The sequence below is a fragment of the Marinospirillum sp. genome (assembly GCF_035271045.1).
In the GTDB taxonomy this organism is placed as follows: Bacteria; Pseudomonadota; Gammaproteobacteria; order Pseudomonadales; family Halomonadaceae; genus Marinospirillum.
In genome coordinates this window covers 1-44,762 of sequence record NZ_DATESC010000027.1, presented here as the reverse complement: position 1 = coordinate 44,762, position 44,762 = coordinate 1, and the positions used below count along the sequence as shown (strand labels likewise).

The window sequence follows — 44,762 nt, the reverse complement described above, 5'->3', positions numbered from 1 at the left end:
GCGAATTCTACAGCGTTTCGCTTCAGTGTCAAGGGTTATTTTTAAATTCTTTTTAAACCGCTTAGACAAAAAGAAAGTACATTAAAAACAACCAGTTACACCCCTTGCCAGTGATTGCTACAGCGCTTATTGCTAAGTGCTCCCTGACAAGAGAGGCGCATTATAGGCACAATTTTAAAAGATGCAAGTGCTTTTTGTAAATATTTTACTCTACTGCACCAACAACCCTAAATCTTTATACTTACATCACCTTTCTAAGGCTATAAGCTAGAAGGCAATAAGGAACATTGACCAACTCATTTGCCTAACCTAATTAAGAAGTAGAACCCATGATGAAAAGATTGCTTTATTTTTTTACGATTGGCCTAATTTTAATCACCCTGAGTGCCTGTAGCTCGCTTATGTCAAAACTTTCTATGTCAAAACCTGCAATCACTGCTAACCAACCAATAATCAGTCCTAATGACCAAAACGACTATTTGAATTTTCAGCTAACCAACGGTTTAAAAGTACTGGTCATTAGTGACCCAACGGCAGACAAAGCTGCTGCCTCTATGAATATAGCGGCTGGTAGTTACCATGAGCCAGATGCTTGGCCAGGTTTGGCACACTTTTTAGAGCATATGCTATTTTTAGGCACTGAGCGTTTTCCTGAACCCGATGCTTACCAGAATTTCATTAGCCAGCACGGTGGTAGCCACAATGCTTTTACCTCAGCTAGAGACACTAACTACTTTTTTGATGTGCAACCTAATCACCTAGAAGCTAGCTTAGAGCGCCTAGCCCAATTTTTTATTGCACCTTTATTAAGCCCTGAATACCTAGAGCGTGAAGTAAATGCTGTTCATTCAGAATGGAGCGGCACTTTACAGGACGATAGCCGTTTACGTTTAACGGCTTTACGTCAGGCCTTTAATCCTGACCACCCAGCCTCACGTTTTAGCGCTGGCAATAAAGAATCTCTAGATATTAGCAATAACACCATACGCCAAGCTTTATTAGATTATTATCAAATCTACTACACCACCGACCGCATGACTTTGGTGGTCTTAGGTAAACAGCCCGTTAATGAATTGCGTGGCATGATTGAAACGCATTTTTCTGCTATAAAAGAAAGCAGAGCAACACCAGAACCTAATTGGCCTAGCTTGTTTACCGAAGAGCAATTACCGGCACAGGTTGACTACTTGCCACTACGCCAGCAACGCCAATTACAACTTTTATTTCCTATAAAGGACCAAACGGCTAACTACCGCAAAAAAGCCGACCGTTACTTAGGTGGTTTAATAGGACATGAAGGCGAAGGCAGCTTGCTAGCCGTATTAAAAGAAAAAAACTGGGCCACTAGCCTTTCGTCCGGCACACAAATGAATACAGGTAGCGAAGCCTTATTCTCCATCAATATTGAATTAACACCGGCTGGTGATGCACATCAAGCAGAAATTCTTACCTTAGTTTTCAATCATATCAATCTAATTAAACAACAAGGCGTAGAAGCATGGCGCTACCAAGAAGATGCCCAGCTAGCCGCGAATGCTTTTCGCTATTCAGAAAAAAGCAAAGCCAGCAGCCTAGTGACACACTTAGCAATGAACCTTGCTAACTACCCAGCACAGGATGTGCTTAGAGCACCCTATGCCTTTGATGTGTTTGATCCAGCGCTTATCCAAAGTTTATTAGATCAACTCACACCAGAACGTCTACTTATTGTACGCACTAGCCCCGAAGTAAAAGCCAACCTAACAGGGCAATGGCTACCGGCACATTTCAGCCTTAGCAAACCAACCATTACTATCAACACAGCAACAACAACTACCCGATTACCGCTAGCCAATAGCTATCTACCCTCTAACCTTGCATTAAAAGAAGGCAAATCTGCTAAACAACCTAAAGCACTCATTCAAGAACAAGGAATGGAAATTTGGCAAGGCTTAGATACCAGCTTTGAAGTACCGCGTGCACGACTTTACATTAGCCTTCAAAACCCACAGGTTACAAAAAACTTAAAACAACGCCTTTTAGCCCGTTTAGCCGCTAGCTGGTTAAACGACCAACTCAATGCCTCCGCCTACCCAGCACGTTTAGCAGGATTAAATTACGATATTTACCCACACGCGCGTGGCATAACACTAGCGCTTGGTGGCTTTAATGCCGAACAACCTAGGCTTATTGAACAAATGCTACAAGCACTACAAGCAGCTCAAGTCAATGGGCAACAGTTTGCTCGCCTACAACAACGACTCAAGCAAAACCTACAAAACCAACAAAAAGACCGTTTAGTTCAGCAGCTAATTCGTAAGCTTTCTGATGATGCCATTGAACCCGGTAGCTGGACGCTTGAAGAGCAGTTAACAGTCTTAGAAAAACTGTCTTCGGCTGATCTTAGCAACTTCTTAACCCATTTTACCGAACAGCTTTATGTGCAAATAATGGCTTGGGGCAACATCACGCCAGAAGAAACTTTAGCCCTAGGCGAACAAGTTAAGCGCCAGCTGCAGCCAACTTTAAATGCGGCTGATGTTGATTTAATTAAAATAAAACAAATCCCACTAGGGCAATGGCAAAGCAAACTCAACCTAGATCATAACGATCGTGCGCTACTCTTTTACATTCAAGCAAAAGACCAAAGCCTCACAGAAGAAGCAAAGCTAAGCTTATTGAATCAAACACAAGCGGCTGCTTTTTTTCATAACCTAAGAACCCAGCAACAACTAGGTTATGCTGTTTTTAGTAGTACTCTGCCATTAATGCAACAACCTGGTATTTTTTATTATGTGCAATCACCACAAAATGAACCTGAATACCTAGCTGCAGCAATAGAAACCTTTTTGTTAGAAGACAAGCAACGTTTAGAACAACTTAGCACAGCCGATTTTCAACAACACCAGCGCAGCCTAATGAATAACCTACTACAAGAAGACCAACGCTTAGGTGAAAGAGCAGAACGCTTATGGAGAGAAGTAGGCAACCAGCGCCAAGATTTTGACCGGCGCGAACAACTAGCTAAGGCTATCAAGCAATTAAGCCAACAAGACCTATTAAACTTTTATGATGAAGTAATGAGTCGCCAAAGAGGTTTTTATCTATTAGGCACTACGCCAGTACAAAGCAACCAACCTTTGCCTGGCGCGGCAGCAAAAACTAAAGAATGGAAAATTAAATAACGCGTTATTCGTCAATAACCAAACCACGGTGAAGCACCCGTTTTAAAACTATTCCCAATACCGGACTCGCAGCCATTACCCCTAACAAGGGTAGTGGCGAACCATCGCCTAAAATACCTACTGCACCACCGGCCAATGCGCCTATTGCAAAACCACTGGCATTCATTACCGCACTGGTAGTTGCTGCACTGTGTGGAAAATATTCTGCAGCGCTGGAAATACCATTAGCAATAATCAATCCCTGCATACCAATAAACAGCATAATTAAACCAACGGTTATCCATAAAGGAGGCGGTTGAATAATAAAAATCAACAGCAACAAACTACCCGTAACTAGCTGAACACCCTGCCCAATACCTAAAATACGTAAAGGACTCGCACGACTCAATAAACGTACATTTAAACGGTTACACAAAATCAGCATCACAATATTTAACCCAAAAATAAAAGGAAAAACCTGTGCGCTAACGCCGTAATATTCCATATACAGCAAAGAAGAGCCGGTAATAAATGCAAACATACTGGCTTGACTAAAAGCGGTTGCCGCTAAAAAACCCAATACAGGGCGATGCTTTAATACTTCTAAATAACGTCTTAATGGGCTTTTAGTCGGCTCAGTCGAAATACGCCGCGTTTCTGGTAATTTCCACACCAGTACCGCCAGTAATAACGCAGCATAAATACCTAACCCAATAAAAATACTGCGCCAGCCACTCAGCAGCAACAAAGCACTGCCTAGAAAAGGTGCGAACAAAGGTGCCGCCATCATAATAGCCACTACACGCGATAAGGCTTTAGCCGCCTCTCGCCCACTATAAAGATCACGCACAACAGCCATGGTATTAACCACACCCACGCCACCACCAAAAGCTTGAATCAATCGTGCAGCCCATAGCAGTTCAATAGTGTCGCTAGTGGCAGCCATTAAACTACCTACAACATAAAGCGCTAAGCCACTAAAAATAGTAATGCGTCGACCATAACGATCCGATAAAGGCCCACCAATTAACTGACCAATAGCAAAACCCATTAAGTAAATGCTAACCGTTAGCTCAATTTGGTGGATAGAAACGTCCAAGCTATCTGCAATAGCTGGCATTGCAGGCAAATAAGCATCCACAGCCAGTGGCCCTACTGAAATCAGCCCCGCTAGCATCCAAATAAAACCACGGTGTGAAGTTTGTTTTTGATTCATAAAACTTAGAATGACTCCATAAACTGCAAAGGCAACATCGACTCCACCCAAAACTGTAGTTCTTGTAGTAAAAATAGCTGTTTATCGTCCAAACCTTGCGTGCTTAAACGAATCAATTCCGTCTGTAAACCTTGTAGGGTTAGGCTAGAAGAAACCGATGAATGTAAACGCTGCCAACGAAATTCGTCCCAACGCTCTCTTTCAGCAGTCGTTAAATATTCAGGCCAATTACGCGCACGGTAACGAAACAGCATTTCTTCACAGCGCGGGTCTTCAAAATTCAATTCTAATTCACTTAACGCTTCGGCTGGTGTGCTGCGTATTTGCTGAAAGCGCTTGCGATCATTAGTTGAAAAGAAAGCACCGGAATACAGCATTAGATCAGGATCACCAGCATCTTTAAATCCACCCTGCCCATCCGCAAACACCTGCTGCATCTTAGAAACAAATGCAGCATCTAAGTTTGTTAACTGCTGCCAATGGCTTTCATTCAATACCAAGTTAATGCCGTGGCGCTCAGCAATGGCTGACTCCATCGCATTCACTGGCAATACAATAGAGCAACGGTTTAAATGAATGAGCTTTAAAGGAATACGACTTAAACCCTTGGCTTCTAAATCAACATTACTCACAAACACTCGCTGCATAATTTCTGCAGCCGATAAAGTCAGTAATGCTTGTGGATTTTCTGATAAATCGTAAACAATCACCCCGTTAGGATTGCTGGGATGACGCGCCAAAGGCAATACAATAGCAGCGCAACCACGGCTGGCAGGAAAGCGACTAGAAATGTGCAGCAGCGGACGCGGGTCATCTAAGTTAATCGCCTTAGCTACCTGCTGCTTACCACGCATATTAAATAAATGCTCAAACATACGCGGTTGGGCTTTTTTCAACAACTTAGCTAGCTCAATCGTGGCATACACATCGGCCAAAGCATCGTGCGCTGCATCACCGTGCTTAATACCATTAGCAGCGGTTAAATCCTCCAGCTTAAAGCTAGGCGTACCATCTTCTTTACGCGGCCAATTTATACCTTCAGGACGCAGTGCATACATAGCCCTCACCACGTCGATTAAATCCCAACGTGAATTACCGTTTTGCCATTCTCTTGCATAAGGGTCAATAAAGTTACGGTAAAACAGATGCCGCGTTACTTCGTCATCAAAACGCACCGAGTTATAGCCAACCACGCAAGTGTTGGGCTGGCTCATTAAATCATTAACTGCACCAGCAAATTCTGATTCAGGTACACCTTCATTTTTAGCATCTTGTGGCGTAATGCCAGTAACCAACACGGCCATAGGGTGAGGTAAAAAATCATCCGCAGGCGTGCAATAAAACATTTGTGCTTCGCCAATTTGGTTAAAATCTGCATCGGTACGAATCGCACCAAATTGGCTGGGGCGATCAAGGCGCGGGTTAGCGCCAAAAGTTTCATAATCGTGCCAAAGAAAAGTCACTTGCTTGTGCATAATAGCCTCAGCGTCCTAAGGGTAATAATTCAGTTAAAGGGCGTTCACCATTTAAAGCCGCCATTTCATCCTTACTTAACCACTGGTTGGCATCTTGTTTAGCCAACTCAGCTAACTTAGCAAGTAAGTGCGCCCAACTACAGCGGTTAGCCAGCAATAAACCGTGTACATCTAAAGTGCCACCACGGTTGATATAGCCCAGCGCTGCGGTTTTCTCGACACCCAAATCTAACGGGCGCAAATGCCCTAACAAAACTTCAGGACGGGTATGGGTTAGAAAAACTCTAGCCTGCACGCTAGTAGGGAATAATTGATTACACAGTTCGTCACTGGCCTGCCAAGCAGCTTCGTAGCTATCACGTGGCATACGGAAACGCCCCGGCTCTTGTAAATAAACCAAGGAAGCCTCAACGCCTTTTTCTTGTAATCGCTGCCAAGCTTTTAGCGCCTGCTGTAATTGGTAAGCACCTACCGCCACTAGCTGCAAAGCCGCCTGTGGATCACCTTCCACGCAAATAGCGCCGTCTTTACTTAGCTGGATTGCCTGTTCAGCAGTTAAATAAGAAGGCAAAGCACGCTTAGGCACAACCAAGTTAGCAATTTGCCCCCTGTGCTGATAAACCGCTAACAAGGCTGCGCCAGCTGAGTTGGCATCGGCAGGAAAAATAACCCGCGCTACATCGCTCATTTCACCCAGCAAGGCTTCCGCTAGGGTAGAATCTTGGTGCGACTGTTCGTTCTTACCGTTTTCCCACAAGTGTGAACTGGAAATAATGGCGACAGAGCGCCAGCCCGGTTGTTCACCGCCTTCCATTTGATGCCTAGAAAAAATAATTTCTTGGCGCAAAGCCCCCAGCATTTTTACCGAAAAAGCTTCATAAGAAACGGCTAGGTTCAAACCGCCCCGATTAGCCAAAACAGCACTGACCACCGCTTCTTCATTCAAAGCCGTAATCACGCCACCATCTAAAGCTTCATCTTGTGAAAATTCAGGTGATGCCACCCGATGCTTTAACTTAGCAAGCGTCAAGCCCATATTGTTGCTCGACATTTCATCAGGGTTACCCACCCTAGCCCTTAACTTGGGGTTTTCTTTAATTAGCGCACAAAAAGCCACATCAACCGAAGTCATGGGGGAATGCAAACGCAAATCGGCAGGAATCCAAGGCGCTTCAGGCATTACTGGGTTCGCTACTTTGCGTACCGCTAAAGGGTGGTCTTTTTCTTGCGGGCGATTTTGCGCTTGGTGCTGGGCAAAACTTGCCACCGCTTGTTTTAAATCATCGGGCGATTGCCATAATCGCGCTGCACCTTCATTAAATAAACGTAAAGATTCAGCATCTTTGGCTGGGTTAGCAGGCAAGGGCGTACCGTGCGCACGGTTAGTCCCAGCACCTGAAAAACCGTAGCCTTTCGATGATTCAGCAACCAAATAAGGCAGGCGTGCAGGATAAGAACGATCACCCCGTTGAATGGCAGCCGCTTCATCTTCTAACCACTGCTCGCCCACCAAAATACCCCAAGCAAAAGCGGCAGGGTCTTGGCCGTCGATAACGCTGGGTTCAAAACCTTGGTGCTCTAAATGCTTGGCAAACCATTCAATACCACCTTGCAGCATTAAAGTGGTGCGCTGGTCGATACGGCGACCATTGGCAATCATAATAGGCACAACCCAACCGTTATCTTCAGCACGCCACCATAAAGGCGCCCAATCACTGCCGCGCTGCTCTTCAAAAGCACCATCCGATAAAAAAGCCACTAGGCGCTCATTCTTTTCGCTGGCATGTACATACTGCAAAGCCGTAAAACCTAAATAACCGCCTTCACTCACTGCACCGGCAGTATTCACGTTTAAATGGCTACCTAAAGGCGAGGCTGGTTTACCTTCATTATTTAGCTCATAAGAATAAAAATCTTGTACAAAACGGCTTAGCGATTCATCTGACCAATCAGGGTAAGCCGCTGCATGGCGTGTTTTTTGATTGCCTAACAAAAGGTTTACACTGTCGATGGCAGAAACGCAGTGGCCTTGTTCCATTAACCAACTACGAGTGTCGCCGCTAAACAAATTCGCCAACATATAACCCACATAAGCCGGCACCATGTTTAAAGAACCGCCCGTATGACCTTGTGGGTCGGCTTTAAAATCAGCAGCCGTTAAAGGCTCGCCGTTAATATCCACTCGCTTTGCATAAGTGGCATGGACCACTAACCACATAGCAGCATTAGCTAGCCTATCGGCTGCTTTTAAGCGTTCCAATAAAAGTGAGCGCGATTGCCCTTTGGCAACTAACTTATCTAACAGCTGGGCAATGCGTACTTGCGTTAAATCTTGATGCACAATAACACCTAGACCTGCAGCCCAAGCAGCAAAATCAACATCACTAGCGCGTAATCTTGATGCCTGATCGGCAATATGAGAGGTATCCATAACAACTCCTTAACTTACTTCAACTTAATCTGCGCTACCCGCAGCTTCATCTGCTAGAATGTGCGGCTTATCAAAGGTTGGGTAGCGCTGGTTTTGTTTAGTCTAAGCCTCCTGACGCAGCTTTGCACCAAGACCTACTGACCAAAACCTGCTGACCAAGACCCACTGGTTGTTTTATATCATTTTTTGTAGCAAGGGCCGCCTAAACTCATGAATTCGCTGTTCATAAGAATTGCACCATTTTTATTTAAACCGTCTCTTAATCATCAGGATCCTAGCATCCGGTTATTAGCGTTAAATCGCCTCGACCTTAGTGTCGATCAACAACAGAGCGCTTTTTTAAGTTGGCTAGCACAAGAGCAAGATTCACAATTGCTTAAAGAAGCATTACCACGCTTCCCTAGTCCAATAAAACTCATTGAGCTGTTTAATAAAAATCAACAAAACGAATCGCTTTATCAAGCACTTAGCCAGCATTTACAGCTGCTGTTAAGCAAAGATGCACAGCTTAACCCTGCTGAGCGCCAATCGCTTTCGTCACAAATTACCGACCAAGCATTACTGCTTAGCTTAGTTCAACAAGGTGAGCCTGTAGATTTTCGTCTTTCTTTACTAACGCATTTAGAAGCGACCGAAGAAGACTGGCTGACGATCGCGCTTAGCAACAGTCTTGCCAAAGTTCGCCAAATAGCCGCTGAAAAAATAGCGTCTGAAGCTGCATTAGAAAAGCTAGTTAAAGAAGCCCAAGGTGATAAGCGCGTGCAGCGTATGGCAAGGGATAAACTTAATGCCTACCGCGCCGCGCAACAAGCAGAGCAAGAAGCAGCGCAACAGCGCTTACAGTTGCTAGAGCAATTACAAAAGCTCATTAATGTAGGTGATGAATCACTTTATCGCGCACGTTTTGAACACCTAACCAGCCAATGGCAAGACGTGCAATTAGCGCCAGATGCAAAACTGACTGAACATTTTGAACAGCTTAGCCAAACGGCCAACAACTTCATTCAACAATTACAAACAGCAGCGGCGGCGCGTCAAGCTCAAGAAGCCTTGCGTCAACAAAGCCAGCAGCAGCAGCAGCAATTGCAAACCCAGCTGGATGAATTAGTTGAGCAACTAAAAATACAACCTGCTGCAACAGAAACACTTTTGACCAGTCAACTAGCCGCGCAATGGCAGCAAACCTTGCTAGATTTTATGCCCAGCAAAGGTGAACAAAAAACCTTTGAGCAGCAGCTACAACTGGCGAATGAATTAATAGCCTGCTCGCAAGCTTGGCAAGAAACACAGCCACAATTAAAAGAGCAGCTTCAAGCTTTAAATGAACCGCCAAGCCAAACTCAACTGCAACAGCTTAGTGCTTTATTAAACACGATTAATTGGCATAACAATTTGCCTATACCTGCATTAGTTGAGCAGGCCAAGCAAGTATTAAGTACCAGCGATCAACAGAAAAAAACTGCTCGTCAAGCCGTACAAGATGCCAAACAGCTGAATTTAGACCGCATTGAACAAAGCTTTATTCAGCTAGAGCAACTGATTGACTTAGGGCAAAGCAAAGAAGCGATTAAACTGCACCAGCAGCTACAAGCGGAAGCGGATAAGCTTGGTAATAGTCACCGCCTTGCCATTTTCTTTCGTGGTCTAAGCGCTAAAATTGCTGAATTACGTGATTGGCAAGGTTATGTTGCTGCACCTAAGCGCGAAATGCTTTGCCAACAAATGGAAAGTTTAGCCGCTGACACCAGCATGATTCCACAAATTAAAGCCGATAAAATTCAAGCACTCCAGCAAAAATGGCGTGAACTGGGTTCAGCAGCAGCCAATAAACCGCTTTGGGATAGATTCAAGCAAGCTGCTGACTTAGCTTATGAGCCTTGTAAAATTTGGTTTGCTGCACAAAATGAAGTACGCGACTACAACCAAACCCAAAAATCCGTTATTTGTAATGAACTAGAACAACTTGCGCTTAGTGGTGGTTTGTTAGCGATGGACGAACAAGCGCTTGATGAGCTGCTAGTACAAGTTCACGAAGAATGGCACCGCTTTAATCCGGTTAACCGCACTGAAGGCAAACAATTAGCCAACCGTTTTCAGCAAGCATTAACGCCGATTCGTGACCAACTGTATCAGCTGCGCCAAACTCACGCAGATAACAAACGCGCACTGATAGCAGCAGCCAAAGCACTGCTAGAAAGTGACGACCTGCAAGCAGCGACTGAAACCAGCAAGCAGCTTCAGCAAGAATGGCGCACTGTAGGCGCAGCACCGGGAAGCCTAGAACATCAGCTTTGGAAAGAGTTTCGTGCCCAGTGCGATAACTTATTTAAACTGCGTGATGAGCAGCGCAAGAATCGTTTAGAAGAACACTTGCAACGCTTTGCTCAAGCGCGTCAACAGTTAGTTGAAGCTAAAGAGGCACTCGCCACTGGTGAATATCAGCAAGCATTAAAGTTATTTCAACAAATAACGGGGCTACGCCAGATTCCTAAAAAGGAACAACAACGCTGGCAAGCAGAACTAGATCATTTGGCTGAGCAGTTACAACGCATTGAACAACAACAGGCGCGTAAAGATTTAACGCAACAGCTTGATGACTTGTTAAATGTGCTACCTGAAACAGGTGAGCCAGAAGATTCACTAGAAGCCAAAGGCTTAATTGTTGAGCTTGAATTATTGGCTGGCGTACCCGTGCAAGCAGCAGATCAACAACTTCGCTTACAACTGCAAATTAACCGTATGAATGCGGGTTTAGGTGTACCTGATGAAGCAACTACTTTGCAAAACATTCAGCAGCTATTAGAGAAATGGCATGAAATTGGTGGCAGTAAAACCAGCCCACTTGGTCAACGCTTAATGGCAGCGATTGAGGTTTATCAAAACCCTAGCTAGCTAACCAACAAACAAACAATAAAAAAACCCAGACCTAAATCTGGGTTTTCTTGTTTTACGGCCTCTGTTAACTAAGAAGCTAAAGTAAAACTTAGTGCATGAACTGACCACCATTGGCAGAAATGTTCGCACCCGTAATAAAGCTAGCGTCTTCATCCGCCAAGAACACTACAATGCGTGCAATGTCTTTGGGTTCACCAAAACGGCCAACGGGGATTTGAGCACGAATACCTTCACGAATTTTTTCTTCAATTTTCATGATCATATCCGTAGCAACGTAACCCGGTGAAATAGTATTCACGGTTACGCCATTACGCGCCCCTTCTTGAGCAACTGCTTTAGTAAAGCCGTGCATACCTGCTTTAGCAGCAGAATAGTTAGCCTGACCAAACTGACCTTTTTCAGCATTAATAGAAGAGATATTAATAATACGGCCAAATTTTTGCGTTAACATTTCGTCAAAACAAGCTTTTGACGTATTAAATACGCTACCTAGGTTAGTGCTTAGCACATCGCCCCATTGAGTAGCATCCATACGCTTTAAAGTAGCGTCACGGGTAATACCTGCGTTGTTAACTAATACTGAAACTGCACCAAACTGAGCTTTAATTTCTGCATGACTTTTTTGAACTGATTCAAAATCAGCAACGTCGGCCTGACTAATCGCAATATCAAAACCTGCTGCTTTTTGTTCTGCTTGCCAAACTTTGGCTTTTTCTTCGTTAGAATAACCAGCAACAACCTGATAACCCGCTGCGGCTAAAGAACGGCAAATTTCTGCACCAATGCCACCTGTACCGCCAGTGACCCAAGCTACACGTTTTTGCATAGCAAACTCCCTCTGTTAACACTAAGCTTAGCAGCACTGCCGCTAAAACCCGTGCCTGATAAGTAGATAAACAGGATAGTTATTATTTGACCCGTCTGAATTAAGGCAAAAGGTTATTATTTTATTCTTATTATATTCAATCCCCTGCACCTAGTAAGTTACACTGTTACTCCCTCAAAGCCAACAAGCACACCTTACAAAGTAAATAATCTTTAGTCTTATCTTGACAAGCCAAATTAAAAGGCTATACTAGCTTCACTTTGATGCGGGGTGGAGCAGTCTGGTAGCTCGTCGGGCTCATAACCCGAAGGTCGTTGGTTCAAATCCGGCCCCCGCTACCAAATTTCAGAAGGCAGATTATTAATTTAATCTGCCTTTTTTTATGCCTGAAATTTAACCTTCGTTAATAAACTGCTCAAAGTCTTCTGCTATTAATGGCTTAGAAAAAAGATAACCTTGAATATAATCACAATTTAATGCCTTTAAAAACATTAGTTGTTCTTGGCTATCAACACCTTCAGCAACCGTTTCAAGACTCAAGCTATGCGCAAGCGCAATCGTAGCGCGTATAATGTGTTCATCAGAATTTTTCTCACCAATGCCAATAATAAAGCTACGGTCTATTTTTAAATGATTGGCATCAATTGCTTTTAAATAACTAAGCGATGAATAACCCGTACCAAAGTCATCAATCGACAAAGTAATGCCCGATTTTTTTAGTTGTTTTAGGTTATCCATCACACGATCAGAATTAGTCATTAAAGTTGTTTCTGTTATTTCAACGCAAAGCTGATTAGCTAAAATACCATACGCTTTCATCATAGCTAACATTCGCTCCGCTAAAGAATCTCTGGCTAGCTGAATGGCAGAAATATTCATAGAGATTTTACCAAACTTAACGCCACAACAGTTCCATTTGGCCATCTGCTGAAAAAGGCTTTTCATTAACCAAATACCAATATCCATAATTTGGCCTGTCTCTTCAGCCAGTGGAATGAATTCAACAGGAGAAACCCATTCACCAGCAGTAACTTCCCAGCGCATTAAAGCTTCAGCACCATAAAGTTCACCCGTCAGAGCATTAATTTGTGGTTGATAACGCAAACTAAACGCCACGTCAGAATGTACCGCCATTTCAAGCTGCTGCTGTAAATAAACACGCCGCCTCATGATGGCATCCATAGCATCATCAAAAAAACGAAAGGTGTTTTTACCCGTACGCTTAGCACGATACATCGCCATATCAGCTTGGCGTAACATCATAGAAGCATCCGATGTATTGATATTGCCAGTAGCAACACCCACGCTACAAGTGGTATTAAATACACCATCACCATAATAAAATAACTTAGCAACCGTCGTAACAACCTTATTAGCAAAAATAACTAACTGTTCATGGTTAATCACTTCTTTTACTAAAATCGCAAACTCATCACCGCCTAACCGAGCCAATAAGTAATTATCATCCATTAAACTTTGTAAATTAGAGGCGGTTTGAATTAAAAGTGCATCACCCGCTTCATGCCCTAAAGTGTCGTTAATGTCTTTAAAGCGGTCTAAATCAATAAATAAAATAGCGATTTCCGTGGGGTCAAAAGTTGCAAAAACATGATACAGATGCTGCTCAAAATAACGCCGATTAGGTAACTGGGTTAACGAATCATGATCGGCTAAAAACAACGCTTGTTGCTCTGCTTTTTTACGTGCAGTGACATCTTCATGCACAGCAATAAAATGCTCAATATTGCCTTTTTTATCTAAAATAGGTGTAATTGTTTGATCGACCACAAGGGTATAACCTTGCTTGTGCCGATTAATCAACTCACCCTTCCAGCTTTTACCCGATAAAATGGTTAGCCATAACTCACTAAAAAATGCTTTTGGTTGCTGCCCTGAGTTCAAAACTCTCGGTGTTTTTCCTTTAACTTCTTCAAAAGAATAACCCGTAAGCACCGTAAATGCTTTATTAGTCCAATGAATACTACCTTCTTTATCAGTAATCAAAATGGCATTGGCCGTGCTTCTAATCGCTGTACTTAATAGGTGTATATCACCCAATGCTTGCCAGCGTTTTTCTCTTAGCACAGCAATCACTAAAGCAACCACAACCGTAATTATTGAAATGATAAACAAAAACCAACGCATCATCCGCTCATCTTGCCGCCAAGCTGATAGTGCCGATGCTTCGTCAGACACCAGAACTAGAATTAAAGGCAGCAAAGAAGTCGAGCGATAGCTCACTAAATATTCACTTTCAGCAATGGGGGTACGAAACTGCCCCCAGCTTTTTTCTTTAACACGCATTAAAATGGCGGCTGTTTCCGGTTCAATAGCACTCGCCGTTAGTAACGGCTCACCATCATAACGATACAAGTAAACATAAGAGTCCAAAGAATTCGTAATTGAAGCAAAAAGATTGTAAAAATACTGAGGATTTATTGAAGCAATGAGCACTTTTGATAATTGACCACTAGCATCATGAACAGGCACGCAAAAAGGAATGTATTGATGCACTGATTGTGCGGCAAAAGGATCGTTGGGGTAACGGCCTTTTTGAAGCGACTCAATGACAAATGCTGTCAATGGCTCGTTATTTAGCGTATCAATGCAAGAATAAGTGACTTGATTACCTTTATTATTTGTCACTGAAGTAATCACCAACCCCTGCGTATCAAGCAAATCAATCGCTCTTAACTGGGGCGATGTACGCAATTGCTCCAATAGCACGTTCCTTATATCTTGATCAGAAGCTAGCTGAGGAATGCTTTCTGCTAGCGTCAACATCGAGCTATTAACTGACTGAAATGAACGGACAACAGTATCTTCAAGTGCATGCAATAAAACGGCATTACTTGCATCCTGCTCAGCTAAACTTCTTGCAACACCTTGGCGTGCGGTATGTTGCAGAACCAGCCAAAAACAAAGCAAAATAAATAATGCCGTAAGAAGAACCCATTTTTGGCGGAAGGTCGCATTTTTTAAAAGTAAAAAAAGATTCGATAGCATGGCGTTAAACCATTCCTTAAATCAGTAATAAAAAAACAGGAAGAAGCTATATGAGGCAAAGAATTAGGCTAGCTTTATTAACAAAGAATTGCATTAAATACCAACGATTTAGCTTTATATTTTTACTTTTGTGCAGTTTGATTTTACAAAACAACGCCTTTGCTGCGTCAGAGCGAGAGCAAAAAATCACCGTAGCAGGAAAGTTACGTGTCTGCATTTGGCCTGATTATTTCTCTATTTCTTACAAAAACAGCAAAACAGGTCAACTAGAAGGCATTGATATCGGCTTATCACAAGCACTTGCTAAAGACTTAGGTGTAGACGTTGAATATGTCACCACGCATTTTGGTATTTTTATGGATGATATACAGCAAGATAAATGTGATATCGCCATGTTTGGCGTGGGTATAACAACAGAACGCAGCAAAAAAATTGACTATAGCGAACCTTACCTAAGCAGTGGTATGTATGGCGTTGCTAGTAAAACTAATCCAGTTATTGATAGCTGGGAATCAATCGATAAAGAAGGTGTTATTGTCTGTGTCCAAAAAGGTACCTACATGGAAGGTGCAATGCGTAGCAGTTTAAAAAATGCTGAAATCATGACCGTCATAAAAAATAGTCAGCGCGAAATAGAAGTGCGCTCGGGTCGTGCTGATGTATTTATTGCTGATTACCCGTATGGGCAAAAAATGCTCCAAGTTTATGACTGGGCAAAACTTTTAACACCCAAACAAGCAACAGAACAATTTGAATACGCTTACGCCATTAAAAAAGGGCAGCCTGAATGGTTAGCAAGAATCAATACGTTTGTAAAAGCAATTAAAGCGGATGGTCGCCTTGAAAAATATGCCAAAGAAAATAATTTACTGCCTATCGCGTTAATTAAACCTTAATCAGCGCTTTTTCTAACATAAAAACTGCCCATTTCGCTTAGAATGTCTTGCAGCTCAGATTCATTTGCATACATACTAAAAATAATCAAAAGCCATGCTGTAAACATTCCTATTGCTTGAAATTAAGTTAAAAAAGCCAGTTAAATAACTGGCTTTTAATACACTTTCTAATCAACTTTAAAACAGTACAAGCTATAAAAAATGGGCTTATTCAAAAACACCATTGTGGTAAATTTGTGCAACGTCTTCTAGGTCGTTTAATAAGCCAACAAAGCGCTCAAAACTAGCCACGTCATCACTGGTTACTGAGTGATCGGTTTGTGGTAAATAAGTGATTTCTTCCACTTCAAAATCTATCGCTGGATTCATTTCTGTTAAAGCAGTTTTAGTTTTAAAATATTCAGTGGGTGGTACTAACACGGTAATCATACCTTCTTCGCAATCAATATCTGCTACATCAACATCGGCCATCATTAATACTTCTAAGGCGGCTTCTTCATCATCACCTGCAAACACAAACATCGCACGGTGATCAAACATATAAGACACAGAACCTTGGCTACCTAATTTGGCTTTACACTTGGTAAAAATGCCACGAATATCACCAAAAGTACGGTTAGCATTGTCGGTTAATGCGCTAATCAATACCAAACAGCCACCTGGCGCAATGCCTTCATATAAAGAAGGCTGAAAATCTTCACCACCACCGCCTTTAGCTTTTTCAATCGCTTTATCAAGTACGTGTGAAGGCACTTGGTCTTTTTTAGCCCGTTCAATTAAGCTACGCAAAGTAAGATTGGCAGTAGGATCAACGCCCCCATTTTTAGCAGCCATATAAACTTCACGGCCATAGCGTGAATAAACTTTAGTTTTAGCCGAAGCTGTTTTGGCCATGGAAACTTTACGATTTTGGAATGCGCGACCCATAGGAAAAGGTGTCCTTTAGTTAATAAAAATACACGTTTATTTTGCTAAGTTTATAAATTCTACACTTATTAGGTGTCTATTTACTGTTAAACTATTTTACGTGAGTAATCACTTTTAGTGCTAACTAGTTTTAACAAGTAAGGAAAAATCTTTATGTCGAATCAAATTAAGGTAGCAATTGCTGGGTACGGTAATTTAGGGCGTGGTGTTGAATCAGCACTTGCACAAAATCCAGATATGCAATTAGTAGGTGTTTTTAGCCGTCGTGACCCAAGCAGTGTTGAACTTCTCAATAAAGATGTGCCTGTTTATGCCATAGCCGATATTGAGCAATTTCAAGATCAGGTTGACGTAATGATTTTGTGTGGTGGCTCTAGGTCTGATTTACCCGAACAAGGCCCTTATTTAGCCCAGTTTTTTAATACCGTTGATAGCTTTGATACACACGCCAAGGTTAACGAATACTTTGATGCTTTAGATATTCCTGCTAAAAAAGCCGGTAAAATTGCCCTACTATCCGTGGGTTGGGATCCTGGTCTTTTCTCGTTAAACCGCCTCTATGGTGAAACCATTTTACCTCAAGGTGAAACCTATACTTTTTGGGGCAAAGGTTTAAGTCAAGGTCATTCTGATGCCATACGTCGTGTCGCCGGTGTTAAATCGGGCGTACAATATACACTACCTTCAGAAACAGCCATAGCGCGTGTACGTGCAGGCGAACAACCGGAATTAACCACCCGCGAAAAGCATACTCGCCAGTGCTTTATTGTTTTAGATGACGGTGCTGATGCTGAACAAATTCGTCATAGCATTGTGACTATGCCAGATTACTTTGCCGATTATGATACCGAAGTTAACTTTATTGACTCAGCTACTTTTGCAAAAGAACACACTAAAATGCCACACGGCGGTTTTGTTATTCGTAGCGGTGTAACTGGTACTGCTAGCAAACAAACCATTGAGTATTCTTTGGCTTTAGACAGCAATCCAGAGTTTACTGCCAGCGTATTAGTTGCTTATGCGCGGGCTGTGCATAAATTAGCCAGCCGTGGTGAAGTGGGTGCAAAAACTGTATTTGATGTAGCGCCAGGCTTGTTATCGCCTAAAACACCGGCTCAATTGCGTAAAGACTTACTTTAAACATTGTGCATGAGTCGATTGAACAGCAGCAGCTTCTAACGAAGCTGCTTTTTTATTTCCTTCAATTATAAATGAAGATTTTAATGCCTATTCGTTATTTATTATTAACCGCTTTAATTTGTATCACCAACATTGCTATGGTTTCTGCTGCTAACATTAACACTGCAATTATCAATAAAAATGCCTTGGTTATTGCAAGCTGGAACATTCAACACTTGGGGCGAGGTTCTAAAAAAGACTATCAAGCGCTGGGTAAAATAGGTGTTCAGTTTGATTTTATCGCCGTCCAAGAAGTGATGACCATTGAAGGTGTGAACGCTTTTGAAAAGGCTTTAGAAGCCGCCAGCGGTGAACCTTGGCAATCCATGCACTCTCACTTAATTGGCAGCTCTAGCTATAAAGAAATGTACGCTTTTGTCTGGCGAGAATCAGCCGTTGAATACCTAGATGGTGCCGTGGTTTATTTAGATCCAGGTGATTTATTTGCCCGCGAGCCTTATTCAGCACGTTTTCTTAACCTTAAATCCAAACAGGCCTTTGCTGCTAGTACCGTACACATTATTTATGGAAAACGCATTGGTGAGCGTGTTGCAGAGCTTGAAGAATTAACCAATTATTGGCAGTGGTTAGAAGAAATCTACCCAAAAACGCCCATTATGTTGATGGGTGATTTTAATATGCCGCCACGCCATAAAGGTTGGCAAAGCTTAAAAGCTTTAGGCGTTGAACCTTTAATAACTGAAGAATTAGGCGCTAGCACCCTTTCAACTAAAGAAGGTGTATTTGCTAATCTTTACGATAATATTTGGGTAGGTACTAACCGCTTATCTGTGGGTGAAGTGGGTATTTTAAAATTCCCTGAACTGCTTGGCATAACGAATAAACACGCAAGAAGTCATATTTCTGACCATGCGCCTGTGTATATGCAGCTGTTAAAGCCCTAAAAAAAGCCGCTGATATATCAGCGGCTTTAATTTTATTTACGCTTACGCTTACGATCAGCACGCGCTTCTTTTGTTAATTTTAACTGCCTTGCTCTAGCCGCTTCACGGCTGTCTTTCTCATTAGGTGTTGCATAGGGATTTTCACCGCTACGGAACTCAAACCTTAATGGCGTACCCGTCACCTTCAAAATTTTACGGAAGGTATTCATCAAATAGCGCTTATAGCTGCTAGGAATCGAAGCGGTTTGATTACCATGCACCACAATAATCGGTGGATTCAAACCACCTTGGTGTGCATAACGCAGCTTAATACGGCGACCATTAATCATAGGTGGCTGATGTTCACTCACCACATCTTGCAACAGCGTTGTTAAACGATTTGTTGTCCAATGACTGGTTGCGGATTTGTAAGCTTTTTCGACCGAACGAAACAACTCACCAACACCTGTACCGTGCAACGCTGAAATATAATGCACGTCAGCGTAGTCAACAAATTCCAAACGGCGATCAATATCTTTTTTGATTTTGTCGCGACTTTCTTGGTCAAGGTTATCCCACTTATTAATAGCAATAACCATTGCACGCCCTGATTCCAGCACAAAACTTAACAGATGCAAGTCTTGTTCAACTAAACCAGTACGCCCGTCAATGACCACAACGGCGACGTTACATTCTTTAATGGCTTGTAAAGTCTTAACAATAGAGAATTTTTCAGCAATCTCAGTGACGTTTTTACGGCGACGAATACCGGCAGTATCAACCAGCGTATAAGGCGTACCGTTGCGCTCAAAAGGAACCGTAATTGCATCCCGCGTGGTACCTGGCTGGTCAAAAACAATCACTCGCTCTTCACCCAAAATACGGTTGACTAGCGTTGACTTACCCACGTTAGGACGACCAATAATGCCAAACTTTAATTGCCTTGCAGCGTGTGCTTTAGATTCTTTTTCTAATACAGCGTCTTGTTCTTCAGGCGTAGGCTCATCAAAATTAACCTCGCCCCAAACAGGTTCTTTAGGCCCTAAATCTTCTTCAGTCATTGGCCCTAACAAATCATCCAACAACTGGGTAATCATACTGCTAACACCACGGTTATGTACCGCAGCAATCATAAATGGGTCAGTCTTCATACCCAGCGCATAAAATTCAGCACTGTGGCTATAAGCATCCAAACCATCAGTTTTGTTAACCACAAGGTAAGCTTTTTTATCATGCTCACGCAAATAACGGGCAATCATTTCATCGGCAGCCGTCATACCCGAACGTGCATCAACGATGAACAAAACTAAGTCAGCTTCACCGATAGCCAGTAAAGAGTGACGCGCCATTTCTGCATCAATGCCTTCTTCGTCACCACTAATACCACCAGTGTCTATAACGATGTAAGGGCGACCACCCACTTTACCTTCACCGTATTGACGGTCACGAGTAAGGCCAGGAAAGTCTGCAACCAAGGCATCACGGCTGCGAGTTAAACGGTTAAACAGTGTAGATTTACCGACATTAGGACGGCCTACTAAAGCAATTACAGGAGTCATGGTTTTTATTTCTTAAGGGTAAAAAGCCCAAGGCGGCCACGTATGGAATGTACCAGTAACTTATTATTACTTACGACGGGCGTGGCACGAATACCGTCTAAATCAAAATTTTTACGACCAGTCAACGTACCTGTTTGTGCATCAAGCAAATGCAAATAACCTTGGTAATCAGCTACGACTAAGGTTTTTTCTAAAATCACTGGCTCGGTTAATTCACGACCATAAAGTGCATCTTGAACCCATAAGCGATTACCGCTAAATAAATCCAGTGCATGAATACGGCTAGCTTCATCAACAATAATCACTTGGTTATTAAAGATAGCAGGGGCATGAAAACTAGAAACGTCTTTATACCAACGGCTGCGCCCAGTAAAAGGGTCTAGTGCGTGAGTTTGTCCTTGGTAGCTATTAACAATTAGCATTCCTTGGGCTTCTTTGGCCTGACCACGTACATCCACCAAACGCTCTATGTCGGTACGACCTTCAGGCTGAGTAATGCGAGTTTCCCAACGCACTTGACCACTGTTGTTATCAATGGCAACAAGTTTACCATTAGCAAAACCAGTAAACGTTTGTAGGCTAGTTACCGTAGGAATTGCCGTACCACGCAAAGTCAATGAAGGCATCAGCGCATCATAAGTCCACAATTGCCGACCGGTAGCAACATCAATACCAGCAAGGCGACCATCAGCAGCCAAGATCACCAATAAATTATCTTTAATTTGTGGCGCACTTAATGCTTCGCTCGACAAATTAACTCGCCAGTTAAAAGCACCGGTACGTGCATTAACAGACAGCAGTTCACCATTTTGAGTGGCAATGTACACGCTGTTGTTATGAAGGGTTAAACCTGCGCTAACGCCTTGCTCAAGCTGTTGTGACCAAAGTAAATCTGACTTAAAAAAGCCACTGATTGACAAGTCAAACGCTTGTACAAAACCTTTAGCATCAGCAGCAATTAGAAGATCGCCGTCTAAAACAGGCATTAATTGATAACCGCGCCAACGCTCACCATAACCTGAATGATCTTGCCAAACACTAACAAGCTGACTCGTATCGCTATGGCTAGGCAATTGAGCCGGTGGGTATTGTGGGTCTGGCAAGCTGCTGCAACCAGCCAAACATAAAACCAGTCCTGCAGCAGCAGCTTTTAAACGAGCGCTTTTTAAAAGGCTTCTATTTAAAAGATTTTTACGCATTAAGCGTCCCCATGAGCAGCAAGCGAATCTAATTTCATTTCAACTAATGGTGTTGATTCACCTGCCGAGCGGCTGGCATCTAAAGCGCGTTGATAAGCTTCACGGGCTTGTAAAGCATCGCCTTTGCTCATTAACAAATCACCACGCAGCGATTGAAACTCGGTTGTAAAACCACCCGAATCAGCAACATCTAAAATACTTAGCGCTTCTTCAACTTTTTCTTGTGAATTTAGAATACGCGCTAAACGCAAACGCACAACCAACTCAATCGCATCCACCTTGGTGGTATCTAAAGCTGCACGCAAGTGTGCTTGCGCTTCGTCTAATGCATCACGCTCTACGGCTAAACGCGCTGCAAAAAGGTATGCATAATCAGAATAAACACTGCTGCTAAAATTACTGGTAATGCGTTCAATCAAGGCATCCGCTTGCTGTTGACGCTGATCGCCGGTGCTATTCATCACCACTTGATTTAATTCACTGTAAAGCTCAGAGGCTGTCTCAGCTTGGCTTAACTGATGATTTTCCCAGCCTTTCCAGCCACCAACACCAGCGATAGCAACCACCGCACCAATAATCATCGACTTACCGTTTCTACTCCACCACTGCTTGATGGATTCTAATTGCTCTTCTTCGCTGTGCATAAACAAGCCTATAAAATGGTTTAATCTGCAAAATGTTGGCTATCTTAACTTAGCTTAGTGGCTTTGCAAATGCTGGTGTATAAGTCCTGCTAGCTCACTAATCGCTACTTCACTTTGCGCTTGATCTGTTCTTAAATATTTAACACTGGCAATGCCTTGAGAAATCTCATTTTCTCCCAACAAAATAGCCAGTTCTGCACCCGATTTATCAGCGCGTTTAATTTGCTGTTTAAAGCTACCACCACCACAATGGGTTAAAATCCTTAATGTTGGCTGTTCGCTGCGTAAACGCTCGGCTAATAACAAGGCATAAGCATCCGCACCTTGCCCTGAAGCCGCTAAATACACGTCTAGCTGTTGCTCTAGTTCAGCTGGGAAAACATCCAACGTCTCTAACAACAAAATTAAACGCTCAACACCCATCGCAAAACCTACCGCAGGCGTCGCCTTCCCACCCAATTGTTCAACTAAAGCATCGTAACGACCACCTGCACAAACTGTGCCTTGTGAACCTAAAGCCGTTGTAGTCCACTCAAAAACCGTTTTACTGTAGTAGTCTAAACCGCGTACTAATAAAGGATTGAGTTTATAAGTAACGCCAGCGGCATCTAAAAACTGGCAAAGACCGGCAAAATGTTGCCGACTTTCAGCATCTAAATAGGCATCAAAAGACGGTGCATCTTGTAAAATCTTTTGCGTACTTTCTGATTTAGAATCCAAAATCCTTAACGGATTAGTTGTTAAACGGCGCTGACTGTCTTCATCTAATTCGTTATAAAATGCTTCTAAATAAGTTGTTAACGCTTGGCGATAGTCAGCACGTGCGGCCGAACTACCCAAGGTGTTTAGCTCTAGGGTTAAGTGATCTAGAATGCCTAATTCACGCCATAAACGAACCGATAATAAAATCAATTCAGCATCTATGTCTGGGCCATTCAAACCAAACGTTTCCACGCCAATTTGGTGAAACTGGCGATAGCGGCCTTTTTGAGGGCGTTCGTGGCGAAACATCGGGCCTTGGTACCAAAGCCGCTGCTGCTGGTTGTACAGCAAACCGTGTTCTTCAGCCGCGCGTACACAACCGGCTGTTCCTTCAGGACGCAAGGTTAAACTATCGCCATTGCGGTCTTCAAAGGTGTACATTTCCTTTTCAACAATGTCAGTTACTTCACCAATAGAACGCTTAAATAACCCTGTCTGCTCCACAATCGGCATACGCATTTCTTGATAGCCATAACGTGCCAACAAACGCCCTACTAATTGTTCTAGGTATTGCCAACGTGGGCTAGCGGTTGGAAGTAAATCATTCATACCACGAATTGCTTGAATCTTTTTTGCCACGAAATAAATCCTATTAACTGCGTGCTAAGAGTTGATCTAAGGTTGCTTGTTTTGCTGCCGCTTTTTCACGAATCATGTTTTCTAACTGATCGACTAGCTTGTCACTGCTTAGTTTGCTAACGGGCTTGCCATCCACATAAATTAAATGCTGCGGCTCACCACCCGTTAAGCCTAAATCTGCTTCACGGGCTTCGCCTGGGCCATTAACCACACAACCAATAATAGCAACGTCCAGTGGTGTTAATACATCTTCAACGCGCTGCTCCAGTTCATTCATGGTCGCAACCACATCAAAATTCTGTCTTGAACAACTTGGGCAGGCAATAAAATTAATACCCTTGTTGCGAAGACGCAGGCTTTTTAACAAATCAAAGCCCACTTTTACTTCTTCAACAGGGTCAGCCGCTAAAGAAATACGCAGCGTGTCGCCAATGCCTTCCATCAATAAGATACCGAGACCAACTGACGATTTTACTGTACCCGAGCGTAAGCCACCGGCTTCGGTAATACCCAAATGTAAAGGTTGCTCAATGCGTTGCGCTAACTGACGGTAAGCGTCAACCGCCATAAATACATTGGATGCTTTAACACTGATTTTGTATTCTTGAAAATCTAAACGGTCTAAATAATCAGCATGGCGCATAGCAGATTCAACCAAAGCAGTCGCGGTTGGTTCGCCGTATTTTTTTTGTAAATCTTTCTCTAATGAACCAGCATTTACACCAATACGTATTGAAATGCCTTTATCACGCGCCGCAGCCACCACTTCACGCACTCTATCTTCACGGCCTATATTACCTGGGTTGATGCGTAAACAATCAACACCCAACTCGGCTGTACGTAAAGCAATTTTGTAATCAAAATGAATATCAGCAATCAGTGGTGTATTCACCAATTGACGAATTTGCCCAAAGGCTTCTGCGGCTTCCATACTGGGAACAGAAACGCGCACCAGATCAACACCGGCTTGTTCCATTTTTTGAATTTGCGCCACAGTAGCAGCAACATCACACGTTTCAGTATTAGTCATGCTTTGTACACTAATGGGTGCATCACCACCAACAAGCCGATCACCAACACGAATTTGGCGGGATTTACGACGCTGAATAGGAGAGGTCTGCTGCATAATAAATATTAAAACTCTTAAATTTTATTCAACTCGAATGGAAGCATAGCCGTTAGAGCGAATACGTGAAGAGAAATCAAAGTTTTTTCCTTCATAAAAAACCTTGGCGACAGTACCGTTTCCAAAAACAACTTGGAAAGGCGGTTTGCCTTCCAACAAAATTTGATCGTCTGCTTGCATCAGTGAAGCGTGCAACATACGACCTAAATCGTCTCGGACTTCAACCCAACACTCATTACTAAAGACCAATGCCACTAAATTATTATTGCCTGCCGTTACAGTCGCAGGATCACCATTAATTGTCTTAACTGGCGCTTTAGCTGCTGCATTAACGACTGGTTTCTCTTCAACAACAGTCGCTGCAACAAGGGGCTTCTCTTTAACAACCGACGCTGCAACAACTGGCTTTACAACCGTGGGCTTTTCAAGAGCAGGCTTTTCAAGAACAGGTGCAACAACCGCTACTTCAGGTTGTTGCTCAATAGCAAGCGACTGCTCAGTTTTTTTTTCTTCGATTGCAACGGGCTGAATGGAGGTAATTGCCTCTATCTGCACCGGCGCAACAATGGTATCACCATCTAAAGTGTCAACTTGAACGTCTTGATTGCTCACACTGGGCAAAGATTCTGCTGAACGGCTTTGCCACCAAATAATAATAACGGCAACTAAAGCAATAACAACAAGCAGACTAAATAGCTTAAAAATCATGCTGCTGGTATTTTTTTCAGACTTCAATGCCTCAACAGACTGTGGTGTTTCTTGCTTAACTAATTCAGGATGATGCACCACAAAACAACGCAGCACTTCATCGGCATCAATCTCTAAAAAACGCGCATAAGCACGCAAGTAACCTTTAATAAAGGTGATGCTGTGCAGCGGTTCAAATTTTTCGTCTTCTAATGCAGGCACGTAAAGCGGTAAAAAATTAAGCTTTTTAGCCACTTCTTCTTGGCTTAAACCTTTGGCTTCACGGGCCGCTCTTAACAACTCACCAGGGCGACTACAGTCAGCTTTTGCAAGGCTTTCTGCTGTTTCTTCTGGCTTTTTCTGATCTTCTTTTTGCTGTTCTGTCATAATCTTTGGAATCCTCGTTTACAGAATCTTCCTGAATTTTAATTAGCGCCACTAAGTTGGCTATTGATTAAGCAAACCATTGATATAGTTTACTTCTTTTTGGTTGCCGGTATTTTGTACCACAATCAATGCCTGTTTAAGTGTCGCGTCATCATTTGTTTGTGCATCGCGTAAAACAAACCAGTGGCGCTCGGCTTGCTGCCATTCTTGTTGCTTGCTACGTAATGCTAATAATGCTTGATGTGGCAAAATAAAACTGGGGTTTAATGCCAAAGCTTGCTGAAAATAAGCAATCGCTTGAGCAGATTGCTCCAACTTAATCGACACATAACCAAGATTGGTAAAAACTAATACTCGATCCGTATAATAAACATCTTTACTCACCCGCTCTAATTGCTTACGCGCTTCATCATAACGGCTTTGGCTAAATAAAAAAGCAGCATAATTATTTCTAATCGCTGTTTGACTATCCTTTTGATGACTTACTTGACTAGATTTAGCTTGCAGCGCTTGCTCAAAATACGACTCAGCCAAGGCTAACTCGCCCTGCTGCTGCAACGCTAAAGCAGTACCGTGCAAAGCTTCAACGTAAAAAGCGCGTACATTTAAAGCTTTACGAAAATCACGCAACGCACGCCCTGTTTGACCTTGCTCTAAATAACCAAAACCTAAGTTAGTATAAGCTTTGGCTTGGCGATCATAGTCTACTTGTTCCCAAGGGGCTTTTGCAGCGCAGCCCGCTGCAACTATAAAAAAACCACACACTAAAAACCTTGCCAAGCGCTGCATAAGGTTTAAAGCACCTGCTGCACTTGAATCAGTGCTTGTTCTGCATAACGCGCACTCCGGCGCGTCTTATCTTGAACACGACCAACCAATTGACCACAAGCCGCATCAATATCATCACCGCGTGTGATACGAATCGGCGCAGTATAACCCTGCTCATGTAAACACGCTTGAAAACGCATTAGCTGATTACGTGAAGGGCGCTGATAATCTGAACCCGGAAAAGGATTAAAGGGAATCAAATTAATTTTACAAGGCAACTGTTTAAGCAATGTCGCTAACTGCTGCGCGTGCACTAGCTGGTCATTGACACCAGCCATTAAAGTGTATTCCACAGTAATGTCGCGCGAATCACCGCATTTTTTTAAATAGCGTTTGCAAGCAGCTAATAATTCTTGAATAGGATACTTACGGTTAATCGGCACTAATTCGTTACGCAACGCATCGGTCGGTGCATGAAGCGAGATAGCAAGCGACACGTCAATTTCATCACCTAACTGATCTATTTGTGGCACTAAACCCGACGTTGATAAGGTAACACGGCGCTTAGATAAACCATAACCGTTATCATCTAGCATAATTTTCATGGCATCAACGGCTGGACGAAAGTTCATTAATGGCTCGCCCATACCCATCATAACGACATTGGTAACAGGACGGTTTTTGCTGTCTTTACGTGAACCAAACGATTTTTGTGCCACCCAAACTTGACCAATAATTTCTGCTGGCGTTAGGTTACGTTGAAAACCTTGCTTACCCGTTGAACAAAACGAGCAATCCAGCGAACAACCCACTTGCGAAGAAACACATAAAGTGCGACGGTTTTCGCCCACAGGAATTAACACTGCTTCAACATGGCTACCTGCACCAACTTCTAAAACCCATTTGCGCGTACCGTCGGTTGAAATGTCTTCTAATACCACTTTAGGGGGACGGACTTCAGCACAAGCCAACAGCTTTTCACGCAACGCTTTACTTAAATCGGTCATCTGCTCAAAGCTATCTGCACCGTGATGGTGTATCCATTTCATGATTTGGGCAGCACGAAATTTTTTTTCACCAAGGTCGTCAACAAAAAAAGCTTCTAGCTCTGGCAGAGTTTTACCCAGCAGGTTTACTTTTTCAGTTACGGCAGAAGCGGCATTGCAAGCTGTCATTATGGCTGACCTATTTATGGCTGTTTAAATTAAATCACTTACTGAATCACTTAAAGCGCGAAAGGGCAGGCATCTTTTATGCCTACCCTTTACTTAATTACGACTATAAAAAACGAGTAATTAACCGCGTGGGCAAATTTCGTTAGTTTCAAAGAAGTAAGCAATTTCGCGTGCTGCAGATTCAGCAGAGTCTGAACCGTGAACCGCGTTAGCATCAATAGAGCTAGCAAAGTCTGCACGAATAGTACCAGCTGCCGCTTCTTTAGGGTTAGTTGCGCCCATTAAATCACGGTTAGTTAGAATAGCGTTTTCGCCTTCTAAAACTTGTACAACCACAGGGCCTGAAGTCATGAACTCAACAAGGTCTTTGTAGAAAGGACGTTCTTTGTGTTCAGCATAAAAACCACCAGCTTTAGCATCGTCTAGCTGAACCATTTTTGCTGCAACCACTTGCAAACCCGCTTTTTCAAAACGTGCCATAATTTCGCCAACTACGTTTTTAGCAACAGCATCAGGCTTGATAATAGATAATGTACGTTCAACAGCCATGGTATTCTCCCGTTAGATTTAAAAAGTAGACGTTAAAAAACAAAAAATTTAACTTGGCAGATTATACGCTGAAGCTCTCGCCACAACCACACTCGTCTTTAACACGCGGGTTATTAAAACGAAAAAAACTGTTTAGACCTTCTGTAACGTAATCAACTTGCATACCGTCCAGCAAGGTAAGGTTTTCTTTGCTGACAATAACTTTTGCGCCGTGTGCTTCAAAAACGGCATCATTGGCTTCAACCGTGTCGGCAAAATCTAGGGCATAAGCATAGCCTGAACAACCACTCGGCTTTACATTGACTCTTAAACCTTCACCTTCGCCACGGTCTTTTAAACAACGGGCAATGTGTTCGGCGGCGGTGGCTGTAATGGATATTGACATATTCATCTCCCAATTATCTGGTTAAATACGACTAACTTTCTAGACGCTCTAGTTTTAGTTTTTTAAACGCTCTAGGGCTTGGTTAACTTGCTGACCGGCAAAATTGGCTTGCGCTAACGTAAGATAACGCCCAAAACTAAAACGAATAGAACTGAGTGCTGTTGCACGGTTTAAACCTAAAGCGACAAGCACATAAGAAGGGTCAATACTGGCAGCGTTGCAGGCCGACCCCGTTGAAACGGCTAAATCTGGCAAAGCCATCATTAACGTTTCTGCTTCTACGTTAGGAAAAGCCAAGTTAACAATGCCTGGCCAGTTAGTTAGATTCGCTGCTGTTTGCACGTATAAATTAGGATTAAGCTGCTGTAAAAAAGCAGCGCAGCATTGGCTAACGTGCTGCTTATCATCGGCTATTTGCGCTGCGGCCATCGCTGCTGCTAAACCGATACCGACTAGCTGATGCGTTGGCAAAGTACCCGAACGCATTCCACGCTCATGCCCGCCACCATGAATAATCGCTTCTAAATGCACCGCTGGTTGACGGCGCACATACAAGGCACCCACACCTTTAGGGCCGTAAAATTTGTGACCACTCAGCGACAACAAATCCACTTTTAGCTGGTTAACATCAATGGGCAATTTACCAGCCGCTTGCGCTGCATCCACATGAAATAGCGCTGAATGGTTTTTTAATAACTCGCCAATTTCAGTCACCGGATTCACCGTGCCAAGCTCGTTATTAACCAGCATTAACGACACCATAAAAGTGTCGGGTGTTAAAGCAGCAGCAACCTGTTCAACCGTTATTTGCCCTTGGGCATTAGGCTGTAAACGTGTAATGGTATAGCCGTCTTTTTCTAACCAATGGCAGGTATCCAATACTGCTTTATGCTCTATGGCTGAAGTAATAATGTGCCTGCCTTTATCGGGATTGGCACGCGCTGCACCAATAATGGCAAGGTTATTGGCTTCTGTTGCGCCTGAAGTCCAAACTATTTCGCGTACATCAGAGCCTATTAAATACGCCACCTGCTGACGGGCTTTTTCAACAGCTTGCTCGGCTTGCCAACCCGCCATATGTGAGCGTGAAGCGGGATTAGCAAAACAACCACCCAAGGTAAGGTACTCAGCCATAAGCTTTGCAACTTCAGGTGCTACCGGCGTAGTAGCGGCGTAATCTAAATAAATTAAGTTATTCATTAAGGTTACACAGCCGCTAGTTGAATTTTATTGCCAACGGTTAAAGCAGCGGACTGTCCAATCGCTTTTTCTGCGCGTTTTTTATTTTCTTTTGTCACCAGCTCAGCCAATGTAATGCTACTTAAAAACTGATGTATTTGGTCAGACAAATCACACCAAAGGTGGTGTGTTAAACATTGACTGCCTTGCAAGCAATCACCTTTACCGCCGCAGCGTGTGGCATCCACCGACTCATTCACCGCATCAATAACCGCAGCAACACAAATGCTTGCAGGATCTCGCGCTAACTGATAACCACCACCAGGACCACGGACGCTACTTACCAACTCACTACGACGCAAGCGAGCAAATAGCTGTTCTAGGTAGGAAAGGGATATTTCTTGGCGGCCGGATATATCCGCCAAAGACACTGGCCCTTCTTGTGCATTAAGCGCCAGGTCTAGCATAGCGGTGACCGCATAGCGGCCTTTAGTGGTCAAACGCATGAAAAAATCTCCCTGACAAAATTAGGTGATTGAATTATGCAAAGACCACGTATTTTAGTCAAGTAATGACTGACTACGCAGGTAATCTTCGTAAGTACCGTGGAAGTCCACAATGCCAGTCGCAGTTAACTCAATAATGCGCGTTGCTAGTGACGACACAAACTCACGGTCATGGCTAACAAACAGCAATGTACCTGGGTAGTTTTCTAGCGCTAGGTTTAACGATTCAATGGATTCCATATCCAAGTGGTTAGTTGGCTCGTCCATGACCATAATGTTGGGGCGTTGCAGCATTAGCTTACCAAACAACATACGGCCTTGTTCACCACCCGATATAACGCCTACTTTTTTGTCGATTTCTTTTTGAGAAAAGAGCAAACGACCTAGCGTGCCGCGAATCACCTGCTCGTCATCACCTTCACGACCACAAGAAGCCATCCAGTCATAAAGTGTTACAGGCTCGGCAAATTCGTGGGCGTGATCCTGAGCGTAATAGCCTATCTCAGCATTTTCAGACCACTTCACCTTGCCTTTTGTGGGTTCTAACTCGCCCATCAAACATTTAAGCAGTGTAGTTTTACCAATACCGTTAGGGCCGATAATGGCCACCCTTTCGCCCACATTCACTTGTAGGTTAAAGTTGCGGAACAGCTCTTGGTCAAAGGATTTAGCCAAGCCTTCCACTTCTAAAGCAATGCGGTGCAGCTTCTTTTCTTGCTCAAAACGAATAAAAGGATTTTGGCGGCTAGAAGGCTTAATTTCATCCAGCTGGATTTTATCAATTTGCTTGGCACGCGAAGTGGCCTGCTTAGATTTAGAAGCGTTAGCAGAAAAGCGGCTAACAAAGGCTTTTAAATCGGCAATTTGTGCTTTTTTCTTAGCGTTATCTGCCTGCATTTGGTCACGTGCCATAGTGGAAGCGGTCATGTATTCATCATAGTTACCGTGATACAAACGCAGCTCACCAAAATCCATATCCGCCATGTGTGTACACACACTGTTTAAAAAGTGACGGTCGTGCGAAATAATAATCATCGTACAATTACGCTGATTCAATACGCCCTCTAACCAACGAATGGTATTAATATCCAAGTTGTTGGTTGGTTCATCTAACAGCAGAATTTCTGGGTCTGAGAACAAGGCTTGCGCCAAAAGAACACGCAATTTAAAACCCGGTGCAATTTCGCTCATCAAACCAAAATGCTGTTCAACAGGAATACCCACACCGATAAGCAATTCACCAGCACGCGATTCAGCGGTATAACCATCCATTTCAGCAAAATCACCTTCTAGCTCACCGGCACGAATGCCATCGGCTTCGGTCATTTCTGGGTTGGAATAGATAGCATCGCGCTCTTGCTTAACCAACCAAAGCTCTTCATGCCCCATAATAACCGTGTCAATCACGCTAAAAGCTTCATAAGCAAATTGGTCTTGGCGCAGTTTACCTAGCCGTTCATTAGGATCTTTAGAAACGTTACCGGCGGAAGGCTCTAAATCGCCACCCAAGATTTTCATAAAAGTGGTTTTACCAGAGCCATTAGCGCCAATAAGACCGTAACGATTTCCGTTACCAAATTTAACAGAAACGTTTTCAAACAGTGGCTTAGCGCCAAACTGCATGGTGATATTTGCAGTGGTTAACAAGGGAATTTACTCAACATTAGATAAAAGAAAAAATAGAAAGGAATTCAGGCGGCGCATTATGCCACAGCGCTGCCTGTTACCAAAACTGACAAGGGTGTTTTATCAATTAAAAGTGCATGACTTGGCTTATCAACGGTCTTTTTTACGACCAATTTCATCCAAGCTACATGGATCACAAACATCACTCTCATCAGGGAAGTTACTGGATTCAATTTTAGGTAGTTGCTCGGCATGAAAGTCGTTATCTAAACGCTTTAATGCTTGGCACATTTTCACCATGCGTTCATCCACCAAATGCATATGATCCAACATACCACGAATCGACTTAGCCACCGGATCAGGCATACCTTCACTAATACCGTAGGCATCAAAACCATAGCGCTTTTGTGCAGCAGCGCGTAACGCTGGATCTACTGGAATATCTTCTTCTGGTTCGTCTGGCTGGCTGCGCAAAACAATGCGCCCCGGAATACCCACCACCGTTGCACCGGCTGGAACGGCTTTATTTACTACCGCATTAGAGCCAATTTTAGCGCCTTTACCCACCGTAAAGGGGCCAAGAATTTTAGCACCAGCACCCACAATTACGCCATCTTCAAGCGTTGGGTGCCGCTTGCCTTTGTTCCAGCTAGTACCGCCTAGGGTAACGCCATGATAAAGCGTAACGTCATTACCAATTTCTGCGGTTTCGCCTATCACTACGCCCATGCCGTGATCAATAAAAAAGCGGCGGCCAATTTTTGCGCCAGGGTGAATTTCTATGCCTGTAAACCAGCGTGCTAAGGTTGAAAGCCAGCGAGCTAGCCATTTAGCGCCTTTATTCCATAACCAGTGGTTACAGCGATGAATAAGCAGTGCGTGTAGGCCTGGGTAGGTGGTTAGCACTTCAAACCAATTGCGGGCGGCTGGGTCACGCTTGAACACGCTTCCAATGTCTTCGCGAACTTGTTTAAACATTAGTTACTCTCTGGGGGTTTGGTTGCAGCATTTTTATTAGCTGCCTGTTGCGTTAAGGTCAAAATACCACGCAGCATATTCATTTCTATTGTATCGGGTCTGGCGCGCATATACAGGCGACGTAAACGGCTCATCAACAACCTGGGGTTATCAGGATTATGGAAGTTAATATCAATTAAGGTTCGTTCTAAATGATTAAAAAAATGCTCTAGTGTTTCGCCATTTGCAAAAGGCGTATCCCACTCGGTACCAAAAGGCAGGGTTTTGCTGGGTGTTTGCTTTTCTTCAGCGGCCAGCACCGCCATACGTAATTCATAGGTTAGCACCTGCACTGCAGCAGCAAGGTTTAAAGAACTAAAATCTGGATTGCAGGGAATGTGTACGTGAAGGTGGCAAAGGTGCAGCTCTTCGTTGCTTAAACCACGGTCTTCACGTCCAAATACTAAGGCGATGCGGTGCTCTGAATGGGTTAACTCTTGTTCTAAACGCTCGGCTAGCTGGCGCGGATTAAGTAACGGCCAAGGTAAGTGGCGTGAACGGGCGCTACTGCCAGCCACCAAGGTGCAATCAGCTACGGCATCTTCTAAACAGTCGTAAATTTTAGCATTATCTAAAATATCGGTAGCACCCACACTGCGCAATACTGCTTCATGGTGAGGGAACTGTGCACGAGGTGCGACTAAACAAAGTTCGGCCAGCCCCATGTTTTTCATGGCACGCGCAACGCCACCAATGTTGCCCGGATGAGACGTACCAACTAATACAATTTTAATGGCTTTAAGCATAATTTTTCTCTAAAAATAAATATCGCTTGGAAAATAAGTATCGCGCCGCTTGTTATTACGCGAAAAGTGCTTATCATACTCCCCCCAAACGTTCCTTAACAATTATGACCGGTGAAGTATGCACCCGACAATTCAATTGGCCCTACGCGCAGTGCGTAGCGTCAGCGAACACTATGAGTATGTTGCCGAGCGCTTAGACATTGCTCGTGTAGATAATGCCGTTGCTGAATTACTTGACACCTGTGGACGGCGTGTAGAACAAGCGTTAGAACGCCAGCTGGTTAGGGCACACCCTGATGCTTCATTTAACGGTCGTAATATTCAGCTTAAAGGCAGTGGCGATATGACTTGGGCAGTGAATCCGCTGCTGGGTTATGACAATCTTAGCCGCGCCTACCCTGCTTATGGCATTTCGGTTGCCATCTACCTTAAAGACAAGCTAGAACACGTCATTATTTTCAATCCAGCGACCGAGCAAGAATTCATTGCTAGTCGCGGCCGTGGCGCAACGGTTAACGGCCGTCGTATTCGGGTTACTTCTGGCTGGAAAGCAGAAAAAGCAACGCTTGCCTTCCCATTACCGCCAATGAATATGCGTGAACAGCTGATGGGTGTTTACACCAGTTTAATGCCTAATCTGGGCGTGCAAAATATTGTTGCCAGTGGTTGTGTTACCTTAGATATTTGCGCCATTGCTGCGGGTCAGCTAGATGCAGGTATCTTCTTAGGTGCAAATGAAACTGAACTTGCACCCGCCTTGTTAATTCTAAAAGAAGCCGGTGGTTTATACGGTGATTTAACCGGCGCACTCGCTTTAGACAGAGAAGGTCGCTTACTGGTTACTAATCCAAAAGCATTCCGTCAGCTTGTTGGTCAGTTAAAGCCACACCTTATTTAAAATTTTTGAAAAAAGCTTAGCTTAACTATGAAAACCCACCCATTCTAGGATTGGTGGGTTTTTTAATTAAAATGACTTATAACTGTAATAAAATACACCTTAGCCTCTAACTCTGAGTGCAACACCCAAGGCAAAAATGTGGTATTATTGCTTTCTACCTAGGAACCCAAAAGGTTAATGATAAAAAGGAAACCGTCAATGTCTTTAAAGAAAAAATTTATTATCGTCGGGCTATTAGTGTTGCTATCAATGGTTAGCATCTTAGCTATTAATCAATACACCCTTAAAAAAATCCAACAATTCAATAATGTTAGCCTAAATGCCAGTCTCTTAGAGACAGATATGCTTATGCTACGCCGCAATGAAAAAGACTTTCTAGCCCGTAATGAATTGCAAGACCAAAATAATTTTGAACAAAACTATACTCACTTGCAGCAACGTATAGGAATTTTAAGTAAAGCAGTCCTAGATGCTGGCCTAGATAATATGTTAGTTAACCAAACCGGCCAAGCCATTAGCAACTACCATGATAGTTTTATGGAACTAGTGGTTTTGCAACAAACCATTGGCCTAAACCCAACCAGTGGATTATACGGCGCACTGCGTGATGCCGTTAATCAAGCAGAATTTGAAATTGCTACATTAAATGACCCAGTTTTACGGGCTGATATGCTACAACTTAGGCGTAGTGAAAAAGATTTTATGCTACGCCTTGATTTAAAACACCTTGATGCCTTTAATCAAGAAGCAGATAGCTTCTTGCAGTTTCTAAACAACAGCAATCACTCTTTAACAAAAAAACAAACTATAAAAACACTCATTAAAGAATACGGCCAATCCTTTAATGCCCTAGTGGAAGCAAGTAACCAGAAAGGTCTTAATAGTACACAAGGGCTTTTAGGTGCAATGCGTTCTTCTGTCCATCAATCAGAAACTTTACTTGCTGAACTTACTGGTTTGCTTGATAAAACAGTTAAAGAAGAAGTAGGCAGCATTGATACCTTTACATTTATTAGTAACGCTATTGGCCTCTTTTTAACCGCCTTAGTTTTATTGCTTTTATTCTGGTTAGCACAGCAGATACTAAAACCCGTTGAAGCGCTTGTTAACACCATGACTCAAGCTGCTAATAAGCAAGATCTTACTTTGCGTATGATGATTACAAAGCAAGATGAAGTGGGTGCTGTTGGACACGCTTTTAATTCTATGCTGAACCAATTCCAACAAATTCTTAAACAAGTTAGCGGAGCAGCCACACAAATTGCTTCCTCTACTGAAGAACTGAGTGCAATTACGCTACAAACCAATAAAGGTGTACATGAGCAAGAAATGCAGACCGGTCAACTTGCTGTTGCGATGAATGAGATGGTGGCAACAGTTCAAGAAGTAGCCAGACACGCAGCCGCAGCTGCTGAAGCAGCCAACACTGCCAATGACACTTGCCATAGCGGCCAACAAGTGATTCAAAATTCCGCAGAATCCATCAATACACTACTAGAAAGCATTCAACATGCGGCAGAAGGCATCCAGCGTTTAGAAGAAGATAGTGAACGCATTGGCTCTGTACTTGATGTTATTCGTGGTATTGCAGAACAAACTAACCTGCTGGCATTAAATGCGGCCATTGAAGCTGCACGAGCAGGCGAGCATGGGCGTGGTTTTGCTGTTGTTGCAGATGAAGTAAGAACTCTGGCAGGACTCACTCAAAACTCGACTCAAGAAGTTCAAGAAAGCATAGAATCGCTACAAATGCGTTCAAAAGAAGCCGTTGAGCTGATGAGTAAAAGTCAGCAACAAGCACAAATCAGCGCCGATCAAACACGTTCTGCGGGTAAAGCTTTCGCTGCAATCGTTAAAGATGTAGTACAAATTAATGATATGAACGTACAAATTGCCAGTGCAGCCGAAGAGCAAAGCGCTGTATCAGAAGAAATTAATCAAAATGTCACTGTCATTAGCGAAATTGCCGAACACTCAGCTAAAGGCGCAACTCAAACAGCTCAATCAAGTAGTGCGTTGGCTAACCTTGCTGTAGACCTACAAGCTTCTGCCGTTAAGTTTACAGTTTAAATCTAAAATCTAAATATTCACCAAAAAGCCTTCACTAGTTTAATAGTTTAGTGAAGGATTTTAGGCTTTAGCACTGTTGCCTAAGCCCGCACGAGTTAAGCGGCACACTTTTTAACTTTACATTATTTATAAAAACAAGCCTTTTTTTACACAAAACCTTATTGAATTTAATAACTATTCAACACTAACCCTAACAAGCATTATTCCATGCCGCCTGCTTAGGTTGGCTTATAAGCTGCTTATTTCAACTTGGATTTGGTTGCTATAAAGCTTCAGGAGTTGTTCCTTTTTTATAGAGCATCTAAACTTACAGTTTTTAAATCCGCATACAGGCTTTCAATATTGCGCCAGCTAATACGGAACTGATTACGCTTTTTAGACTTCCACTTACCTGCTACTAACTTCCTATTTACGCCCGGGTCGTAATAAATAGTGCTTAAATATAATGCTTTCAAAAACAATTGAAGATTTGTGCCCTTACCCAACACAACCTTTGGTCCATACTGATATTTTGGTGGCGTTTCTCTTATTGCAGTGTAAGAAACAAAACAGGTATTTGTGTGCTTCTTTTTCCAATGAAAAATTAATTTTTCGAACTTCCATCCAGCAACTAACACACCCTTAGCATCTCGCAACATTAAGCCACCATCAGGCTCAAGTATTTCACCACTCTGTGGGTCATAACCTTCAAAACGCATAGTTAACGAAGTTTTCTTATTCAGTTCATTTACGTTATGACGGCTAGCAAAATCCATACGTTCTGGTTCTATGCGTGTGCCATAGGCTCTTAGAAATGTTTCAAGATCATCAAGGTAAGTACCTATATTAGGCTCTGGTGTCATAAGCGTAACCGCACCACTAGAATGACTTTTTAACTCCCAATCCATAAAATCAGGATCTGAAGATCCATTGGGTGTAATCCCAAACTGTGCCTCTAACGTATAGCCTGCACCATTCTGTGCTTTATAAGCTATTAGCTCTCCCTCAGAGTTAAGGCGGCACGATTCTATAAAACCCTGAAGATAAATTTCTTTTAATTTTTGTAAGAGCTTTTCTTCGCTGGAAACTTTACTTAAGGTGTATTCATAAAAAACTGAGGCCACTAAACGAACATCATCACCTTCAATAATTGCCTTAATTTCATCATGTAAAGCACCATCCCAACCGCTACAGTGCGCCCAAACAGTTTCATCATTCACACCAAGAACTAAGTAGCGCTTCGCATCCTGACGTGCAGCTCGTTCTTCTGCTGTAGGTGGTTGCATAAGATGTCTAGGGGCAATCGCTTTCTCTTTACTACAACCACTAAGAAAACCTGAGAGCCTTGTTTCTGGGTATTTAGGGTAGAGAATAATCTGGGTATTGGGCGCTAGGTCCGTTTGGCCTTCGAGATTAATCCATCGAAAATCAACAGAAGCTTTAAAAATTGCACCTTTCTTAGTAATGCCTGCTGAATAAACATCACCTGAAGGAAGGGCACGAATAACTTCAAAGTCAGAACCCAAATAAATTTGCTGTTTAGAATTATCGTTATTTGCTAAAGGCTTAATAAAGACCCGCTTTACACCTAAAACCTTCATTTTATCGACAAGTGATTGAAATTCGCTCATCTAACCTCCTTGTACCATTGTTTTATTATTAGCAGCATACCAATCGCTCCTAACTATGAACACTTTTCAACTTGCTTTGCATAAGCAAGCCCCTACACTAAGCTGTATATAACCCCAGCCTCATTGCTAAAAAAGAACGATTGTGTGATTATGCATCACTCAAAATACCCAGAGGAAAAGAACAATGAACCAGCTTGAGTTAGATTGCTTACAAAATACGCTTGATGACACAACTGATTTTAAAGTTCTTTCAAAGCTCTTAGAGATTTACGACCAAAAATTCTTAGCTGACTACCTTAACAAGCTACCTAACAATAACTGGACGCGTGAGACAATTAACCGCTGGGTTAAAGGAAAAGCTTCACCCAAGCTAAGCAAAATTGAATATGATCATCTAACGGTATTACTGCCTAAGCCTTTAGTAACACCTGAAAACTACGATTTTAAGTTTATTGATCTATTCGCAGGAATCGGTGGTATCCGCAAAGGGTTTGAAGAACAAGGTGGTTTATGTGTGTTTACTAGCGAATGGAATAAATTTGCAACACGTACTTATAAAGCCAACTTTGCCTGTGATAATTCTTTTCATACCTTCAATGAAGATATACGCGATGTAACCTTGAGTACAGATACATCAATAACTGAGCAAGAAGCTTACGATCATATTAATCAAAATATTGCAGACCATGATTTACTACTAGCAGGCTTTCCATGCCAGCCATTTTCACTTGCAGGTGTATCTAAGAAAAACTCATTAGGTGTTAAGCATGGTTTCGAGTGCGATACCCAAGGAACGCTTTTTTTTGATGTGGCACGAATTATTGCTGCAAAACATCCTGCTGCTTTTGTGCTTGAAAATGTTAAAAATTTAAAGAGCCATGACAGAGGTAAAACTTTTAAAACCATCATGAAAACGCTTGATGAGTTAGGCTACTGGGTTTCTGATTCCGAATACACTGACACTAAAGATCCCAAAGTTATTAACGGCTCTAACTGGGTACCACAAAATAGAGAGCGCATTATCTTAGTCGGCTTCCGTAAAGACTTAAACATACACCAAGGTTTTACCCTTAAAGATTTACCACTCCCTGATAGCACACCAACGCTTGGCGATATCTTAGAAGCTGAAGTTGATGATAAATACATCCTGACACCCAAGCTTTGGGAATACCTTTTCAACTACGCTATTAAACATAGAGAAAAAGGCAATGGTTTCGGTTTTGGTTTGGTCGGCCCTAATGATAGAGCCAGAACCCTATCAGCCCGTTATTACAAAGATGGTTCAGAAATTCTAATCGATCGTGGCTGGGATTTTAATAAACCCATTACCGACCCAGAGAACTTACTCAATCGCCCACGCCGTTTAACGCCACTCGAATGCGCACGACTCATGGGTTTTAACACCCCAACGGGTAACGAGTTCAAAATACCTGTTTCTGATACCCAGGCATACAAGCAGTTTGGCAACTCTGTTGTTGCACCCTTATTTGCTGCAATAGCTAAACAAATGAAGCCCTACATTATGAAAGTTAGGGCTTTAGAAGAGAGCAAAAAAGTAGCTTAAAAAAAGATCTTAGTTTTAATATTTATTGTTAGCCTTTTTTAAACTGCGCTCTAATTTCTGCCAACAATCCTTTAACCGGCCCTGCAGTTTTATGTTCTAATTCACTATTGCCACATTTAGGGCAGTTGCTAACAAAACCCTGCCCTGGTAATAAAACATCACTAGCTGGGGCGAAGGTTTTGCTCCAGCTGCATTGGGTGCATTTAAGTTCATAAGGCTGGGGTTTTATCATGGTTAGTTTTCCTTGTTGCTAGCTACAAATTAAGCGACTAAAAAGCGTTTAGTCTTAGTTTTGTTACACAGCTACTTTACCCGCACCCTGCGTCAATTGGTGTCGCCTCATTGGATTGTTTTGCTAATCCGTTGTTTTTTTGATTTTAAACAAGAATCTCACATTGCAATTGCGTATAGTTATCATTTAGACTGTGCTGCAAATGGGTAAAATACTTATCTCCAAGAAGACATTAATAAGGATTATCTTATGCGTAAAAACCTCTTTGCTCCCCTTGCTTTAGTAACCAGCCTGCTAGTAGCTCCTGTTGTATCTGCCGCCTCCCTAACGCTTTATTCTGGCCGTGGTGAATCCATGGTTGAACCCATTCTTAAAGAGTTTGAAAAAGAAACTGGCATTGAAGTGAATGTTCGCTATGGTGCTACTGCCCAGTTAGCGGTTCTTCTACAAGAAGAAGGTAAGCGCAGCCCTGCGGATGTATTCTGGGGGCAAGATGCGGGTGCTATGGGTGCGGTTAGCCAAGCAGGTTTACTAGCTAAACTGCCTAGCAATATTTATGACAAGCTACCGGGCATTTATAAAAGCGTAACGGGTAACTGGATTGCTACCAGTGGTCGTGCACGTTTGTTTGTTTATTCTTCAGAGCGTGCACCCAGTGCAGAACACCCTAAAAGTATCTTTGATATTACCGACTCACGCTTTAAAGGCCGTGTAGGTTGGGCGCCAACTAACGGTTCTTTCCAATCTTTTATTACTGCAATGCGTGTTGAACACGGTGAAGAACGCACCCTTGAATGGCTCAATGCTATGAAAGCTAATGGTGCTAAAACCTACCGCAACAACGGTACGCAGTTAGAAGGTATTGCCGATGGTGAAATTGATTACGGCCTAGTGAATAACTACTACCTACCCCGCTTTACGAAAGTGGATGCTAAGTTTCCGGTTAAGCAAGATTTCTTTAAAGAAGGCGATATCGGAAACCTAATGAACGTTGCCGGTGCGGGTGTGCTTAAATCAAGCAAGAACCAAAAGAATGCGGTTGAGTTATTACGCTTCTTAACCTCTAAACATGCACAAGAATACTTTGCTTTAGAAGTGAATGAATACCCAGTTATTCCTGAGGTTTCTCACAGCAGCGATGGCACTAGCTATGAAAAAGCGCTAAAAGCTAGCCCAAGTATTGACCTAGACAAGTTAAACGACTTAGAAGGTACGTTAGCGCTACTAAGACGTGCCGGCCTTATCTAAGTTTAGACTTTTCTACTGCGGGCTAGCTTACTGCTAGCTCGTATTCTAATCGGATTACCCAAGATGAATAATAAACTTGCCAGCCTAGGTGGTGTGTTTGCTGCACTGCTATTTTCTGGGCTACTTCAGGCACAGGCACAAGCTACGAGTGCTTCTAAACAAGACACCCCTGCCCGACAAGTTGAAGCGTCTACTCAACAGATGGCGGTGGAGATCCAACAAAAAATTGAACAGTTGGATGCCCAGCGCCAAGCTGATTTTCAAGAGTGGCGACAAGTAAGACGTGAACTGCTGTTATTAGAAGCTTATAACGAGCGTCAGTCACAATGGAATCAACGCCTGCAAGATCAAATTACTAGCCTAGAAGAACAGCTAGCCAGCCTAGATACCACCCGTGAAGCCTTGGAACCTTTGCTACAACAAATGGCTGAACGCTTGGGTGAGTTTATTCAACACGACCTACCTTTTAAGCAAGATCAACGTTTATTTAAAGTGAAGTCTTTAAACAACCTGCTCGCCAGAGTCGATGTCAGTCATGCTGAAAAATTACGTCAACTGTTAACCGCTTATCGTAATGAAGTTGAACAAGGCCGTTCTTTAGAAGTCAGCCAAGAGTTTTTACAGCTAGGTGATGCCAAGGAAAAACAACGCTTAACCTTGCTGCGCGTGGGTCGTATTGGGCTTTATTATTTATCGGAAGACGAACAAAAAGCAGGCTACTGGTCAGCACAGAAAAACACTTGGCTAGCCTTGAATTCTAGTGAACGCCAACAAGTTATCCGTGGCCTAGCCCTAGCTGAAGAAAGAGGCTTGCCAGAATTTTTATCCTTACCACTTTCTGTACCTTTACGCACGGCAACCTCTACTCGCTTGGAGGTTAACTAATGAAAAACTTATCTTTATTAACAACTCTTCTGTTAGCTTTTTTATTGGCTAATAGCAGTTACTCCCAAAACTTACCTGAAGATTATTGGCAAGAGTTACTCAAGCAAACTCAGCATAAAAGTGTTGAACGTAAACTAGCCGAAGAAGCGCGTTTACAGCTCAATAGCCAAGAAACTCAAGCCCAGGCAAAAGCCCTTGCAGAAACCAAACAAGCTTTAAAACTGGCAGAACAACGCCGTACTCAGTTAGAAAATGAACAAGAGCAATTAGAAGCGCAGCTGCAAGAAACCCAGCAGCGTTTACAAATTCGTTCCACCGCCTTAGGTGAAGTGTTTGCTGTTTACCGTGAAGAAAAATCGAACCTATTTGGCTTGTTAAGCAATGCCCGTTACAGCCAGCAATACCCAGAATTATTAGCTTTTGCTAAACCCAACCCCAGTGAAGACCGCCTTCCTTTAATTGAAGATTTTTATCAGCTTTGGCAGGCGTTACAGCAAAGCTGGTTAGCCACAGGGCAGGTAACTAACTACACAGCACCTTGGGTAAACCTTACTGGGCAAGTTGAAGATTCACAGCTAACTCGTTTGGGTGATTTGCAGCTAATGAATGCCCAAGGTGTGCTGCGTTTAGACGATCAAGCGCTGCCTTCTTTATGGTTAAGGCAACCCACCAGCCTAATTAAAACCAACCAAGCATTTATTGCTGACCAAAGTGAGCTTGTGACCCTAGACCCAGCCCGTGGGTTAACGCTAGAACTGCATAGCCGTCAGCCTTCTTTACTGGAACGTGTTAAACAGGGTGGCTTTGTGGGTTATTTAATTATTATTCTTGGCTTGGCTGGTTTATTAGTCGCCCTTGTTCAATCCATTCGTTTATGGCTAGAACAGCAGCGTGTTGTTAAACAGTTGGCTAAACCACAAGACTTAAAAAACCAGAATGCTTTAGGTCGAATTTTGTCGGGTATGAATAGTGCTAGCCAGCAACAAGAAAATACCGCACCAGAAGCCTTAGAAGCTAATCTAGATGAGTTATTAATAAGAGAATCCGCAGCACTAGAAAAAGGTTTAGCACTGGTAAAACTACTTGCAGCCATGGCTCCACTGTTAGGTTTGCTTGGCACAGTAACCGGCATGATAGCTACCTTCCAAGCCATTACTTTATTTGGAACGGGCGACCCAGCCATGATGGCTTCGGGTATTTCGCAAGCCCTAGTGACTACCGTATTAGGTTTGTTAACCGCTGTACCTTTGCTTTTAGCTCACTTATTGCTGCAAGGTCGTTCACGCAAATTGGCAAGAATTTTAGAAGCCGAAAGCTCTGCTTGGTTAGCTAAGCTACTTAACCAAGCGCCAGCAGCCAGCAAGGAAGCTAAGGCATGACAGGGTTATTAACCCTAATGCAGCAGGGCGGCCTAATTATGTGGCTGCTGTTTATTGTGGCGTTGCTGCAAATTTATTTATTTCTGCAACGCTGGCTAACCTGGCCTAGCCTAAACTGGTTGCCAACCGCCAGCAGCCAAAGACCCCAGCTACAAAGACGTGCCGAACACTTATTGGCTTTAAACCAGTTAGAAAAAGGTTTACCGCTACTTAAAGCCTTGGTGGTGATAACACCCCTCTTAGGTTTAACCGGCACAGTTACCGGCATGATGTTGGTTTTTGATGGTTTAAGTTTAGGTGGAGCTGCCGACCCACGCCGCTTATCTTCAGGAATAGCCCGTGCCATTTTGCCAACCTTTGCAAGCATGGCAGTGGTTTTGTTGGGGATGTTTTTTCTTAGCTTTTGGCAACGTAGGGCACGCAAAACCCTTCAGGGTCATTAAAATTCAAGCGTGTTATTAAATGCTTTTTGGAGTCTAGTTGTGCGTAGAAGCAGCTTATTAAATCAAGAGCAGGACGATACCGAAGTTAACCTAACACCCATGTTGGATGTGGTATTTATTTTGCTCATCTTTTTTATTGTTACCACCAGTTTTGTGCGTGAAAGTGGTATCGAAGTCGATCCACCCCAAGCCTCTACTGCTGAAGTGCAATCCCAAGCCAGTATTCTAGTTGCCATTACTAGCGAAGGGGATGTGTGGGTCGACAGACAACCACTGGCTTTAAGCGCTCTTGGCCCTGTGGTAGCTCGTCTACAAGCAGAAAGGCCACAATCGAGCGTGGTTATTCAAGCCGATAAAGCCTCTCGTTCGGGCCGTTTGGTAGAAGTCATGGACAAGCTACGCCAAGCGGGTGTGGATAAAATAGCTTTGGCAGCACAGCAACCATAAAGTGAGTCTCTTATGTTATCGCCACGCCTAATGCCCCTTATCTTATTTCCACTAGCACTGGCTTTATCGCTAGGCTTGTTTGCTGGTTTAGGTTGGATTATTCAAGGCCCTAGCGGCAGTTTAAGTGAAAAAACACCACGCCTCGCTTTAAACTGGGTACAAGTCGCTGGTAATACAGAAGTAGAAACACTTAAACCACCCCCACCGCCACCCC

The 44,762-nt window shown here is 43.0% G+C and carries 37 protein-coding genes and 1 tRNA gene; 15 read left to right on the top strand and 23 right to left on the bottom strand.

The features are described 5' to 3' along the window. The first annotated feature begins 416 nt into the window (after window positions 1-416). Window positions 417-3,164 (top strand): insulinase family protein, encoded by a 2,748-nt coding sequence (locus VJY63_RS10250; RefSeq protein WP_324050558.1) that lies wholly within the window; start codon window positions 417-419, stop codon window positions 3,162-3,164. 4 nt (window positions 3,165-3,168) lie between these two features. On the opposite strand, the gene VJY63_RS10245 is transcribed toward VJY63_RS10250, so the two are convergent. The 3 genes from VJY63_RS10245 to VJY63_RS10235 are packed head-to-tail and all read right to left on the bottom strand — an operon-like array spanning window position 3,169 to window position 8,265. Beyond that, on the bottom strand, window positions 3,169-4,359 hold the full coding sequence (locus VJY63_RS10245; RefSeq protein WP_324050556.1) for a multidrug effflux MFS transporter: 1,191 nt from the start codon (window positions 4,357-4,359) through the stop codon (window positions 3,169-3,171). 5 nt (window positions 4,360-4,364) lie between these two features. Further along, window positions 4,365-5,834 carry an exodeoxyribonuclease I gene (gene sbcB, locus VJY63_RS10240; protein ID WP_324050554.1) on the bottom strand — a complete coding sequence of 490 codons (1,470 nt, stop codon included), beginning with the start codon at window positions 5,832-5,834 and terminating at the stop codon, window positions 4,365-4,367. Window positions 5,835-5,841: 7 nt separating this feature from the next. After that, window positions 5,842-8,265 carry a xylulose 5-phosphate 3-epimerase gene (locus VJY63_RS10235; RefSeq protein ID WP_324050553.1) on the bottom strand — a complete coding sequence of 808 codons (2,424 nt, stop codon included), beginning with the start codon at window positions 8,263-8,265 and terminating at the stop codon, window positions 5,842-5,844. A 210-nt stretch (window positions 8,266-8,475) separates the two neighbouring features. Between VJY63_RS10235 and VJY63_RS10230 the strand changes: the two genes are divergently transcribed. Further along, window positions 8,476-11,157: a DUF349 domain-containing protein gene (locus VJY63_RS10230; RefSeq protein WP_324050551.1), complete on the top strand. Its 2,682-nt coding sequence runs from the start codon at window positions 8,476-8,478 to the stop codon at window positions 11,155-11,157. A gap of 91 nt (window positions 11,158-11,248) precedes the next feature. Here VJY63_RS10230 and phbB read toward each other — a convergent pair whose 3' ends face one another. Further along, window positions 11,249-11,986: an acetoacetyl-CoA reductase gene (phbB, locus tag VJY63_RS10225; protein ID WP_324050549.1), complete on the bottom strand. Its 738-nt coding sequence runs from the start codon at window positions 11,984-11,986 to the stop codon at window positions 11,249-11,251. Between the two features lie 264 nt (window positions 11,987-12,250). Between phbB and VJY63_RS10220 the strand changes: the two genes are divergently transcribed. Next, window positions 12,251-12,327, top strand: a tRNA-Met gene (locus VJY63_RS10220). A gap of 52 nt (window positions 12,328-12,379) precedes the next feature. Here VJY63_RS10220 and VJY63_RS10215 read toward each other — a convergent pair. After that, entirely contained in the window at window positions 12,380-14,992 is a 2,613-nt protein-coding gene (locus VJY63_RS10215) for a bifunctional diguanylate cyclase/phosphodiesterase (RefSeq protein WP_324050547.1), read from the bottom strand. Between the two features lie 50 nt (window positions 14,993-15,042). Between VJY63_RS10215 and VJY63_RS10210 the strand changes: the two genes are divergently transcribed. Then, a complete protein-coding gene (locus VJY63_RS10210) occupies window positions 15,043-15,888 on the top strand; it encodes an ABC transporter substrate-binding protein (RefSeq protein WP_324050545.1) in 846 nt (281 codons plus the stop codon). 207 nt (window positions 15,889-16,095) lie between these two features. Here the strand turns inward: VJY63_RS10210 and VJY63_RS10205 are convergent, their stop codons facing one another. Beyond that, window positions 16,096-16,815: a YebC/PmpR family DNA-binding transcriptional regulator gene (locus VJY63_RS10205; RefSeq protein ID WP_324050543.1), complete on the bottom strand. Its 720-nt coding sequence runs from the start codon at window positions 16,813-16,815 to the stop codon at window positions 16,096-16,098. 153 nt (window positions 16,816-16,968) lie between these two features. On the opposite strand from VJY63_RS10205, the gene VJY63_RS10200 reads away from it, so the two are divergent. Continuing rightward, window positions 16,969-17,955, top strand: a complete 987-nt coding sequence (locus VJY63_RS10200) for a diaminopimelate dehydrogenase (protein ID WP_324050541.1) — start codon at window positions 16,969-16,971, stop codon at window positions 17,953-17,955. Window positions 17,956-18,038: 83 nt separating this feature from the next. Then, the gene (locus tag VJY63_RS10195; RefSeq protein ID WP_324050539.1) at window positions 18,039-18,899 is read left to right on the top strand and encodes an endonuclease/exonuclease/phosphatase family protein; all 861 of its coding nucleotides are present in this window, start codon (window positions 18,039-18,041) and stop codon (window positions 18,897-18,899) included. A 32-nt stretch (window positions 18,900-18,931) separates the two neighbouring features. Here VJY63_RS10195 and der read toward each other — a convergent pair whose 3' ends face one another. The 15 genes from der to VJY63_RS10120 form a co-directional block, all read right to left on the bottom strand. Continuing rightward, on the bottom strand, window positions 18,932-20,437 hold the full coding sequence (der, locus tag VJY63_RS10190; RefSeq protein ID WP_324050538.1) for a ribosome biogenesis GTPase Der: 1,506 nt from the start codon (window positions 20,435-20,437) through the stop codon (window positions 18,932-18,934). A gap of 5 nt (window positions 20,438-20,442) precedes the next feature. Next, a complete protein-coding gene (bamB, locus tag VJY63_RS10185; protein ID WP_324050536.1) occupies window positions 20,443-21,636 on the bottom strand; it encodes an outer membrane protein assembly factor BamB in 1,194 nt (397 codons plus the stop codon). Beyond that, a complete protein-coding gene (locus VJY63_RS10180; protein WP_324050534.1) occupies window positions 21,636-22,280 on the bottom strand; it encodes a tetratricopeptide repeat protein in 645 nt (214 codons plus the stop codon). The genes bamB and VJY63_RS10180 overlap by 1 nt, the downstream gene beginning before the upstream one ends. 54 nt (window positions 22,281-22,334) lie before the next feature. Next, a complete protein-coding gene (gene hisS / locus VJY63_RS10175) occupies window positions 22,335-23,621 on the bottom strand; it encodes a histidine--tRNA ligase (protein WP_324050532.1) in 1,287 nt (428 codons plus the stop codon). 13 nt (window positions 23,622-23,634) lie between these two features. Next, window positions 23,635-24,747 carry a flavodoxin-dependent (E)-4-hydroxy-3-methylbut-2-enyl-diphosphate synthase gene (ispG, locus tag VJY63_RS10170; protein ID WP_324050530.1) on the bottom strand — a complete coding sequence of 371 codons (1,113 nt, stop codon included), beginning with the start codon at window positions 24,745-24,747 and terminating at the stop codon, window positions 23,635-23,637. 24 nt (window positions 24,748-24,771) lie between these two features. Next, entirely contained in the window at window positions 24,772-25,821 is a 1,050-nt protein-coding gene (locus VJY63_RS10165; protein ID WP_324050528.1) for a RodZ family helix-turn-helix domain-containing protein, read from the bottom strand. A 60-nt stretch (window positions 25,822-25,881) separates the two neighbouring features. Further along, window positions 25,882-26,610, bottom strand: a complete 729-nt coding sequence (locus VJY63_RS10160; protein ID WP_324050526.1) for a tetratricopeptide repeat protein — start codon at window positions 26,608-26,610, stop codon at window positions 25,882-25,884. 5 nt (window positions 26,611-26,615) lie between these two features. Further along, window positions 26,616-27,764 (bottom strand): 23S rRNA (adenine(2503)-C(2))-methyltransferase RlmN, encoded by a 1,149-nt coding sequence (gene rlmN / locus VJY63_RS10155; protein ID WP_324050524.1) that lies wholly within the window; start codon window positions 27,762-27,764, stop codon window positions 26,616-26,618. Window positions 27,765-27,884: 120 nt separating this feature from the next. After that, complete coding sequence (ndk, locus tag VJY63_RS10150) at window positions 27,885-28,313, bottom strand: nucleoside-diphosphate kinase (RefSeq protein ID WP_324050522.1); 429 nt, start codon at window positions 28,311-28,313, stop codon at window positions 27,885-27,887. A gap of 61 nt (window positions 28,314-28,374) precedes the next feature. Then, on the bottom strand, window positions 28,375-28,698 hold the full coding sequence (locus VJY63_RS10145; protein ID WP_324050520.1) for an iron-sulfur cluster assembly accessory protein: 324 nt from the start codon (window positions 28,696-28,698) through the stop codon (window positions 28,375-28,377). Window positions 28,699-28,752: 54 nt separating this feature from the next. Then, window positions 28,753-29,898: an aminotransferase class V-fold PLP-dependent enzyme gene (locus tag VJY63_RS10140; protein ID WP_324050518.1), complete on the bottom strand. Its 1,146-nt coding sequence runs from the start codon at window positions 29,896-29,898 to the stop codon at window positions 28,753-28,755. A 5-nt stretch (window positions 29,899-29,903) separates the two neighbouring features. Beyond that, complete coding sequence (iscR, locus tag VJY63_RS10135; RefSeq protein ID WP_324050516.1) at window positions 29,904-30,383, bottom strand: Fe-S cluster assembly transcriptional regulator IscR; 480 nt, start codon at window positions 30,381-30,383, stop codon at window positions 29,904-29,906. A 54-nt stretch (window positions 30,384-30,437) separates the two neighbouring features. Then, window positions 30,438-32,030 carry an ABC-F family ATPase gene (locus VJY63_RS10130; protein ID WP_324050514.1) on the bottom strand — a complete coding sequence of 531 codons (1,593 nt, stop codon included), beginning with the start codon at window positions 32,028-32,030 and terminating at the stop codon, window positions 30,438-30,440. 129 nt (window positions 32,031-32,159) lie between these two features. Continuing rightward, window positions 32,160-32,987: a serine O-acetyltransferase gene (gene cysE, locus VJY63_RS10125; protein ID WP_324050512.1), complete on the bottom strand. Its 828-nt coding sequence runs from the start codon at window positions 32,985-32,987 to the stop codon at window positions 32,160-32,162. After that, entirely contained in the window at window positions 32,987-33,772 is a 786-nt protein-coding gene (locus VJY63_RS10120; protein WP_324050510.1) for an RNA methyltransferase, read from the bottom strand. Before VJY63_RS10120 ends, cysE begins: the two co-directional genes overlap by 1 nt. A 118-nt stretch (window positions 33,773-33,890) precedes the next feature. Here VJY63_RS10120 and VJY63_RS10115 point away from each other — a divergent pair, with 118 nt between their 5' ends. Together VJY63_RS10115 and VJY63_RS10110 are read left to right on the top strand one after the other, a co-directional pair. After that, window positions 33,891-34,670 (top strand): inositol monophosphatase family protein, encoded by a 780-nt coding sequence (locus tag VJY63_RS10115; RefSeq protein ID WP_324050508.1) that lies wholly within the window; start codon window positions 33,891-33,893, stop codon window positions 34,668-34,670. Between the two features lie 198 nt (window positions 34,671-34,868). Further along, window positions 34,869-36,740 (top strand): methyl-accepting chemotaxis protein, encoded by a 1,872-nt coding sequence (locus VJY63_RS10110; RefSeq protein ID WP_324050506.1) that lies wholly within the window; start codon window positions 34,869-34,871, stop codon window positions 36,738-36,740. Window positions 36,741-37,030: 290 nt separating this feature from the next. Here VJY63_RS10110 and VJY63_RS10105 read toward each other — a convergent pair whose 3' ends face one another. Continuing rightward, window positions 37,031-38,350, bottom strand: a complete 1,320-nt coding sequence (locus VJY63_RS10105; protein ID WP_324050504.1) for an MvaI/BcnI family restriction endonuclease — start codon at window positions 38,348-38,350, stop codon at window positions 37,031-37,033. A gap of 184 nt (window positions 38,351-38,534) precedes the next feature. Here VJY63_RS10105 and dcm point away from each other — a divergent pair, with 184 nt between their 5' ends. Further along, the gene (dcm, locus tag VJY63_RS10100; protein WP_324050502.1) at window positions 38,535-39,914 is read left to right on the top strand and encodes a DNA (cytosine-5-)-methyltransferase; all 1,380 of its coding nucleotides are present in this window, start codon (window positions 38,535-38,537) and stop codon (window positions 39,912-39,914) included. 28 nt (window positions 39,915-39,942) lie between these two features. Here the strand turns inward: dcm and VJY63_RS10095 are convergent, their stop codons facing one another. Continuing rightward, entirely contained in the window at window positions 39,943-40,146 is a 204-nt protein-coding gene (locus VJY63_RS10095; protein ID WP_324050500.1) for a hypothetical protein, read from the bottom strand. A gap of 249 nt (window positions 40,147-40,395) precedes the next feature. Here VJY63_RS10095 and VJY63_RS10090 point away from each other — a divergent pair, with 249 nt between their 5' ends. The 6 genes from VJY63_RS10090 to VJY63_RS10065 form a co-directional block, all read left to right on the top strand. Continuing rightward, a complete protein-coding gene (locus VJY63_RS10090) occupies window positions 40,396-41,394 on the top strand; it encodes an iron ABC transporter substrate-binding protein (RefSeq protein WP_324050499.1) in 999 nt (332 codons plus the stop codon). A gap of 63 nt (window positions 41,395-41,457) precedes the next feature. Beyond that, entirely contained in the window at window positions 41,458-42,279 is an 822-nt protein-coding gene (locus tag VJY63_RS10085; RefSeq protein WP_324050497.1) for a DUF3450 domain-containing protein, read from the top strand. After that, the gene (locus VJY63_RS10080) at window positions 42,279-43,658 is read left to right on the top strand and encodes a MotA/TolQ/ExbB proton channel family protein (RefSeq protein ID WP_324050495.1); all 1,380 of its coding nucleotides are present in this window, start codon (window positions 42,279-42,281) and stop codon (window positions 43,656-43,658) included. Before VJY63_RS10085 ends, VJY63_RS10080 begins: the two co-directional genes overlap by 1 nt. Further along, window positions 43,655-44,101, top strand: coding sequence for a MotA/TolQ/ExbB proton channel family protein (locus VJY63_RS10075; protein ID WP_324050493.1), 447 nt, complete (start codon window positions 43,655-43,657; stop codon window positions 44,099-44,101). Before VJY63_RS10080 ends, VJY63_RS10075 begins: the two co-directional genes overlap by 4 nt. 39 nt (window positions 44,102-44,140) lie before the next feature. Continuing rightward, window positions 44,141-44,548, top strand: coding sequence for a biopolymer transporter ExbD (locus VJY63_RS10070; RefSeq protein WP_324050492.1), 408 nt, complete (start codon window positions 44,141-44,143; stop codon window positions 44,546-44,548). Between the two features lie 12 nt (window positions 44,549-44,560). Beyond that, the coding region (locus tag VJY63_RS10065; protein WP_324050490.1) for a hypothetical protein at window positions 44,561-44,762 on the top strand (202 nt) is incomplete at its 3' end.

Excerpts from the sequence above, each read along its gene's own strand:
- VJY63_RS10250 (WP_324050558.1), top strand. The coding sequence starts at position 417 with ATGTCAAAACCTGCAATCACTGCTAACCAACCAATAATCAGTCCTAAT.
- VJY63_RS10245 (WP_324050556.1), bottom strand. The coding sequence starts at position 4,359 with ATGAATCAAAAACAAACTTCACACCGTGGTTTTATTTGGATGCTAGCG.
- sbcB (WP_324050554.1), bottom strand. The coding sequence starts at position 5,834 with ATGCACAAGCAAGTGACTTTTCTTTGGCACGATTATGAAACTTTTGGC.
- VJY63_RS10235 (WP_324050553.1), bottom strand. The coding sequence starts at position 8,265 with ATGGATACCTCTCATATTGCCGATCAGGCATCAAGATTACGCGCTAGT.
- VJY63_RS10230 (WP_324050551.1), top strand. The coding sequence starts at position 8,476 with ATGAATTCGCTGTTCATAAGAATTGCACCATTTTTATTTAAACCGTCT.
- phbB (WP_324050549.1), bottom strand. The coding sequence starts at position 11,986 with ATGCAAAAACGTGTAGCTTGGGTCACTGGCGGTACAGGTGGCATTGGT.
- VJY63_RS10215 (WP_324050547.1), bottom strand. The coding sequence starts at position 14,992 with ATGCTATCGAATCTTTTTTTACTTTTAAAAAATGCGACCTTCCGCCAA.
- VJY63_RS10210 (WP_324050545.1), top strand. The coding sequence starts at position 15,043 with ATGAGGCAAAGAATTAGGCTAGCTTTATTAACAAAGAATTGCATTAAA.
- VJY63_RS10205 (WP_324050543.1), bottom strand. The coding sequence starts at position 16,815 with ATGGGTCGCGCATTCCAAAATCGTAAAGTTTCCATGGCCAAAACAGCT.
- VJY63_RS10200 (WP_324050541.1), top strand. The coding sequence starts at position 16,969 with ATGTCGAATCAAATTAAGGTAGCAATTGCTGGGTACGGTAATTTAGGG.
- VJY63_RS10195 (WP_324050539.1), top strand. The coding sequence starts at position 18,039 with ATGCCTATTCGTTATTTATTATTAACCGCTTTAATTTGTATCACCAAC.
- der (WP_324050538.1), bottom strand. The coding sequence starts at position 20,437 with ATGACTCCTGTAATTGCTTTAGTAGGCCGTCCTAATGTCGGTAAATCT.
- bamB (WP_324050536.1), bottom strand. The coding sequence starts at position 21,636 with ATGCGTAAAAATCTTTTAAATAGAAGCCTTTTAAAAAGCGCTCGTTTA.
- VJY63_RS10180 (WP_324050534.1), bottom strand. The coding sequence starts at position 22,280 with ATGCACAGCGAAGAAGAGCAATTAGAATCCATCAAGCAGTGGTGGAGT.
- ispG (WP_324050530.1), bottom strand. The coding sequence starts at position 24,747 with ATGCAGCAGACCTCTCCTATTCAGCGTCGTAAATCCCGCCAAATTCGT.
- VJY63_RS10165 (WP_324050528.1), bottom strand. The coding sequence starts at position 25,821 with ATGACAGAACAGCAAAAAGAAGATCAGAAAAAGCCAGAAGAAACAGCA.
- VJY63_RS10160 (WP_324050526.1), bottom strand. The coding sequence starts at position 26,610 with ATGCAGCGCTTGGCAAGGTTTTTAGTGTGTGGTTTTTTTATAGTTGCA.
- rlmN (WP_324050524.1), bottom strand. The coding sequence starts at position 27,764 with ATGACAGCTTGCAATGCCGCTTCTGCCGTAACTGAAAAAGTAAACCTG.
- ndk (WP_324050522.1), bottom strand. The coding sequence starts at position 28,313 with ATGGCTGTTGAACGTACATTATCTATTATCAAGCCTGATGCTGTTGCT.
- VJY63_RS10145 (WP_324050520.1), bottom strand. The coding sequence starts at position 28,698 with ATGTCAATATCCATTACAGCCACCGCCGCCGAACACATTGCCCGTTGT.
- VJY63_RS10140 (WP_324050518.1), bottom strand. The coding sequence starts at position 29,898 with ATGAATAACTTAATTTATTTAGATTACGCCGCTACTACGCCGGTAGCA.
- iscR (WP_324050516.1), bottom strand. The coding sequence starts at position 30,383 with ATGCGTTTGACCACTAAAGGCCGCTATGCGGTCACCGCTATGCTAGAC.
- cysE (WP_324050512.1), bottom strand. The coding sequence starts at position 32,987 with ATGTTTAAACAAGTTCGCGAAGACATTGGAAGCGTGTTCAAGCGTGAC.
- VJY63_RS10120 (WP_324050510.1), bottom strand. The coding sequence starts at position 33,772 with ATGCTTAAAGCCATTAAAATTGTATTAGTTGGTACGTCTCATCCGGGC.
- VJY63_RS10115 (WP_324050508.1), top strand. The coding sequence starts at position 33,891 with ATGCACCCGACAATTCAATTGGCCCTACGCGCAGTGCGTAGCGTCAGC.
- VJY63_RS10110 (WP_324050506.1), top strand. The coding sequence starts at position 34,869 with ATGTCTTTAAAGAAAAAATTTATTATCGTCGGGCTATTAGTGTTGCTA.
- VJY63_RS10105 (WP_324050504.1), bottom strand. The coding sequence starts at position 38,350 with ATGAGCGAATTTCAATCACTTGTCGATAAAATGAAGGTTTTAGGTGTA.
- dcm (WP_324050502.1), top strand. The coding sequence starts at position 38,535 with ATGAACCAGCTTGAGTTAGATTGCTTACAAAATACGCTTGATGACACA.
- VJY63_RS10095 (WP_324050500.1), bottom strand. The coding sequence starts at position 40,146 with ATGATAAAACCCCAGCCTTATGAACTTAAATGCACCCAATGCAGCTGG.
- VJY63_RS10090 (WP_324050499.1), top strand. The coding sequence starts at position 40,396 with ATGCGTAAAAACCTCTTTGCTCCCCTTGCTTTAGTAACCAGCCTGCTA.
- VJY63_RS10085 (WP_324050497.1), top strand. The coding sequence starts at position 41,458 with ATGAATAATAAACTTGCCAGCCTAGGTGGTGTGTTTGCTGCACTGCTA.
- VJY63_RS10080 (WP_324050495.1), top strand. The coding sequence starts at position 42,279 with ATGAAAAACTTATCTTTATTAACAACTCTTCTGTTAGCTTTTTTATTG.
- VJY63_RS10075 (WP_324050493.1), top strand. The coding sequence starts at position 43,655 with ATGACAGGGTTATTAACCCTAATGCAGCAGGGCGGCCTAATTATGTGG.